Source organism: Brevundimonas aveniformis DSM 17977, from assembly GCF_000428765.1.
In the GTDB taxonomy this organism is placed as follows: Bacteria; Pseudomonadota; Alphaproteobacteria; order Caulobacterales; family Caulobacteraceae; genus Brevundimonas; species Brevundimonas aveniformis.
Map to the genome: position 1 here is coordinate 390,068 of NZ_AUAO01000003.1, position 55,065 is coordinate 445,132.

Here is a 55,065-nt window from a genome sequence, read left to right on the forward strand (position 1 = left end):
CAAGTGAGCACAGGCCTCCACGGCCGTCGCATCGGGCTCATCTCGACCAAACCAGGCGCGAAAGCGGAAGAACCGCAATATCCTGAGATAGTCCTCCCGAATCCGGCGCTCGGCGTCTCCGACAAAGACGATCCGACCGGCTAGGGCATCGGATATTCCCTCGCCGGTCGGATCGAACACCACACCCGTCCGGTCAGCATAGAGGGCATTCAGGCGAAAATCCCGGCGTGCGGCATCCGCGTTCCAGTCTTCGGAAAAGGCCACAGTCGCGCGTCGACCGTCCGTCGAGACGTCGCGACGAAGGGTCGTCACCTCGTAGGGTCGTCCAGACGAAACCACAGTGATCGTGCCATGCTCGATCCCGGTCGGAACCGCCTTGAGCCCAGCCGCTTCGACAGCGGACACAATGATCTCCGGTCGCAGTGGCGTGGCAATGTCGATGTCCGACACCGGGCGCCCGATCAGGGCGTCGCGGACGCAGCCGCCGACAAAGCGCCCTTCCCCATCCGCTCGCGTCAGCGCATCCAGGACCGCTACGGTGGGCAGGGCCGTCAGCCACGCCTGATGGATCAAGCGCGTCATCCGCCCCCCCCGGACAGTCGGGCCATCCTCTGTTGCAGACGCCGGATCATGCCCGCCGTGGCCCCCCAGATGTAGCGTTCCGTTCCGATGTCGTCCCAACGCATGGCCCAGAACCAACGCTCGGCACCGTTCCAGACCATCGATTCCTTCCGGTAGTTTCCGGTGTCCATCAGGAAATCCCAAGGGGTTTCAAAGGCGGCAGCGACTTCGTCGGGATTGAGGGTGAGCTCAAACGGGGTATCGACGACGGCGACCACGGGCGTCACACAGAATCCGGTACCGGTTTCATAAACATCAGACAGGCCGAGCGGGTGGATCTTGGCCGGGTCCAGGCCGACTTCTTCATGGGCCTCGCGCAGCGCAGCCTCGACGACCGTTTCACCCGGCTCGATGCGCCCCCCCGGGAAAGCTACCTGGCCCGTATGGCTGTTCAGGGTGTCGGCCCTGCGGGTCAACAGCACCGTGGCACCCGGCTCGCGCCAGATCACCGGGACAAGCACCGCCGCCGGCCTCAACGGCCGCGTCTGGTCGGGGCGGATCGACGGGTTCAGATCATAGTCCGAGGCTTGCGGTGTGGCCTTCAGCACCTCGTCGCTGAGCGGATCGAGAACAGCACGAAGTTCAGCCGCCAGCGTCTGGCGGCTCATTGGTCCCGGCCCAGTTCAAACCACACGCCGCCAGAGCGCAAACCGAGGGCCCCCGTCTCGTCGCGCTGGGCCGCCTCTACCAGTTCGTAGAAGACGGATCGTTCAATGCGGGCCTCCAGCCCGCCCCGTACATGGATGTAAGGCCGCGGCTCACCATCCGGTGACACCTCAACGCGGATCGGATGGTCCGGTCCGGCGACCGTCTCGTCGCCGACATCGGTGATGAAAACCAGATCGCCATCCCTGCGCGTTACGGCGACAGCGCGAAAGGGCACGTCCTCAACCCCGATCGTCAGCTTCTCGACGGGCGTGACCAGGCAATAGCCGTCGGGGTCCTTTCGGAGGACGGTTGAAAACAGCCGGATCAGCTCTTTGCGACCAATAGGCGAGCCCTCATGCAGCCAGACGCCGTCGGCCCTTATCAGGATATCGATGGCTCCACAGTTCGGTGGGTTCCACAGGTCGACGGGCGGCAAAGTACGCTGAGCGGCCTGCGCTATCCCGATCAGTCCTGCAGGGAAGGCGCCGATCATGCTCATGGTGACAGGTTGGAAGGCTTGTCGCCCCTCGGCAAGCCCTATCCGATGCGCGCCAGTCCGACGGGCTTTTCACCGTCGAGCGCCAACCACAGAAGCCTGGACGGATTGACGGGTCCAGGCAGGACCACGGCATCAGTCCGCTCAAACCCAAAACGCCCGAAAAAAGGCGAGTCGCCAACCAGCAGAATTCCCGGCAGTCCCTGTTCGCGGGCCCAGGCAATACAGGCCTCCACCAGAGCCGCCCCGAGGCCGGCCTCGCGCCAGGTCCGATCTACGGCAATGGGCCCCAGAAACGTCGCCCGCAGCGCCCCGATGCGGATAGGCCACAGGCGAACCGACCCGATCACCCCGGCCTCCCCCCGCATGACAAAGCCGGCCTCGGGGTTGGATCCCTCGCGCAGGCGCTCGGCTGTCTTGGCATAGCGCCCAGGCCCGAAAGCCGCTTCCACAACACGCGCCACCGCGCCCGCATCGAAGGCAGATTCGACGCTCAGGGTCGGACGGTTCATGGCGGGCTCGGTCATGGGAGGCGCCCCATAGGGCCGAAGTCCTCCCAGGCCAAGCGGAAATGCAGCCGCACCTACCCGAAATTCGGCGCTCTCTTTTCGAAGAAGGCGGTGAACGCCTCGCGCGCCTCGGGGCTCAGCATCTGCGCCCCGAAGACCTCGCCCTCGGCCTGCATCAACGCCCAAAGCCGCTCAGCATCACGCATCAGACGCTTGGTACCCGCCAGCGACCCCGGCGCGCGGCGCGCCAGAAGTCCGGCCAGTCGTCTGGCTTCTGCATCAACCTCGGCGCTGGCCACGCACCGATTAGCCAGGCCCCAGGCGTGCGCCGTGCGTCCATCAATGGGCTCGCCCAAGGCAAACAGTTCAAAAGCCCGCTGGTGACCGACCGCCATCGGCAACAACAAGGTCGAAGCCGCTTCCGGCGCCAGAGCCAGATTAACGAACGGCGTCGACAACAGGGCGTCCTCGGCCACCACCACCAGATCGCAATGCAGGAGCAGGGTCAGGCCAATGCCCACGGCACGGCCCCTCACCGCCGCCACCGCCGGCTTGTCGAGATAGGCGAGGCTCTTGAGGAAATCGAAGACCGCCATGTCTGTCGGTCGCGTGCCCGACATGGCGATGGAGGCAAAATCTCCAATGTCGTTTCCGGCTGAGAAACTGTCGCCCTCGGCACCGAACACAATGACCCGAACGCCCGGATCGTCTTGTCCGGCAACCACGGCCCGCGCCAGATCGCCGTACATGGCCTGGGTGATCGCATTCTTCTTGTCTGCACGCGCAAAACGGATGCTCAGAATGCCGTCGGACAGCTCTGTTTTGATATGGCTCATGGTTTCCTCAAACGGCGCGCCAGCGCCAGACGCCCTCTGCGTCCGTTTCCCGAATAGCCCGCCCCTGCCGGACCAGACACGTCAGATGGGCCACGCTTTCGCCGGTGGCCATGCTCAACAGGCCAGCACTGATCGGCCGGGCGAACAAGGTTCCAAAGACGTCAACAGCTCGGCGGGGCTCACTGAGGCGACGGACCAGCCGTGTCAGCGCAGTCTCATGGCCGCGACGCAGAGCTTGCAACCGCGCATGCAGTCCCCGGAACGGCTCGCCGTGGGAGGGCAGAACCAGAACCCTATCCGGTACTTCCCGTTCCAGCCGATCAAGCGACGTCAACCAGTCAGCGAGTGGGTCGGCTTCCGGCTCTGTCGGCCACACCGAGACATTCGAACTGATCCTGGGCAACACCTGGTCACCCGCAATGAAGACGTCATCGTCCTCGCGCAGCAGACAGATGTGCTCGGGGGAGTGCCCGTCTCCGCCGACCAATTTCCAGGCCCGACCATCGATCAACAAAATCTCGCCGGCCGTCAGGCGATGATAGGCCGCGGGAGGCTCGCTCACGGCCTTGGCGAACTGGCCGAACCGACCACGCCAATCCTCGACCTGATCCCCGGACCAGCCGCAGGCGCGATAGAACTGAGCGCCGGATTCGGGAGCCGGCCCGGTATCCGCCATCAGCATCCGCAGAGTGACGTACTCGAGACGGCTCATCTTCAACGGGACATCGAAACGCGCGCACAGCCAACCTGCCAGGCCGACGTGATCGGGGTGCATATGCGTGCAGATAACCTGGGTGATCGGCCGGCCCTCAAGCGGCCCTGACAGGGCAACCTCCCAGGCTTCGCGACTAGCCGGAAAATCCAGGCCGGTGTCGACGATGGCCCAGCCCTCACCATCTCGCAAAGCCCACAGATTGATGTGATCCAACGCCATAGGCAGCGGAAAGCGCAACCAGAGCACGCCGTCAGCGACCACGATCGCGTCTCCGGGTTTCGGCAGGGCCTCGAACGGATAGGTCAGCCCGGCCCGATCCGAACGCGCCTCGCCTTCCCTCATAACCGCCGCGCCTTCGGCCAAGAGCCCGTCTCCTTAAGAAACGCTCTGACTAGCGCCTTGTTCATCGGGGAGTCAAAGTGGATTTACGACACGAAGCACGGCGAACAAACATCGTGTTCGTCATGCGTTGTCACTTGACCGGCACTTCTGTGCCCCCTAGCCGTTTTTCAGCTTACCAGACGAGGATACCGGCCGATGAGACTTTCCCTTTTCGCAATTACAGCTGCGGTGGCGGCCGTCACCCTAGCTCTGGCACCGCCCACGACGGCGTCCGCTCAAACGCGCACCCGCCAGGTCGTCACCCCACCTCAAACAGAGGTGAATTCCGCTGTTCGGGACCTGGTTGCCCTCAACCGCCTGAACTGCAACGTCGATGCCGCCCGGTTCGTTGGCCGGAATAACGAAGGCCGAACGCTCTATGAGGTCGCTTGCGTTGGAGCCCCCGGGTTCCTGGTTCTCGATACCGAACCGGCACAGACCGTAAATTGCATCGCCAACAACGCCTCCGTGGCCGCGCGACGCGCAGAGAACCCGGACGCTGACGCCGGTGCCGAATGCTCTCTGGAGCGCAATCTCAACCTCCTCGATTCGGTTCAGCCGATGGTCCAGCGCGCTGGGATAGACTGTCAGGCGGATGGCGCGCGCTGGGTCGGAGCGACGACGAGTGGCGAAACGCGATATGAAGTCAGCTGTGCCACCGGCGATGGCTATTGGCTTGACGTGCGCAATGACGGTTCGGTCGCAACGACGCGCTCCTGCCTTGAGGTGGTTGCTGCTGGCGGTGCCTGTGAATTGACGCCGCCTGCCGAGATCGCGGCCAGCATCGCAGCTCTGGCCGCCCCGTCGGGTCGGACCTGCTCGGCAACCGGTGCCCGGTTCGTCGGGGCGAACGGCGAAACCGGTCAGCGGTATTATGAGGTCGGTTGTGCAGACGGAATCGGGTTCATGATCCGCACGTCCAGCACCAACGCCTTCGAATCCGTCATTGAATGCGCCCAGGCGGTGAATATCGCGGGTGGTTGCCGTCTTTCGGACGGCGCTGCCGTTTCAGCGGCCTCGGCCGAAGAACTTCAGGCCCGCCTCGCCTCGGCAAGCATCGCCTGCCAGTTTGTTCGTAACGGTCCGCCTCGCCAGGAAACCGAAGGCGACCGCCGCACGGTGGTCGAGTTCGACTGCGTTGATCGCCCCTGGGGACTCGTCGCCTTTCTCCCCAACCCCTCGGGATCTGCTGAAGAAATTGACTGCCTGACCGCCCAGGCAAGGCTCGGCGGTTGCTCGCTGACCAGCCGCAACATGCTCCTGGACAACCTCGGCATGCTGGCGGCGGCCCGCACCCAGCTCGCTTCTTGTGCCGTGTCGGATTTCCGCATGGTTGGCCGCCTCTCCTCGGCCGAGGCCGGCAGCGCGAATGGTGCCGGAGACGTTGTCGAACTGCGCTGCGATGGTGGTTCAGGTTACATCGCAGTAGTGCGCCCGGATCGGTCCGCGATCACGCAGTCACAGACCTGTGCGACGTCGGCCGAGCGCGGCGGCACGCGTTGCCAGCTGGGCAGCTAAACGAAGGTACTCGTTCTTCGGAAAGTCAGGAGGGCCTCGGGAGAAATCCCGGGGCCCTTTTCTTGTCAGGCGTTGAGCGTTTCCTGGAAACGAACAGCCCGACCGGTCGCCCGGCCCATCAGCTCGCCGTCCCGCATGACCACGCGCCCGCGCACAATAGTTCCGACCGGGTAGCCCTCGACCTCCATACCGTCGAAGGGCGTCCAGCCCGAGCGGGTGGCCATGTCCGCGTGACGCAAGACGCGGCGGGCCTTCAGGTCCACCAGCGTCAGATCTCCGTCCCAGCCTTCGGCCATACGGCCCTTGCCGGCGATCTGGAACACGCGCTGCGCGCCCGAAGAGGTCAGATCAACAAGGCGTTCCAGGCTCAGGCGTCCCTTGGCGACATGATCCAGCATGACCGGCAACAGGGTCTGTACGCCCGGCATGCCGGACGGTGACGCCGGATAGGGCCGCGCCTTCTCCTCCAGCGTATGCGGCGCGTGATCCGAGCCGATGACGTCCGCCACGCCTTGCGCAATCCCGTCCCACAGCCCGCGCACATGCCGCGCCTCCCGGATCGGCGGGTTCATCTGGGCTAGGCCCTTCAGCCGCTCGTAGGCTTCGGGGGCCTCCAGCGTCAGGTGCTGAGGCGTGAACTCGACTGTGGCGACGTCTTTGTGGTTGGCCAGAAACTCAACCTCTTCGGCCGTCGTCACATGAAGCACATGGATGCGCTTGCCGAGCTTCTCGGCCAAGCCAACCAGGCGGCGAGTCGACAGGAACGCCGCCTCGGCGTCGCGCACCTCCGGGTGGCTGGTCCAGTCCCCTGTTCGCGCCAGTCCCCGCCGTTCAGCCAGCCTGAACTCGTCTTCGGAATGGAAGGTCGCCCGGCGGTTGACGTTTCGAAGCACCGCCTCGACGCCCTCGTCGTCGGCAATCAGAAGAGAGCCGGTCGAGGCCCCCATGAAGACCTTGACCCCGCAGCAGCCCGGAAGCCGCTCCAGCTCGCCGAGATCGGCGACATTCTCCATCGTCCCGCCGATGTAGAAGGCATGGTCGCACCACATACGGTGATGCGCCCGGCGCAGCTTGTCGGCCAGCGCGTCCGGGTCCGTTGTCGTCGGCTCGGTGTTGGGCATTTCGAAGACCGCCACCACACCGCCCAGGGCCGCCGCCCGGCTGCCGGTTTCAAGGTCTTCCTTCCACTCAAGGCCTGGCTCACGGAAGTGAACCTGGGTGTCGATCACGCCCGGCATCACCAACAGGCCCGTCGCATCCACGACCTCACCCGCCGAGGCCTGACCTAGATCTCCCAGCCTGAGGATTTTGCCATCCTTGATGCCGACATCACCCAGGCCGCGACCGCCATGGTTGATGATCTCGCCGCCTCGGACGATCAGATCATAGGCTTCAGCCATGAGCAGGCTCCAGAACGGGGGGCTCGGTCGACCGGAACAGAGTCTCAGCCGCGGCGACGACTGGCTCCACCGGGACATCCATCATGTGCTGGATATGCTGGTTGAGGCCGGGATCGATCACACGAAACTCCTCCAGAGATCGCGATCCACGCACCGCTGCACCGTGCCAGGGTCGGGTCAGGGATTCGTCAGAAGGACCGTAGATTCCCAGCGCAGGAACCCCGGCAGCCGTCGCCAACTGGGTCCAGACCGAGTCTCCTCCGATGAACAGACGGGCGTGGCGTAGCGCCGCCGCCGTCTCCAGCAAGTCGAGCTTTCCCTGAAGCTCGATGACGCGATCCCGGGACACGGCAAACCGGATTGTGTGCGCCGCATCGCGATCTTCCGACCGGCCGACTAGCATCAGCCGTCCACCCGCCAACGGCCCGCCCGCGCCCAGGAGAGACGCTGCCACCTTGGTAAATCGCTCGGACGGCCAACGCTTGCCGATCCAATCCACCCCCGGGCCAACGGCCAGGATAGGTCCGGCTCGATCACCGACCAGGGCATCGGCGGTGGCGACGACCTCGTCGCCGAAGAATAATTGGGGGGGGGCCGGTTCATCCAGCATCAGGACCCGAGACGCAGATTCGACCGCATGTACCGGCTCTGCGTCATCGGTTCGGATGGCCCGTCGCTCGCGCTTGAGCCAGCTCGACAGCTTGGAGCCGCGCATATCGACCACGACGCTCCAGCGACGGCCCTTGAGGCGATCCCACAGCTTCAGCCAATCGGCCGTCGCCTCTCCAGGAAGGACGATCAACCGATCCAACCCGGGGGTGTCGCGGAACAAGGGCGCGCTTTCAGGCGATCCAACAATCGTGATCCGTGCCGTCGGAGCCTCCCGCACCATTTGGGCGAGCACACCCGACGACATGACCGCCGCCATGGAATCGGCCTCGGCAATGTACAAGATGGTCAAGGACGCGGGCATTGAACCGCAATAAACCCGAAATCGATTGAGTCGTCGCTAGGGAAGCGATCTAGCGCCACTCTCGTTCCAGGTATGATGAACCCTCGCCGTAGACGGCAACCTTGGCTCCCAGAACGACCGAGGGACTCTCGGTCCAGCCGCGCCTGGTCCAGAACGGTGCCGCACCAGGCACCGCAACCAACTCGGATCTCTGCACGTCGGGGTGAGCGTCAAGGCAGGTGGCCAAAAGTCGTGTACCCAGATCACGCCCCCGCGCAGATGGGGCAACCGACAGATCGTGAATGTACCAGACATCGCCCCCGGCCCCATCCAGCACTGTGTCTGGTGCAGGCGGGTCCATCGATATCCATGGGTGGCTCAGCAGATAGGCGTCCAGCCGACTGTCCGTCTCGACCGCCCAGCACCAGTCCGGTGCCACAGCGATCCGGCTGGCGAAGGCGACGTCGCTGTCTCGAATGGCGGGGGGGTAACAGTCGGCTTGAATGGCGAGGGCCGCGGGGAGATCGCCGAAGCGAAGAGGGCGGATCACCCCCCCATTAACTCCCGCCCGATGAGGAACCGCCGGATCTCATTCGTCCCCGCACCGATGTCATAAAGCTTGGCGTCGCGCACCAATCGCTCGACCGGCCATTCCTTGGTATAGCCGGCGCCGCCCAGGGCCTGGACGGCTTCCAGCGACACCTTCACCGCGTTCTCTGACGCCAGCAGGATCGCCCCGGCCGCGTCATAGCGCGTCGTCAGGCCTGCATCGCACGCCTTCGCCACCTGATAGACGTAGGCCCGCGCCGAGTTCAGAGCGACGTACATATCCGCCACCTTGCCCTGCATCAGCTGGAACGAGCCGATTGCCTTGCCGAACTGCTTGCGGTCGCGCACGTAGGGCAAGACGACATCCAGCGCCCCCTGCATGATGCCCAGAGGGCCACCCGACAGCACGGTGCGCTCATAGTCCAGACCAGACATGAGCACGCCCGCGCCGCCACCGACCGGGCCCATGACGTTCTCTTCGGGGACTTCGCAATCCTCAAATACCAGCTCGGCCGTGTCCGATCCGCGCATCCCCATCTTGTCCAGCTTCTTGGAGACGCTGAACCCCTTCATCCCCTTCTCGATCAGGAAGGTGGTGACCCCGCCATTGCCGTCGCCGGTGCGCGCATAGACGACCAGGGTGTCTGCGGTGGGCGAGTTGGTGATCCAGAACTTGGTGCCGTTCAGCACGTAGTGATCGCCCTTCTTCTCGGCGCGGGTCCGCATCGACATCACGTCAGAACCCGATCCGGCCTCCGACATGGCCAGCGATCCCAAGTGTTCGCCGGAAATCAGCTTGGGGAGGTACTTCGCCTTCTGCTCGGGCGTGCCCCAGCGGCGGATCTGATTGACGCAGAGGTTGGAGTGAGCCCCGTAGCTGAGCCCGATCGACGCGGACGCGCGGGACACCTCTTCCATGGCGATAACGTGCTCGAGATAACCAAGGCCCAGTCCACCGTATTCTTCTTCGACGGTGATCCCGTGCAGGCCCAGCTCGCCCATCTCGGGCCACAGGTCGCGGGCGAATTCGTTCTTCTCGTCGATCTCGGCTGCGCGCGGAGCCAAGCGGTCGGCTGCCCAGCGATAGGTCGTGTCTCGAATGGCATCGGCGGTTTCGCCGAGGCCGAATTCCATGGATTGGGGGGCGTTGGGAATGCTCATGACGCCGGGTTAGCATTCGCCCGCGTCACACGGAAGCGTCACGCCTCGTCACTGTTCCCAAGCCGCTTGAACAGATTGTAGGCCGCCACCCAGACACAGACGACGCCGATGGCAACCAGCACCCACGAAATCACCGTCTTCTCGTCGAACGTGCCGACGGGAATCTGTTCCTGTCCGGCCAGTTGGAACCCGGCAATGCCAAAGCCAAAAGCAGCCAGACCGACGATGCCGGTCGCCACATAGGCCCCGGTATCGCTCCAGCGGCTTGTTGAATCTTCCTCGTCTGCCTCCGGCTCGTAGTAGATGACCGGCTCGCCCATGCCGGTGATGACCGGCTGTTCGCCCTGTTCAAACAGGGGGGCATCCGCGACCACAGGCGTACCCGCGTCCTCAACCTCAGACCGGGCATCCGGTCGGGCCGGCGGTTCCGGCGGCACTTCGGGCGGAGGCGTGAGGATCAGGACCGTCGGCGGTTCGTCGATCTGGGCCCCTGCTCCCGGAGGCTCCATCAAGCCGGTTGTTCCGTCGTCTTCGACCTGCCCTACCGGCTCGACGACTTCAACGACGGCCTCGGATACCGTCTCCTCGGTGGCGGAAACCGAGGGATGGGCCGCGCCTATCGGCGAGAATGGGGTGGCCTGATAGGGCGCGAAGATGCGGGTGGACAGACTGGCGCTGGATAGCACGGTTGCGTCGGAGGTACCGGGTGCCGTCTCGTCCGGCATCACCGATGGACTATCGACCGGATCGGCCGGCGTCGGGGCCGGGGGGTCCAGCTCCGCCTCGGCTTCGACGCCAGCTTCTGATGATGGCTCTCGCGTTTCCGGCGTCGGCTCGCCCGCGCGGGACGTCTCAATCGTAAAGGCGACCGGCCGCTGCACCGGCAGCGAGGCGCGGGCAATCGGATCGATCTCGGGGCGGATCAGATCAGACGGCGATTCCCGTCCTTCTTTCCCCAACAGGAGAGCCTCTTCGGCGGACCGCCGCCGCACTAGCGCGTCCAGAACGACGCGGCGCCCGTCAAATGCACCAGCCCGCCAGATGGCCATGGCCAGGGCCGCCTCGGTCATTCGCTCCTGGTTGACGCGCTGGAGCACCTCGGACTGCTGGAAAGACTCGACGCCAACGTTGAAGGCAAAACAGACCAGAGCATCGAACTGGTTCTGCGAAATATCGGGCACAACGCTGTCGTTGACCGCCGCGACTACGGGGATGAGATCATAGACCAGAAAGGCCTCGGCATCCGCCTCGGTGATCGTCGCCCCTTCGCGCGCATACTGGGTATGTCCATGTCCCATCGTCCAGCGCCCATCTGGCAGCCGGGCGGCTGTGAGGCGCAGTCCTTCGAACTCCTTGAGGAGGTCGAGCCCTTCGCGAGACATTTTCAGGCGCGTTTGCATCTCGTTCCTGTGCGGCGTGGTCCATTCCGGGACAAGCTGGCTCGCCCCGCAAGCGAACCCGCAAGGAACGGGCCGACCGACAGGTCAGAGAATTTAGAGCAGGATCAGGGCCGCAAGGCCCAGGAAGGCCAGAAAACCGATCGTATCCGTCACCCAACTGACGAAGACGGGGGATGCGACCGCCGGGTCACGACCTAGCCGATCCAGGGCCAGCGGGGCCAAGGTTCCAGCCAGGGCGGCGGCAACCAGATTGATAATGACCGCCAGGCCAATCACCACGGACAGCATGGGCTCTCGGAACCAGAGCCAGGTCACACCGGACAGGAGAATGGCAATCGCCACGCCGTTAAACAGACCCACAGCAATCTCACGTCGCAAGATCCGCCAGCCGTTCGCCGCCGAAACCTCGCGCATGGCCAGCGCCCGCACCGAGACGGTCAGGGCCTGCGTGCCGGCATTACCGCCAATGGACGCCACCACCGGCATCAGCACCGCCAGGGCGACCAGCTGCTCAATCTGGCCCTGAAACAGACCGATGACCGTCGAGGCGATCAAGGCCGTGCCGAGGTTCACCACCAGCCAGGGAATACGCGAGCGCACCACTTCACCAACATCGGCGTCACGCCCAGCGTCGGTCACACCGGCGAGGGCCAGCATGTCTTCCTGGTTCTCTTCCTGAATGATGTTGACGATATCATCGACGGTGATCTGGCCGACCAGTCGCCCACCGGCGTCAATCACCGGGGCCGAGATCAAGTGATACTTCTCGAAGATGTAGGCGACTTCTTCCTGCTCCAGGTCCACCGCAATCTCGGTGATCGGCTCCATCAGATCGCTGAGCTTGACCTCGCGTTGCGCGCGCAACAGGCCCGAGACGGGAATGGCCCCGACCGGGCGCTGGCCCGGATCAACGACATAGATGTCGAAAAACAGCTCGGGAAGGTCATCTCCCTGGCCGCGCATGTGGTCGATGGCGTGACCAACCGTCCAGAACTGTGGCGCGGCCATCACTTCGCGCTGCATCAGACGGCCGGCTGAATCCTCCGCATAGCCAAGGGCCGTTTCCAGGCTGGCGCGCTCGGCATCGGGCATGGCCGCCAGCACCGCGCGACGCTGGTCATCCTCCAGGTCTTCGACAATGCCGGTTGCGTCGTCGGAATCGAGTTCCTGCAGCGCCTCGGCCAGGGTTCTAGGCGCAATGCTCTCCAGCACGTCCTCGCGAACCCCGTCGTCCAGCTCTGGCAACGTCTCGGCCAGAACGTCCGGCGGCAACCAGGGCACCACCTCATCGCGGTGTTCGGCCGACAGAAAGCCAAGCAGGTCCGCGACATCCGCCGGATGCAGGGCCGCGACAAGCTCGCGCAACCGCATGCCGTCGCCGCGGTCCGCCGCGTCGACGACCATTTCCACGTATTCAGACGTAAGGGCGTAGTCCTCGCCCAGGGCCAGATCTTCCAGCATCTGGGTGGCCTCGGCATCGGGCATCTGGGTGGCGGAGCTGTTCATGCGCGCCTCCCTCCTTGGGCCGATCAGGCGAACTGTCGCCTTTTCACCGATTCTCGATGGTGCGGTCGAGAAGACTCGAACTTCCACTCCGGTTAGGGAACAGCGACCTCAACGCTGCGCGTCTACCAATTCCGCCACGACCGCTCGCATCGGAGCGCGGTGGAATAGCGGAGGCGAACGCGATTGGGAAGGGGCACCGCGACAGATTGATCTGGCCATTAATTTCTATATTTCTACGAATATGGAAATCTTAGAACTCTCCCGCGCGCTCGGGGCCCTGTCCCATCCTGAACGATTGGCGGTGTTTCGGCTGCTGGCCCCAGAAGGACCGTGCGGGATGGCCGCAGGTGACATCAGTTCAGCCTTGAAAACGCCGCCCAATTCCCTGACCGCGCGTCTCAATCAACTGGTCGACGCCGGCCTCGTCCGACGCCGCCGTGAAGGTCGCAGCATGATCTACGCCGTCGATCCTACCGGGGTCCGTGCCATGATTCTGGCCCTCACCGACGACTGTTGCCAGGGCCGCGTCGAGCTTTGTGGCGTCGTCCCGGCCTGCGAGGGTGCGTATGCCAGCTGAGTTGCTCCCTCTCCCTCGCCGGCTCATCGCAGAGGGCGTCGGCACCACGCTGCTGCTGTCCACAGTGGTCGGCTCAGGAATTATGGCCGAGACGCTGTCAGGCGGGAACGTCGCCCTGGCATTGCTGGCCAACGCCGTGGCGACGGGTTGTATCCTTGTGGTGTTGATCACCGCCTTGGGCCCGGTGTCAGGCGCGCACTTCAATCCGGCGGTCAGCCTCGCCTTCCTGCTTCGACGCGAGATAAAGCCGGCGCATGCCATTACCTACATTGGGGTTCAGATTATCGCGTCCATCATCGGTGTCGTCCTCGCACACTTGATGTTCGACCTGCCTGCGCTGCAGATTTCCACCCACATTCGCACTGGGCCGGGCCAATGGCTCTCAGAGGGCGTTGCTGCGTTTGGTCTGGTCCTGATCATTCTCGGCGGCCTGGCGGTCGCGCCACGGGCGGTTCCCTGGTTGGTGGGCCTGTTCATCACCGCCGCCTACTGGTTCACCGCCTCGACCAGTTTCGCCAATCCGGCGGTCACCGTCGCCAGGTCCTTAACTGACACCTTCGCCGGCATCGCCCCAGCCTCGGCACCGGCCTTCATTATCGCCCAGATCGTTGGAGCGATTTCCGCCGCCTTCGTCGCTGGCATCATCTTCAAGGGTGCAGAATGAGTCCCGATCACTTCCCGGTCACGATCTACCACAACCCATCTTGCGGCACCTCGCGCAACACCCTCGCCATGATAGAGGCGGCCGGCTATTCGCCCGAAGTCATCCTCTATCTCGAGACCGGCTGGACGCACGACGGGCTGAAAGACTTGCTTGCCCGGATGGGCACCGTGCCCTCCGACGTTCTGCGGACGAAAGGCGCGCCGGCCAAAGCTCTGGGTCTGCTCGGGCCTGACGTCAGTGAAAGCGATGTCCTAGAGGCCATGCTGGCTCACCCGATCCTGGTCAACCGCCCGATCGTCGCTACGCCGATGGGGGTCGTGCTGGCGCGTCCCTCAGAAAGCGTCCAGGGGGTGCTCGACCGACCAATCGGCACCTTCACCAAGGAGAATAGCGAGATCGTGCATCTCGCTTAGTCGCCCGTCAGGCCGCGCCGGCCATATAGTCATAAACGTCCGCCGGCCCCGTCACGATGATTGCGATGCGATCATCGGAGATCGAGATCTCACCCCGTGCGATCGGGTGATTGTTGGCCAGGATCCAGACCTCGTCCTTCTCCCCGGCATCCAGCGGGATAACCGCGCCGCGCCCCATGCGAAGCAGTTGCTGCATGGGAATATTGGATCGGCCGAGCACCACCGAGATCTCGACCTTGACGGACGCGACCTGCGGACTGACCTCCCTGGACATTGGGAGTGATTGCGACACCCGGACCCCTCGAAACGCGACTGAACCCCCAAGATGACCGCTCATGCTTGACGGCGAGTTAAGCCCGGCCTTGCGAGCGACCCGTTGTCGGGCCAATTCCATCAGATGACCTCCCAGCCGGATTCCCTCAAGCGCCCTGATACCCTGCCCGTCGGCTGGGCCGTGTCGCCAGGCCAGGTCCCCTACCCAGAGGCTGTGGCCGCTATGGAGGCGCGCGCCGCCGCCATCGCCCAGGGTGCCGCCGGTGAACTTGTCTGGCTGCTTGAGCACCCGCCGCTCTACTCAGCAGGGGTTTCTGCCCGACCCGAAGATTTGCTCAGCGCCGGCGACATTCCGGTGTTTGAAACCGGGCGAGGTGGCCAGTTCACCTATCACGGCCCCGGCCAAAGGGTCGCCTATGTCATGCTTGACCTGAACCAGCGCGGGCGTGACGTGCGCCGGTTCGTCCGCGGGCTCGAGAGCTGGATCGTCGGTGCCTTAACCACGTTCAATGTTGATTCTGGCCCGCGGGACGGCCGTGTCGGCGTCTGGGTCGAGCGCCGCCATGGCCCCCTGGCCCGCGAAGACAAGATTGCAGCTATTGGTGTCAAGATACGGAAATGGGTAAGTTTTCACGGCATCAGCCTGAACGTAGAGCCTGACCTGTCCCATTTCTCCGGGATCGTTCCATGCGGCATTCGCGAACATGGCGTCACCAGCCTCGTGGATCTCGGTCGCCCGGTGACGATGGCTGAGGCCGACGCAGCCCTGCGCGCCTCATTTGTTTCGGTGTTCGGGCCGGTCGAACCCAGCGAGCCGCCGCTCTAGATCGACGCCCGCATGGGATTGGGGCCGAACCGATTGGCTCCCTGCTCCGAGGACATCAGCCCGAGCTCGACGATCGCCCAGGCAATTACGGCCAGCCCGAGGAAATCGAGCAAACCTTCAGGGTGCGGCCAGATCATGATGAAGGCGAACAGGATCACCGCCGTCCACCAGCCGGACCGGCCACGGTCATGCAGCCGCTTGGACAGCACACAGGCCCCTGAGAAGAACAGCAGCGGATAGGCGAACACGCCGGTGAAAACATTGTCCCCGAGCGCCGACTGATACAGGGCCAGCATGACAATCAGGCTGACCGCCGCCAGTAGGAACGGCAGCCGACCAACGCGCCCCGAGGACGAGAAGAACAGCTCGGGCCAGTCAATACGCGTGTTCATGCCGCTCCCATAGCCCAGAATCCCAGCGCAGGGCCAGCCACCCTAGCCCCGCTCGGCAGCCTGGACGAACCAGTGCCTGACCTGGTGATCGACGTCGGCGGGCGAGGCTAGTTCGACCACAGCTGTCAGTCGCTCCGACCAGGATTCCCGGCGGGCCGGGGCGGCCAGCCGCCCCGAAGGGTCAGACTCCAGCTTCAGGCCCAGCAAGGCTTTGCCGCCCTTGATGGGACGGGCCGCCGCAAACTGGACCGACCTGGAGAAGCTCGTAAAGCTCTTGCGCTGGCCGACGACGACACCCTCGATGTCGATCGCTATGGCCTCAAGTGCCGCCAGGATGGCTTCGCTGGCCGGGTCCTTCCAAAGCGCAGCCCTCAGGCCGTCGGGATCGTCCCAACCCGGCGCATCGCCCGGTGCCGCACACGACAGAATATAGGCGGCATGGTTCACCCCGATTCCGTGGGTCGCCTTCAACCAGGCGGCCTGTTTGCCCGGCGTTGTCTCGGGGCAGGTCTTCAGAATCTCAAGCCACTCCGCCATGAGCTTGCCCGTCTGGGTTGCGAAATTCGCCTGGACGCTCGCGAACCACTTCTTCTGGCGCTCCGTCATGCCCGCTTGGGCCTTGTCAGCCGCACCGGCCATGGGTGTAACCTCCGCGTCTGATCACTGGATGGACCTGAGATGAGCCTGACCGGCCCCTACGACCCCGACAACATCTTCGCCAAGATCATTCGCGGAGAAATGCCCGCCGTAAAGGTCTATGAGGATGACCGGGTACTGGCCTTCATGGATGTCTTTCCCCAGGCCGAAGGGCACCTGCTCGTGATCTCCAAGGCATCCCAGGCTCGAAACCTGCTGGAAGCTGAGCCTGAGGTCCTGGAAGACCTGGCTCTGGCCACCCAGCGCCTGGCGCGCGCCGCGACAAGGGCCCTCCAGTGCGACGGCATCACAATCTCTCAGTTCAACGGAACGGCTGCCGGCCAGACCGTCTTTCATCTGCATTTCCATGTCATTCCGCGCTGGGCAGATCGCCCTCTGGCCGGCCACGCCAGTGGCAAAATGGAGGATCCGGTCGTCCTGACGGGCCTGGCTGACAGGATCGCAGCGGCGCTCTGAGCGCCGCGCACGGCCTAGGGCAAGAGAATCCACGTCGTCTGGCTGCCGCCACCCGGAAGGATCCAAGCGACACGAATAGCCCCATCCACCGAAGCGGATTCCAACGCGGCTGAAGGTGTCTGCTGCACCAGAACGACGTCACGACTGTCGCGACGCTCTCCCACACTTGCCGTTATCTGGTGCGGGCCCTGTGCCAAGGTAGACGTCAGGACCAGCGACCATCGGCCATCGGGGCCGGCCGTCACGCTGCCGCGACGCTCACCATCCACCCCGACGGCGACGGTCACGCCAGGGTCAGCCAGGCCAGAGACGGCCACCCCGCCGCCGCCGTCCATATCCACCACCGCCAACAGTGGGGCCGGGCCCACCGGCAACGAGGCCCCGCCGAGCCTCAACATCACCGCGCGCTCAGGCGCGGCCCCTGACGAGAAAAGCCAGCCATCGCTCGACACGGACTGGCCGGACCGATCAACGCTCAGGTTGAACAGACGGTCCGCCCGCGTTCCTCCCGGCACCGAAATCGCAAAGCCCCCTTCCGCATCGGCGGTCACGCCGTGCGCCGTCCCGTCCAACTGGATGACCCGGACACGTTCGTCTGGCCCGGCCCTGCCCTCAATGACAAGATCGCCTGAACCCCCCGCCTGCACAGCCAAAGCCACCGGCGGGGCCGTATAGGCCGGCGTTTCCGCAGTCGATACCGTCGGAGCGGCGTCCGGCGAGCAGGCCGTTAACAATAGTCCAAACAGTACAACGCATTTTCGCATCATTGTTCGCCCCCGCTAGGTGAAGCCAGCGACCTTTGCTAGAGCCTTTCGCCCCGGGATGGAAACATCCCTACTCGATGAGGACCTCCCTTGCCCGAACGCCCGACCCATCTCGCCTCCGTCTGCGTGTTTTGCGGCTCCTCGATGGGCGGCAAGCCGGTCTTCCAGCAGGTTGCGCACGAACTCGGGCAGGCGCTCGCCGCCGAGAACCTGCGGCTGGTCTATGGCGGCGGCGGCGTGGGCCTGATGGGCACAACCGCGCGGGCGGCGCATGAGGCCGGCGGTCAGGTTCTGGGTATCATGCCGGACTTCCTGCGGGCCAAGGAACGCTTGCTCGACGAGGTCGAAACGGTCGTGGTCGAGACGATGCATGAGCGCAAGGCCATGATGTACGACGCTTCCGAGGCCTTCGTGGTCCTGCCCGGCGGCATCGGCACCCTGGAAGAAGCCATCGAGCTGATGTCTTGGCGCCGATTAAATTTGCACCTGAAGCCAATCTGGTTCGTGAACACCGAGGGCTTCTGGGACGCCCTGATCGAGCTGTTCCACAACAACGTCTCGACCGGGATGACGCCGGATTGGTTCCTCGAAACCTATGAAGTCGTCGATGATGTGCCGGCTCTGATGGCGTCGATGAAGGCCTGGTTTGATCGCTAGACTTGTACGCGCCTCGACTTGAGGCATAACGCCCTGATGCCCTCCCCGGCCCGTCTCATTGTCGATCTGAATGCCCTGTCGGCCAACTTTCACACGTTGGCACGTATCGGGGGCGTCCCCGTTCATCCCGTGGTCAAGGCAGACGCCTATGGCCTGGGGGCAGCTGCGGTCGCGCGCAAGCTGATGACCGAAGGGGCCGACACCTTCTTCGTGGCACGCCTCAGCGAGGGAGAGGCCCTGCGCCAGACGCTCGGCTCGCGGCCAAACATCTATGTGCTCGACGGGTGTGGGCCCAACGATGTGCTTCGCCTTCAAGCCGCTCGACTTCGTCCGGTTCTGAACGCGCCTGAGCAAATTCGGCGCTGGCTGGGCTCTGACGGTGGGCCCAGCGCCCTTCAGATCGACACCGGCATGAACCGTCTGGGCATTCGGCCCGAAGACGCGCCTGAGCCGTTCCCCGGGCTCGAAATAGTGCTGAGCCATCTCGCCTGTGCGGATGATCCGTTCGACGCCCTCAATACCTCCCAGCGGTCTGCGTTTGAGCTGGTCAGCCGTCGCTACCCGGGCGTCGTGCGCTCATTCGCCAATGCCGGTGGGACATTTCTGGGAGCTGACTTTGCCTTCGACGCGCTTCGCCCCGGCATCAGTCTTTACGGCGGCGGACCGGAGGGACGTCCGGACGACCGACTGCGGCCCGTGGCGGCCTTTCGGGCGGATGTCATCCAGATCCGTGACGTGCCTGAAGGCGAGACGGTCGGCTATGCGCGCGGGTTCACGGCGGAACACCCCACAGCGCTGGCCATCGTCAGTGTGGGCTATGCGGATGGCGTGCTGAGATCCAACTATCCGAACGGCAAGGTCTGGGTCGGCGACGCGCTACGCCCCATCATCGGCCGAATTTCGATGGATCTGATCGCCGTCGACATCACCGGCCTCAAGGTTTCACCGGGCGACACCGTTGAACTCTTCGGCCCTTATCGAATGATCGACGATGCCGCCGCAGATGCCGGCACCATTGCCTATGAGCTGATCACGTCTGTCAGCACTCGCGTGCCGAGGGTCTACGTCGGCTGACCTCCGGTTGGTTGACACCGGCGCCGTACCTTCCCAAGGTCTGTCCTGGGGCTTCGCCAAGGGCGAGGATTGGGAGATCACCATGAAGAAATTTGCTTTGGCCGCAGTTGTTGGCCTGTTCGCCGTGTCGGGGGCCTATGCCCATACCGCCCAGGATTCGCTGGTTGGCCGCTCGATCCGGGCCGTAGCTGCCGATGGCACAGTCTCAGTTGTCCATTTTCAGGCGGATGGCGTCGCGCACCTGATGGCCGGCGAGAACCACCTCGACGGCTCCTGGTCCCTCCAGGACAATCAGCTTTGTTTTAACTGGCCCGGCCAGGAGCGAGAGTGCTGGCCCTGGGACGGCTCGCTTCAACCCGGCGTGACGGTCACAGCGACCAGCGACCATGGTGACACCGTTCAGGTTACGCTGGAAGACTAGCCGGTCTCCGTCCGGGCCTGACGTACCGCGGTTCCAATCGGGACGCGGCGGAATCGATCCGTCTCTGCTAGAGAGCTGATCATGGCCCGCGACGGTGCAATCTATGTCTGTCAGTCCTGCGGCGCGGTCCACGCCAAATGGGCGGGCCAGTGCACGGCGTGTCAGGGCTGGAACACCCTCGTCGAGGAAACCCAGAGCCGTCCACCAGGTACGCTCAAGCCCAGCCGCGCGCGTGGTCTGGCCTTTGAGGACTTGCGCTCGGACAATCCCGAACCGCCACGCCTGACGACCGGCGTGGCTGAGTTCGACCGCGTCTGCGGCGGCGGCGTGGTGCCGGGATCCGCCATCCTGTTGTCCGGCGACCCCGGGGTCGGAAAGTCGACCCTCCTGCTCCAGGTAACGGCTCAAGCTGCCGCACGCGGGGCTCGGGTCGCCTATATCTCCGGCGAGGAGGCGATCGAACAGATCCGTTCGAGAGCGGCCCGAATGGGCCTGGCCGAGGCCCCGGTTAATCTAGCCGCCGAGACATCGCTCCGCGAAATTCTCGACGGTCTGAAACGCGATAGCTTCGATCTGGTCATTGTCGATTCCGTTCAGACGCTGTGGTCTGATTCCCATGAAGCAGGACCGGGATCGGTCACCCAGGTTCGTGCCTGCGCTGGCGAACTGGTCCGTTTCGCCAAGAAACGCGGCGTCGCCATCGTCCTTGTGGGTCACGTTACCAAGGACGGCCAGGTCGCCGGCCCCCGCGTGGTCGAGCATATGGTCGATGCTGTCCTCTCGTTTGAGGGCGAGCGCGGCTATCCTTTCCGCATTCTGCGCGCCGGCAAGAACCGGTTTGGCGCGACCGATGAGATCGGCGTCTTCGAGATGGGCGACCGCGGACTGAATGAGGTGCCCAATCCGTCTGCTCTGTTCCTGGGCGAGGGCGGAGAACGTGCTGCCGGCTCGGTCGTCTTTGCCGGAATCGAGGGATCGCGCCCAGTGCTGGTCGAGGTTCAGGCTCTGGTCGCTCCCTCGGCCTATGGGACCCCGCGTCGTGCGGTCGTCGGGTGGGACAATGGACGCCTCGCCATGGTGCTGGCGGTGCTGGAAGCGCGCTGCGGCCTCGGGTTTGGCGACAAGGACGTCTATCTGAACGTAGCGGGAGGCCTGCGAATCTCCGAACCTGCTGCCGACCTTGCCGCCGCTGCGGCCCTGGTGTCCTCGGCGTTGGATCGCCCTCTACCGGAAGGCATGGTCGTGTTCGGCGAGATCAGCCTCTCGGGAGAGGTGCGGCCTGTCAACCGCATGGAATCCCGAATGAAAGAGGCCAAGAAGCTCGGTTTTGACGCGGCTCTTGCGCCAGGTCAGGCTGCGGAGGGCGACATCCTGCGCGTCAATTCTGTCTCGCGCCTTGCCGAAGCGGTCCAGCGCATTGATGATGGAGCCCTTCGTCCGCAGGCCAGACACGCATGACCGGATACGACCTGTTCGCTTTCGTCGTTATCGTCTTTTCGGCCATGGCCGGATGGGTCCGGGGCGGCGCGCGTGAGGTCATCACCTTTCTGTCCTTCATTCTGGCGGCCTTCATCGCCCTGATCGCGCTGCCGATTACCGGGCCAGTTGCGCGCGGGATTTTCGACCCGGACTGGGTCGGAACCGTCCTGGCCGCCATTGTCAGCTTCCTGGTCGTCTATTTCGGGGTTCGTCTCATCGGCGCGATGCTCGGCCGGTCGCTGCGTGAGAGCGCGCTATCGGGTCTGGACAGGGCCGTCGGCGTTGCCTTCGGCTCCTTCCGCGCCCTGGTTTTGCTGGGCGTAATCCACCTGATCGTGTTCGCTTCCAGCACGCCCAATCCGCCGCCAGGCTGGCTGACCAATGCCGCCGTCTTTCCGCTCAGCGCCGGAGCAGCCCGTGCAATTCAGGCTATCCTTCCCAATATTGGGCGCGCCGCCGATCAGGTAACCCCGGTCGTGGTCGATTCCGCTCGTCGCGGTGCCACGGACGAGCCGCAATCCCCCACTAATGAGCCACCGCCGCTAACTGGACCCCAGACATGACCGCCCTCCCCCGCGGCGATGAACCCATTCATCGCGATCCCGACGACGACACCCTGAGGCTGGAATGTGGGGTCTGCGGTGTTTGGGGGGCCCCCGAAGACGAAGCCTCCTCCATTGTCGCGCTCGGCCTGCATGCCCTGCAGCACCGCGGCCAGGAAGCCTGCGGCATCGCCAGCGTCAAGTCCGAGATGTTCCACACGGAACGCCAGCGGGGGCTTGTCGGTGACGTCTTCGGAGGGGCCGACTTGTCCACCCGCATGCCGGGTGAGGCCGCAGTCGGCCATACACGCTATTCGACCGCCGGCGGCTCATCGGACCGCAACATCCAGCCCATGTACGCCGATCTGGATTCGGGCGGCATCGCCATCGCCCACAACGGCAACCTGACCAATTTTCTTTTCTTGCGGAACCGCCTGGTCAGCGAAGGGTCGATCTTTCAGTCGACCTCGGATTCCGAGGTCATCCTCCATCTCATTGCCCGTAGCCGAAAGGCCCGCATTGTCGACCGTTTCATCGACGCTCTGGGCGCGATCGAGGGCGGCTACGCCCTGGTTGCTCAGACCCGCCACAAGATGATCGGAGCCCGCGACCCTCTTGGGATTCGCCCGCTGGTTCTCGGTCGTCTGGGAGACGCTTGGGTTCTGGCATCTGAAACCTGCGCGCTCGACATGATGGGCGCAACTTTCGAGCGCGACATCGAACACGGTGAGGTCGTGGTCATTGACCGTGACGGCCTGCGCTCGCTCAAGCCTCTCCAGGCCCAGGCCGCGCGTCCGTGTCTGTTCGAGTACGTCTATTTCTCGCGCCCGGACTCGATCGTGAATGGGCGTTCTGTCTATGAGGTCCGCAAGGCTATGGGCCGCGGCCTGGCGGTCGAGCACGCAGTCGACGCCGACATCGTGGTGCCGGTTCCGGATTCCGGTGTGCCGGCGGCTCTGGGCTATGCCCAGCAGAGCGGCATCCCGTTCGAGATGGGCATCATCCGCAGCCACTACCTGGGTCGGACTTTCATCCAGCCCAGTCAGGGTGCCCGCCAGAAGGGCGTGCGTATGAAACATAGCCCCAACCGCGCCGCTCTGGCTGGCAAGCGTGTGGTGCTGATCGACGACTCTATCGTGCGCGGCACCACATCACTCAAGCTTGTGCGGACTGTGCGCGAAGCCGGTGCCGCCGAGGTTCACCTCCGTTCAGCCAGCCCGGAAATCAAGTTTCCTGACTTCTACGGCATCGACATGCCCGAGCGCGAACAGCTGATGGCCGCGACCATGTCCCTTGAGGAAATGCGCAAAGCGCTTGAGGTCGACAGCCTGGGCTTCCTGTCCATCGACGGACTCTACCGCGCCGTGGGCGAGCCGGGCCGAAACGACGACACCCCGCAGTTTACGGACCACTATTTCACCGGCGAATATCCGACCCGCTTGCTGGATCGCGAGATCGAGGCCGGAGGGCGCGATATGACCGCTCGCCAGCTTTCCCTGTTGGTCAGCGCCTAGCCCTAGGCTATCAGCCGCCCCATGATCGACATCCTGCCTCTCGCCGGCCGCATCGCGGTGGTCACCGGTGCCTCGCGCGGCATCGGCTACGCGTCTGCCCTCGACCTGGCCAAGGCCGGTGCCCATGTCGTTGCCTGTGCGCGCACCCAGGGCGGGCTGGAAGAGCTCGACGACGCGATCCTCGCCGCCACCGGCCAGCGGGCGACCCTGGTTCCCTTCGACCTGGTCGACGGCGGGGCCATCGACCGGCTGGGAGGTGCCATCTTTGATCGGTTCGGGCGCATCGATGCCTGGGTCCATACAGCCGCCATGTTGGGCACCAGTGGGCTCACCCCAGTCAGCCACGCCGAGCCGCGCGAGTTCGCCAAGATCGAACGAACCAACTTCACCGGCGTCTATCGCCTGATCCGCTCGTTCGAGCCGCTGCTGCGCGCGTCGGACGCCGGGAGGATGGTCTATGTGACCACCTCGGTCGCCCACGCTCCCAAGGCCTTCTGGGGAGCCTATGCCGCGACCAAGGCCGGGGCAGAGGTCATGGTGAAATGCTGGGCCGACGAGATCGAGAACACCCCGATCCGCGTCGCGGTGCTCGATCCGGGCCGGATGCGAACGCGCCTACGGGCCCAGGCCTATCCCGGGGAAGATCCGGCCCAGCATCCCGACCCGACCGCAATCGGTCCGCTGGTCGTTGACCTGTGCCGCCCTGATCAGACCCCGCCGCTGGACATCAGCTTCGTCGACTGGAAAGCCGACAGGGCTTAGGTGCCGCGCGGTTTGGCCCGTGTCGTCGGTGATGCCTTCGCCGGGTCTTCGGGCCAGACGTGCTTGGGATAGCGTCCCTTCATTTCGGTTCGGACGTCTTTCCACGATCCGCGCCAGAATCCCGGCAAGTCGCGGGTCGTCTGTATCGGCCGGTGCGCCGGGCTCAGCAGTTCGAACAGAACCGGTGTCCTTGCACGTCCCACCACCGGATGCTCGCTCACCCCGAACAACTCCTGCACCCTGACCGACACCGTCGGGCCGGCCTCGGCCCCGTAGTCAATCCTGAGACGTGACCCCGTCGGGGCCTCGAACCGATCAGGCGCTTCGAGGTCGAGCTGGCGCACCTGATCCCAAGGCAACAATGACCGGATGGCCGCGGCGATCTCCGCGTCCTTCAGCTCCGTCAGTCGCCGTTTGCCGGCCAGCAACGGCCTCAGCCATTCGTCTGCCCGATCCAGCAGGGCGGCCTCGGACAGATCCGGCCAGTCTGGATCTGTCGCCCTCAGAAACGCGACTCGCGCCCTCAGCCCCTCTGTTGCCTCCCCAAAGCTAAGGGCGACGAGGCCCCGACGCTTCACCTCGCTGACCAGGGCTTCGACGATCATCGCCGGGTCGGGGCGGTCGATCCGTCGCTCGATAACCGTCAGGGCCCCCAGCCGCGTGAGCTCAACAGCCGTGGCCCCGCCGGGCGCATTCAGGTCCAGTCGAATCTCGGTGGCAAAGCGATCGGCAAAAGCCGCGATCAGATCGTCTTCTTCCAGCGCAGCTGCCAACAGGATGCGGTCACGATCAGCACCGCCTCCCAATTCGCCGACGGCCAGCCAACGGGCTCGGGCCAGGGCATCGCTCGGCTCGACATAGGCCCCTCGCCCCGAGGCCAGCCGGAACTCGCCGGGCTTGCCGCGCGCCCTGGCGATGCGTTCGGGAAAGGCTTCGGCGAGCAACAGCCCGACATCAGGCGCATCATCGCGGTCACCCGGGCCGGCCAGCCTGGCCCAGCGATCCGCAATCGCCCGCCCCTCGCGTGCCCGTCCCGATCCATCGCGGTCCAATCGTTCAAGGCGATGCACCAGATCGGTATCTGTCCCTCCCAATCCGCGCTCGGTCAGAAGCACCGCCACTCGCGTCGCCGTCCCGGCCTCACCACGTCCCGCCGCCTGGACCACCATATGGCCCAGCCGCGCCGGCATCGGCATCTCACTGATCCGTTGCCCGTGCTCGGTCAGTCCACCGCCGTCATCCAGAGCCCCCATCCGCTTGAGCTCTGACACGGCCTGCTGCCATGCGCCCGTTGGCGGAGGATCGAGGAACAGCAGACCGTCGGGTGACCTCGCGCCCCAGCGCCCAAGATCCAGCACCAGTCCCGACAGATCCGCCTCCAACATCTCGGGACGATCAAAGGCAACCAGGCCGCGCGTCTCGGCCTCGTCCCACAGTCGATAGCAGACACCCGGCGCAGTTCGGCCGGCCCGTCCCTGTCGCTGATCCGCCGACGCCCGGCTGACGCGTTCGGTTCGCAGCCGGGTCAGCCCTGAGCCGGGATCAAAGCGAGGCACCCGGGACAGCCCGCTGTCGATCACCACGCGCACGCCCTCAATGGTCAGGCTGGTCTGGGCGATGGCCGTCGCCAGCACGACCTTGCGAAGGCCCTCCCGCGCCGGACTGATGGCCAGATCCTGAGCCTTGAAATCGAGCGCACCATATAGCGGCGCGACAACAACCGCCGGGTCGCGAACACGCTGCGCCAGCAAGGCCTCGACGCGCCGAATCTCTCCTTGGCCGGGAAGAAAAACCAGAATCGATCCGATGTCTTCGACCAGAGCCTGCTGAACGGCCCGGACCACGCCGTCCTCGATCCTGTCCGGCCGCCCCAGGTAACGCGTCTCGACCGGGTAGGTTTTTCCCCGGCTCTCGATCACAGGCGCGCCCAGTCGCGCCGATATCGCCGCCCCATCCAGGGTTGCCGACATCACCACCAGCCTCAGGTCGGGCCGCAGAGCCTCCTGCGCGTCCGCGGCGAGCGCCAGTCCCAGATCCGCATCCAGGCTACGCTCGTGGAACTCGTCAAAGAGAACAGCACCGACTCCCTCCAGGCCCGGATCGTCAAGAATCATTCGGGTAAAGACGCCCTCGGTCACCACCTCGATGCGCGTTTTCGGGCCGATCCGGCTTTCCAGTCGCACCCGATAGCCGACCGTCTCTCCGGTCTGCTCGCCCAGAAGGCTGGCCATGCGCCGCGCTGCAGCCCGCGCCGCCAACCGGCGAGGCTCCAGCACGATAATCTTCTGTCCCTGCAACCAGGCTTCGTTCTCGAGGGCCAACGGAACCACGGTGGTTTTGCCCGCCCCCGGAGGTGCGACGAGCACCGCACGAGGCCCCTGCACCAAGGTTGCCCTGAGTGCGGGGATTGCTTCCTGGATGGGCAGATCGGCAACCATGGGCTCGGTCTAGACGACCCCGCGGGCAAGACGAAGCCATCTTCGTGGGCCAGGCGATATGCGAAAGGGTTTGCCTGTGGCCACCCGGCTCACTAACGTCCCGCTCATTGTAAATGGCTGGCTCGGGGGAGCCTGGCCCACGGAGGGGGACTTTATGTCCGAAACGACGAGCGGAAGGCCGCCAGGACCGCGGCTATTCATCAAGAAATCCATTTCCCAGATTCAGCGAGAAGCCGCCACCAGCGGTCTGAAGCGATCCCTGGGGCCCATCAATCTGATGAGCCTGGGGATCGGGGCCATCATCGGGGCGGGGATTTTCGTTCTAACCGGTCAGGTGGCTTCGGCTCACGCCGGTCCGGCGATCATGTTCTCATTCGTGCTGGCCGGCATCGCCTGTGCGCTCGCCGGTCTGTGCTACGCCGAACTGGCGTCGACCATGCCGGTTTCCGGCTCGGCGTATACCTATGCCTACGGCACCATGGGCGAGATTTTCGCCTGGATCATGGGTTGGCTTCTCGTTCTCGAATATGGCGTCGCGGCTTCGACCGTCGCCGTGGGCTGGTCGGGCTATGTCATCTCGATCCTGAGTGATTTCGGGATAAGTCAGACCCTGTTCCCCACAATCCAGTACGCCGGCGGCGAGGGGCCTCAGTGGGCCACGCCGCTTATCCAGTACGTCTCGGAGGGCGGGGCCAGCTTCCCGCTGACCGGAACCTTCAACCTGGTGGCGGCTATCGGCATCGCGGCGGTCTGCTCGCTGCTGGTTCTGGGCGTGTCCGAAAGCGCCAACATCAACAACGCCATCGTGGTCATCAAGATCATTGTCCTGCTGACGTTCATCGCGGTGGGCATCTCCTACATCAACCCGGCGAACTGGGACCCCTTCATCCCGCCGCAGGGCGATACTTGGGACAAGTTCGGCGTCGGCGGCATCTTCCGCGGAGCCTCGATCATCTTTTTCGCCTACGTCGGCTTCGAAGCCGTCTCAACGGCGGCCGCTGAGGCCAAGAACCCGTCCAAGGACGTGCCGGTCGGCATTCTCGGAGCGCTCGTTGTCTGTACCCTGATCTACATGGCGGTTGCTGCCGTGATGACCGGCGTTGTCCCCTATCTGGAGCTGGCCTCGCCTGCCCCCATCGCCGTCGCCATCGACCGCATGGGTCTGGAATGGGCCAACCTGCCGATCGCCCTGGCCAATGGTGAGCCGATGAATGCCATCAGCTTCCTGATCAAGATCGGCGCGATCACCGGCCTGTCGTCAGTGATGCTGGTACTTTGCTACGGCCAGACCCGCATCTTCTACACCATGGCCCGTGACGGCCTGCTGCCGAAGGTGTTCTCGGTCATCCATCCGAAGTTCCGCACGCCCTGGATCGGCACCATTCTGCTCGGCATCGTCATCGCCATTGCAGCGTCGTTCCTGCCGATCTCGATCCTGGGCGACCTGGTGTCGCTGGGCACGGCCTGTGCCTTCGCCATCGTCTGTCTGTCGGTGATCATGCTGCGGATCCGCCATCCCGAGATGGAACGTCCGTTCCGTGTGCCGGGCGGCATCGCGACGGCCGTTCTGGGCATCATCGCGTGCCTGGGTCTGGCGGCCTTCAACTTCATTCCGATGGTTCAGCACGCCATGAACGACAATCCGCTGCCCCTGACGATCCTCGGGGCCTATGCGGCGGTCGGCGCGGTGATCTACATCATCTACGGCTTCTGGAACTCCAAGCTGGCCAGAGGCATCGACACCATCGAGGACCCGACGCTGGCGTCTCCGGCCGAAGCCCTCGGCACCGGTGTCGATAACGTCAAGGAAGACTGACAACCTCAGTCTCCTGAGGATGGAAGCCCGGAGGAAACTCCGGGCTTCTTTCTTTTTGGAGGCGGGACGCTATCTGTGAGCGATGAATTCATCTGCTCCCATCGGCGTCTTCATCGCGCCGGTCACACCCCTGCAACAGAACTGCACCGTGGTCTGGTGTCCCGCTACCAAGAAGGCCGCTGTGATCGACCCTGGCGGCTCGGTCGATTCGATCCTGGCCGAGATCGACAGGCGCGGTCTGACGCTGGATCAGATCTGGATTACCCACGGCCATCTCGATCACGCCGGGGGCGCTGCCGAGATGAAGGAGAAAACGGGTGTGCGGATCGAAGGCCCCCACCCGGACGACCAATTCTGGATCGACGGCATCGAGCAGCAGGGCAAGGCCTATGGCATGCCCGAGGCGCGTTCATTCAAGACAGATCGTTGGCTCGACGAAGGCGACACGGTCACCCTGGGCGAAACCACCTGGCACGTCCTGCACTGCCCGGGGCATACGCCGGGACACGTCGTCTTCTTCAATCGGGATGCCCGGTTTGCCCAGGTCGGGGACGTCCTGTTCCAGGGTTCGATCGGGCGCACGGATTTTCCGAGGGGGAATCTCGACGATCTACTGACCGCGATTACCACCAAGCTGTGGCCCTTGGGTGATGACGTCACCTTCGTTCCGGGCCACGGGCCGATGTCGACCTTCGGCCAGGAACGCCGTTCCAACCCCTTTGTATCGGATCAGGCGATGGCGGGGCGCAATCCGTCTCCGGCGTAGAAACGGCGCAAACGTGGAACTGGACGGGCCGCCACGGGTTGTTCCCTCACCTGAACAGCCGAATGGGAACGCCAGCGATGGCCGATAGCCAGACCGGAACACGCACCGGCACATCCAAGCGTGGATTCGCTTCCATGGACCCTGCACGTCAGCGCGAAATCGCCCGTAAGGGAGGGGCCAGCGTCCCGAGCGAGAAGCGGAGCTTCTCCCAGGATCGCAGCCTTGCAGCGACGGCCGGTCGAAAGGGCGGTGAGGCCTCACACGGCACCCGGAAGCGGGCCGGCCCGAGGTCAGGAACCTAAAGCGAGCTCGAACTCAGACCTGTGCGCCCCGCATCGTATTGCGCAGCGTGGCGTGATGTGTCGGTGCCCCGGCAACGACAACCAGCCGGTCAGAGGCCAGTTGTTTCAATCCACCCAAAGACATCGGCCCGAGCCCAACGCCTGCATCTTCGTTTCGCGAAACCAGGCTCCCTGGCTGAGGCAAGGAATTGAGATCCGGCAAGGAGGTTGCAGCCGCCTGGCGCGATTTCTCGGCATCCATCGCGCGCACCCTGGACACCAGACGCGCCTCTGGCGAAGCACAGTCCGGCCTCAACAGGTCATGCGGTGTGCGCGCCGTCGTCGCCATCTCAACAGCCTCCCTACGTCCCAGCCAATCCTTGACCCAGGATGGGTCGTTCGCCAAGGCGACGAAATCTGATCGTTCAGATGGTGTGGGCCTTCGGCAACGCCTAGGCGTGTTCTCCGAAGCGCGCATACTCCATGCGGGCAATCGTCCGATTGTGGACCTCATCAGGACCATCGGCGATCCTGAGGGTGCGGACCACACCATAGAGCTCGGCCAGGGGCGTATCGCCTGAAACACCTGCCCCGCCGAAAGCCTGGATGGCGTCGTCAATGACCTTCAAGGCCATGCGTGGAGCTGCCACCTTGATCTGGGCGATTTCCGAGCGGGCGTTCTTGGCTCCCGCGACGTCCATCATCCACGCAGCCTTGAGCACCAAAAGGCGGCACATTTCGATATTGGTGCGCGCCTCGGCGACCCGCTGCTCCCACACCGAATGGTCGGCGATGCGCTTCTTGAAGGCCACCCGGCTCAGCAATCGTTCGACCATCAGGTCCAGAGCCCGCTCAGCGCAGCCGATGACGCGCATACAATGGTGGATACGGCCCGGCCCGAGACGCCCCTGGGCGATTTCGAAGCCCCTCCCTTCGCCAGCGATCAGATTCTCGACCGGCACCCGCACATTCTCCAGCACCACTTCGGCGTGGCCGTAGGGCTTTTCGTCATAGCCGAAAACGCTGAGCATGCGCTCGACGCGGAAGCCGGGCGTGTCGACCGGAACGAGGATCTGACTTTGCTGCTGATGCGTTGCAGCGGACGGGTCCGTCTTGCCCATGACGATGGTGATGGCGACGTTCGGATGGCCCATGTTGGTCGACCACCATTTGCGACCGTTGATCACATAGTGGTCGCCATCACGCTCGATGCGCGTCTGGATGTTGGTAGCGTCCGAAGATGCCACCTCCGGCTCGGTCATCAGGAAGGCTGAGCGGATTTCGCCGGCCAGCAACGGCTTGAGCCAGCGGTCTTTTTGGGCCTGATCTCCATAGAGGTGCAGGACCTCCATGTTGCCGGTATCGGGCGCGTTACAGTTGAAAACCTCGGGCACCCAAAGACCGGAATAGGCCATGCGCTCGGCCAAGGGCGCATAGTCCAGATTGCTCAGGCCCGCGCCGCCATAGCCACCATGCACCTCTCCGGGGAGAAACAGATTCCACAGCCCGGCCTCGCGCGCCTCGGCCTTCATGGCCTCCATCACGCCTGGTTGGCGGCGATCGTCTTCATGAATCGCAGCCCAGTACTCTGGGATGCGCGGCTCAACCCGGTCACGAATGAACCGGTCGAGCCGCTCGCCCCAGGCCCGCGCCTGGTCGCTGGGCCGGAAATCCATCTTAGCCCTTCAGGACCGGCTGAAGCGCCAGCGCGTCCATCGGATTGCCGTCGATCTTCATCTTGCCGGACATGAAGGCCCCCATCGGGTCCAGCTCGCCCTTGGCCAGCGACAGGAAATCGTTGAAATCGATATGGATCGTGCAATCCGCCGGGCCGTCATCATTGCTGACCGCGCCGTCGGCGATCCGAATCTTGCCCATATCGCCGAAGTCCAGCTTGTAGGACTTGGCAAGCGCGCCGGCGGCGCTGACGCGAGCGCGAATCTGTTCAGTGACTTCAGCGAGATCGGCCATAGGATCCTCCATGGAATGATAAGGATCGATAGACCTCCGGGGGGCCGGTGCCAAGCGTCACCCAAGGTCAACCTTGGCGATCTTTCGTCGGACGCGGCCATCGGCAATAGTGTCTCATCCCTTGAAGCACGTTCCGGGAGATCGTGATGACACCTCTAAAACTTGCCGTCGCCGGCGTCCTTTGTCTGAGCCTTGCGAGCCCGGTCATGGCCCAGGACACGGGCGGCTATCCGCCCGGCACAACGGTCGATGAGATCGAAGCCTTTGAACAGGCCGAGACTGTCCGCCTCAACAATGCGGTGCTGGAGCGCGATGCCCGGATCGTTGCCGCCAACGAGGCCGAGGCCCAACGCTTCGCCCAGGACCAGGCGGCTTTCGAAGCCGCCCAGGCCGAACACGCCCGTGCCCAGGCCCAGTATGAGGCCGAGCTGGCCGCCGCCCAGGCTTCCCAGGCTCGCTACGAGGCCGAAGTGGCCCGGTGGCGCACCCGGAGTTCGCCCGGTAACTGATCCGGCTACTGCGGGCCGGTGCCCTGCGGCCCGCCGCCGAAGTCGAACTGGGGTTGTTGGGGCCGGCCTTGGGTGTTGCCAAAGGTCCAGGTCAATCCGACGAAGGCCGAACGGCCCCCGAACGTATTCTCTGTCCGGTCCCTCAGCGTCGGGGTTTCGTAGTAGGACGCCCCCTGCATCGTCTCGAACAGGTCGCGGACCGTAAAACTCAGCGACAGCCGCTCGTTCAGCTTGCGGCGATAGCCGAAGTTGACCATGCCCCGGCCCTCGCGGTGGCCTTGGGCATAAACGCTCTCGCCCATCCAGAAGCCACCGAGCTGGAAGAAGTCGTCGGGCGTCGGTTGCCAGTTCAAGCTGGCACGGCCGCTGACCGTGGTTCCGTCGACCTGATTGCCAAAGCCCAGATTGGTCGCGTCAATCTGCTGGTGGAAGGCGTTCAGGCTGACGTTATAGCGCAAAGTGGGGTGCAGACGGCCGTTGGCCACCAGCTCCACACCGGTTGACCGGCTCGACCCCAGGTTCTCGGGCCGGGTCAGCAAGATCCCGCCGCCGATGTCGGTCGCCACGCTCGTGAACGCATCCGACGTTTCGCGGTAGTACAGGGTGGCCTGAAAGAACTGCTGGTTCGCCCGGCTCAGCCAGCTGACCTCGAAGGAATCCGTGATCTGCGGCAACAGGCCGGCGTTGCCCGATACGCGATTGTCGGGATCGACATAGACCACAAACGGGTTGAGTTGCTCCGGCTGCGGTCGCTGGACTCGCCGGCTATAGCTGCCCCGAAGCGTTTGCGTTTCCGACAGGCCATACTCGACGTGCATCGTCGGATAGGCCCGGAAATAGTCGTTGGATTCCGTGATGCCCTGAGTGATCTGGTTCAGGTCACGGGTCACATATTCCAGACGCAAGCCAAATTGGGCTGTCAGAGGCCCGATGGGGCGTTCGTAGGTGCTGTACCAGGCATGGACGGCCTGATCCGCCTGGAAATCGTTCGTCGAGGTGGGGTCGACAATTGCCGTCGCCGCCGTGGCACCGCGCAGCACCAGGTTGGCCAGATCCAGGCTGGTGATCTCGGCTTCATAACCCAGCCTCAGCTTGTGCCCTTCGCCCATTGGCCGACGATAGGCTGTCGAGAAATTCCAGGTGTCTGTCCCCTGGTCATTGTCGATCACCTCATAGAAGCCAGGTAAGGCTGGCAGGCTGTAGGCGGTCGCCCCCTCCTGCCGATTCTGGAAATCGCTACGGTCGAAGCGCAGTTCGGTGGTCCAGTCATGGTCCTCGCCGAATTGACGCAACACACGACCCGTCGCACCGGTGAACTCGCCTGAAAAGCCGCCGAAACCGTCACGACGATAGGCAATGGCCGGCATTCCCAGAGAGTCGTTCTCTTCGAAGGTGATCGTGCCGCTTCCTTCGCTGTCGAAGGCACTGCGACGCAGCTCACCGTTCACCTGGACCTGCTCGTTGACCCGATACTCGGCGGCCAGGCGCAGATACTGGCTGTCAGACGGGGCGTCGACCTCCTGCAAATAAAGGCTATCGAGCCAACTACCGCTGCCGACGTCATAGCGTTCGCGCTCGCGCCGGACATCGAAGTTCTGTCGGTCGTGACGCAGACCGAAGTCGCCCGTCAGCGTCAGATCCCCGAGAACCACCGCTCCGCTGGCGCCCAGATTGTACCGGCCTTCGGTCCCGACATTGGCGCGCAAAGATCCGCTGTGGGTTTCGTTGGGGCGCACCGCATTGGGACTGGACACCAGATTGATGATGCCTCCCGAACCATCGGGCCGATAGGCCGCCGACGGATTAGTCATCACCTCAATGCGAGAAAACTGCGACGCCGGGGTTTGCAGAATGACCGAGGCCCGTCCCGGCCCGCTCATCAGGGCCGAGGGGCGACCGTCGATCAGGATCGTCACATTGCCATCGCCACGCAGCGAGACGTTGCCGTTGGGATCCACATCCACCGACGGGATATTGCGCAGTGCATCCGCCAGGCTGCCGGTGGTCGCCTGAAGATCGTTGGCGAGGCTGTAGCTAACGGAATCGATCGAGGTGCGTGTGGCAGCACGATCCGCTGTGACCGTGACGGTTTCGACCTCGGACTCCGTGTCCTCGTCATCCTCGGCTTCCGTAGCATCAGCGTCTGCCGGCGTTTCGGCGGGCGGCTGCGCGGTCGGCTGGGTCTGAGGCGGAGTCTGATCCGGGGGCGTTGTCTGGGCAACGGCGGTCATCGGCAGGGCGAGCGCGGCGGTCGCCAGGAGGAGCGTGCGGTAGATTGTCATGGAGGAACCACTATGGGGCGTGCAATGGGACGGGAGCTATCGCGCAGCGAAACCTAACGATAGTTACAACTTCGTCATCCGAACGCCGATATCCGAAACCAGGTCCCTGCGGCGTCAACAACGCAATCGAAAATACGCCCGACTGCGTCCAGCCTCCGCTGTCGCCATGCACCCGCCGCCCACACAGGCTTGCAGCGAGGCCGAGGCAATTACTGCATGATAATTATCAGAAAATCTGGCGGTGGAGCTAGTGCGGCGACAACAGTTCTCTGCGCAAACCCCAGGGAAAATCCCTGATAACGTGCCCTTACAGGGAATTCTACGCTGGTCGAACCATTCGGCGGCCAAGCAGGCATAGGGCCGGTCGAGCCACTCTGGTCAGAGAACAGGGAAAAACGGCGTTCGTATCAGGCGCTCAGCAGGGATTCTCGGGCACTGGAAAGCTGCCCTTCTGGGTTGGGTCGAGGGCGTCGGCCTCGCCCAGCGCCCAAAGCCGCCACTGTTCGAACCCCGGATTTTTCGCTGCGTCTGGATCCCCTGCCAGCACGTCGCGCACGAAACCGCGGATGTCCTGGGCCAGCCGCCAGTCGTGGGCCTGTTGGAAGAGTAATTCGCGACGCGCATTCTGTTCAGCCAGTCGTCTTTCCTCAGCGAGCCTTTCGGCTTCGCGGCGTCGACGATCGAGCTCGGCCTTCAAATATTCTCGATGTTCGAGGGCGCGTTGGTAGCTCTCCTCCGCTCGCTTTCGGTATGCGATCTCGCCGGCCACTACGATCTCGATCGCCGCCGTCGCCAACTTCCCTTCGAGCTTGCCCGTTTCATCGTCAGCAACTTCGAACAAGACATCCTTGGCCCCATCAGCCTGAACTTGGATGCGCATTTTGTCGGCTGCGCTGCCTTCCCACGTTGGCCACTCGCCGTGGCGGTTGGGTTTGGCGGCCAGGTGGTCCATCGCGAGCCGAAGGCGTGTCGCCCCCACTGTTACATTGATCTCCCTTGCGCTCTCGCCGCGTACCTCCATTCCGGCGCCATGCTGCGCGAGAGCCAGACCTAAATTGTTCAGGATCAACAATCGACGGCGCTCGAACCCGTGAGCGAATTTCGGCTGATCCCATGTCCAGCCATGCACAGCGAACTTGGCGGCCCGCTTGGCGTCTCGTTCCAAAATCCGGCGGAGACCCTTGTGAGGAACAGTCAGGTCGCGGCTGAAAGGCAGTCTGCGAACTCGCCGACCGACGACGCGCTGCATTACCTCATCGATCGGCTCGGCAAAGTGCGGCCTAGACGGAACCGGCTCCGCAAGCTGAGCTTCCAGGTCAGAATTCCACGCGTATCCCCCAATGTGAACCATCTCACTTGCACCAGGCTCGCGTAGAGGCAGCGGAGCCTGTCTAACCGGCTTGCCCGCGGCGAGCTTCGCCCAGTGACCGCGCTCCGGCACGGGAATGTTGGCAGCAACGCAGTATTTGCGAAGCGCCACGTCCGACATGGCGAATCCGGACGCCACCGTTCTCATCGGCTCAGCCCAGACCATGGTGTACAGCTCGTCTCGGCTCAACGAAGGCATTGTCTGTCCGTGAGTTTGGTCAAAATCGCCTGCAGGCCGCATGCTCATAGCATCTGTGGGCGTTCGTTAGCGCCGATCCCTGGCCGATCAGAGACTCCGATCGCCACACAACCTGAAGAAGGTATGATCGCTGGGATCGCCGCTTCGCCAAAGAGAGCTACATGCTGCAAGTCATCAAGAAGTCAGACCTCCCAGCTTTCCGTCGCAATCTCATTGATGCTCTCTCGCAAGGCTTCACAGAGACCCACGTCCGCACTTTGACGACTCCTGGCGGACCTATCCATGACGCCGAACTCACTTGGCATCCTACGATTGGCCTCTGGTCTTACCTCTCGCCAGAGTCATACGAGGGGCGCCGATGGCTCTGTTGGTACGGCATCGACATTGGTCAGCCCAATCGTCCGCTGCAGCCGGCAGTCGAGATCAACCTGTCCACATCTCCGACTGATAAGCAGCCAAACGGTCGAGCTCTCGTAGACCTTGAGGCTGGCGAGCACTTCTTGGGTCATAAGGGCAGTCTCGGTGGTGGCCGCGGCGGCCAACTCACGTTGGAAGAATTTCAGCGTCACATTCAGGGATTTGGGAAGGACATAATCCAGCTCGACGCCAAGCGCGAAGAGAGCGTTTTTGTGATCGGAGGGCTGAAAGACCCTCGGTTCCTTACCCACGTCAGGGACTATGTTGCCGAGTGCGCAAGACTGCGCGCTGAGGCCAAGTCAGGGCGCCTAAGCTCTGTCGGCTCGGCACCCGACAAGTCGGGGGGCTTCCGCCCCGAATGTGATCAAGATGGCTTTATGACACGTCCGGCCGCAGAAGTGCGAAGGATAAGGAGAGTGCATGGGCGCGTGGTCAACGCGCTGAAGGACCGCTTGGGACCCTCCGCCCGGAATAGTGCGCATTTTAGCATGCGGCCTGATCTCTATCTGCCAGGAAAGGCAGGCCGTATGGCCACCTTGTTTGAGGTGAAGGCAACCTCCGACACGCAAAGCTGGTTCACAGCGATCGGTCAGCTAATCGTGTATGCAGCCGACCAAAATCCAGCTCCTCGGCGCGTACTAGTATGTCCCGGAAAACTCGAACATTCATCGTTCAAGCAAGCACTGAAGGCCCTTAAAATCTCCGTCGTCACATTTGAGGAGACCAAAGGCCGGGGGGTGGAGTTTAAGGGCCTGGACGAACTCGGCTTCTAACGCTGTGAGCTACCCCTGCGTCGCAGCCTAGTTCTCACCCAGGTCACTCCAAGCGAATTACGCGTCACAGCGGAGGCTGGCTGGAGAACCTAGTAGTTGGCCGCTAGGCTGATAACCTCGCAACATGGTTTCGTTCTCGCACAGAGCGCGGTTAGCGGCAGATCGCCTGGATCTGAGGAATGGCTTGGTGGCCGGGGAGGCTCGAGCGCTGCGATGGCGGAAGGCCGCGAGAAGCCTAGGAAGTTGGCGGTTTTGGAGCCGTGTCGCTTGGATATTGCGCCTCAGGCAATCGGAGTTGCCGGCGAGGCATGACACCGCAACGCGATACTGGCTGGATTGGGAAGAGTACCAAAGGCGGCGTTGATGGTCGCCCCCGGCCCGACGACCGGGGGCTGTAAGCGAACTATTTCAGCGAGAAGCGGTCTAGGACGCTGGATCGTCGATATCAGCCGCGTAGACACCCAAGGCGCCTCTGAGGCCCAAGACGACATCGTCTAGCCTACGACTTTCGGCCAACTCGACCAGTTCTTGGAGCATATCGTGGATATAACCACGGACGGCAATCTGGTCGGTCGTGGGCTTGGCATCGCGATGCATGTTCTTCTCCATAACCGCCGGAGTGGCGGCGACGGCGAAGGGCCGCGCACAGCGCGGGCGTGCGCGGGGCCGGGGTCGATCAACGCAAGGACTTGATTCACCCTATGAGAGAATTTGTCTAGCCCGCGCCCGCAATGCGCGAGCTCCAGCATCTCTGATGTGCACGGTGGCTACACGCAGGCAGCGCATTGTCCGGTGCACGTTGTTGCCGACCCCAGTCTCTGCGCTCGACCACTAGAGCTACGCTTCCAGGCAGGCGAGCGGTTGCGTGCCATTTGGTTATGCGCTTCTATCCTTTGGTCGTCTCGGGCGTGAGCGGCGCCCAAGCTCAATAAGTCGATGGGGAGAGACGTGCCTTACACCGCCGAGATCAGCCGAGATCACCCTACGTGCATCATGTTCGTGATCGACCAGTCGGGCTCAATGAATGAGGCCATGTCGATTGGAAAATCGAAGGCGGAGTTCGTCGCTGACGTGCTCAACAAGACGATCTACACCCTCGTCACCAACTGCACGAAGGCTGATGGCGTACGAAATTACTTCGACATCGGCCTGATCACCTACGGTGGTTCTGGCGTCAATTCGGGGCTTAGGGGAGAAGGAATCAGCTCGATTGTCGATCTGGCTAACAACCCGCTGCGTGTTGAGGACAGGTCCAGAGTTGAGGACGATGGGGCCGGCGGCGTCTTCGAGAGGCGTGTGAAATTTCCAGTGTGGTTCGATCCAACCGCTTCCGGCGGCACGCCGATGTGCGCCGGCTTGACCAGGGCTGCTGAAGCCGTCGCGGCTTGGGCGGACGCTCACCCCTATTCCTATCCTCCGACCATCATTCACGTGACAGATGGTGAAGCAACCGACGGTGATCCAGAGCACATCGGTGGCGCTCTCGGTCAGCTGACCACGCAGGATGGATCATGCCTCCTATTCAACATCCACGTGTCGTCTGAGCAGGCGGATAGCATCTCCTTCCCTGCTTCCGAGGCTGGCTTGCCGGACTCCTACGCTAGGATGCTCTTCAGAATGTCGAGCGCCATGCCCGACCACATTGCTCGGCTGGCGTCGGAGAAGAACTATAAGCTTTCTGATGGCTCACGCGGCTTCATGTTCAACGCAGATCCGCGAGGCATCGCGAACTTCTTCGATATTGGAACTCGGCCGCGCCTGACCGCTGACCGCTAACGTGGCTCAGAAGCGGCTGAGGGCATTCACAGCGCCCAAACATCCCAGCACTCCCAATGAGGACCGCTGGGCTGCTAACTCAAGTTTGGAGGCTATCGCAGTCAGCGATGGCGCTAGCGTATCTTTCGATCCCGCCCCGTGGGCAGACATGCTCGCAGCCGGCTTTGTCGCGGACGAGACGATAGATGGCCACTGGCTCAGCCAGCTCGTTGATCGCTATGCCGCCAGTTACGACCGCGACGCCATGGACTGGATGCAGCAAGGCGCTTTCGATCGTGGCAGCTTTGCATCTCTCCTGGGCGTCAGGTGGTCCAGCGGGGCTAGCCGAGTCGAGGTTGTCTGCATCGGGGACACGCTTCTCGCGCTGCTTGATGGGACAGACGTGAGGATCACCGCACCCTACACCGATCCAGCTGAGTTCAACGCGAGGCCAAGGCTGCTGGCGACACAGTCAGGAGAAAACGAAGATCTGATCCAGGAGGGCGCGCTTGCCCTCACGACCTACGATCTCGCAGACTTCGACAACCCGGTTTTGGCGTTGATGACGGACGCACTGGGCCACTGGCTGCTCACATTCCCGGAGCGAGCGCCCGAGCTCTTAGCCATCGAGCACCAGGACACTTTCGAGAATTTCGTGGAGCAAGAGCGCTCGGCAAGCCACATGCGTCGTGACGATACGACGCTGGTAATCTTGGACTAGCCGAATGTCGCTGCCATCTGTCACCGACTACCACGATGCCGTTCAGTCGCCATCAAAGGCGTTCAGCGACCCCACGCTTCGAGCCGGAACGCTTGCTACTAATGCCCTAGGCTTGCCGATGATGCTCGGCGGCGGATTGGCGATTACTTACCGGGTGCGCTCAGGGGAAAAAGAGTATGCGGTGAGGTGTTTCCACCAGGATGCGCCCGGGCTCGCATCTCGGTACGCGCAGATTTCGAGAGCTCTTCAAGGTCTCAAAAGCCCAAGCTTCGTCGCCTTCGAGTACCAAGCCGCCGGCATACTGGTCCGTGGGCAGCAGCATCCGATCGTCCGCATGGATTGGGTCGACGGGCAGACCTTAGATGCATATCTGCGCGATAACCTCTCGCAACCGACAAAGATCGCGCAGCTTCGGACCCGGTTCGCCGCCCTGGAGAAGCATTTGCGGTCCCAGGGGATCGCTCACGGTGACCTCCAGAATTTGAACGTCATCGTTCAAAACGACGACATTCGCCTTATCGACTATGACGGCATGTACGTGCCCGGAATGACAGCGGGGACAGGCTCTGAGGTTGGGCACAAAGCCTTTCAACACCCTGGCAGGACCACGCGCCATTTCGGCCCGGAAATAGATCGCTTTTCGTTCATCGCGATCGATCTCGGTTTGGAGGCGCTACAGCACCGCCCAACTCTGTTCCACGATCTCAAGCATGGTGGCGAGGCGATCGTCTTTTCCGCCACCGATTATGCGAACCCAAACAACTCCGCAGCCTTCGATGCTGTACGGGCGATCCCGGGTCTTAAAGACAAGGCAGATCGCTTAGCGGCGATTGCTACTGCCGATATGTCGCTTGTTCCTACGCTCGACGATTATCTCAGCGGCCAGAACATACCGCGCCTGGTGGCAACCGCGGCTTCTGTCACGTCCGCCAGGCCTGCCAATCAGTATATCGGCGCGCATCCCGTTCTGGACGGGGCGGACTATGATTTGGTCCTCCGCCAGGTCGGCGAGCGCGTTGAACTCGTTGGCAAGATCGTCTCTGTGAAGGAAGGAGTCGGTCGCCGTGGTCGCGGCAGGGGCCAACCGTATGTGTTCGTGAACTTTGGCCCCTGGAACAGGCAAAGCGTGAAGATCACGCTCTGGTCTGACGGCCTGCAGCAGGTCCAGGCTCGGCCGAACCAGTCATGGGTGGGGAAATGGGTGAGCGTGACCGGTCTTATCGAACCGCCCTATCATGGCTCCTTTAGAGGCAATGCCTACTCAAGCGTGGGCATTACGATCTCGTCAGAGGGTCAAATCGTCCATCTGGACGAGAAGGCAGCACGTTTGAGGTTGGCTACCGTCGGCCAAAGCGCCTCCAAGCCAGCCGGCGCCGCCTCGAACCAAGCTGTGCTCCAACGAGTCCGAGCCGGAGCGCCACTAACGTCAAAGACAGCGTCCAGCCCTTCCCGCCCAACCGCTCCAGTGTCATCCAATGCCGCGGTGATAGCTGCTTTGAAGGCTTCATCTCCCTCATCGAGTCCCGCTCCCTCCTTCAGGACTCCTCCGCGCTATCCGAGTACTGCACCTCGCACCTCATCTGGATCTAGTTCCTGGTTCTGGACGATCTTGATCATCGGCGGCCTCCTGTTCCTCGCCAGTCAGTGTGGCGCCTAGGATCAATACCCAGGTTGCTAGGCATCACCGGCTGCCGCAGCGTCCGACACAGCTTATTGGGTGACGCAGCCGCCTGGCTGCTGAGACTTTCTGAACTAGTCATCCGCGGGTCCGGACGAACCGGACCCTACGCTGCCCCGCTATCAAGAACGCGTCATACCCTGCGCTTCGCCATGCCTCACGTTGGACGTTGGTGTGCGCAGACCGCGTATTAGCCCACCATTGAGGGCGCTCGGCGCTATGTGGTAAATCAATCCCAGTAACGCGCTCGAGTTCATCGAAACTCACGGTGAACTCGTTGCCCTGCTGACGCGAGAGCCATCTTGCAAGAGCGCCGTATTTGTTGGCTCGCGCCGAACCCTCAAACTGGTCGCGCAGCAGATCGGCCTCTTCATCTGAGAGTTCCGCGACTTTGTTCAGGCTGTGCCGGTAGAGCTTCGCGGCCAAGCCGTAGATGGGACCATCACCGACATCTCGAGAAGAGGCCAATTCCGCCTTTCCAAAAGATCGGGCCGCGAGCCTTTGCTCCACCCTCACTCCCAGGGTGATGGGAACTCCGTCCGTCGCCGCGACGATGGAGCCCAGGGCAGCTAGTCCTGTCCCGCCCGCGGTTTCGCTGAACCACACGAACACCTCATCACCCGCCGACGGCGCCGCTCCCTTAAAGCGCGGAGCCGTGATCAAGACCTGCTGATCGCTGAGGTCGATCGGATCAGCTTTGATGATGTAGGCTGCCATTGGATCACTTCGTCAGCATGGCGTTGAGCAGTCGCTCCGCCTGATCGAGGCTCGTCACCGTCAGGCGGACGACCGCTTGATCGCGGAGGTCTGGCATCTGGTTGACGTTTGAATGCCGCCCCTTGCCGCCTTCAGTCGCCGGATAATCAGCCCGGGCGATCCCGCTCGGCAGTGATGCCGGCAGCGACGCTGCGGCCAACCACAAATGCTGGGGGCGGGTCTCAATCTGATGGCCAAGGCTCCAACCATTTGCGAGCCGATATCGGATCATCTTGGCCGTGGCCGGCGGGCATCCTTCATGGGGTTTCACGGCCGGATGGTTGACGAACAAGTCAGTCAGCTCAGCACGCAGCGGGGAAGGTGTTTTGTCTTCGGCATCAACGACGCGTCGCTGGATATCTTGGTAAGCGGTCAAGGTCGGTAATCTCACTGTTGGCAAGCTATTGACGATTGTGGTGGCGGGACGATCAATGTCGCCAATGACAAAATCGGCTCACGATCTGCTTTCTGCGCTGGGGCTTACGGTCGTCGCCGGCGGTCCAAATGGCCGATATCCGAGAGCCATTCCTGGTCCCGCGAACGGATACCGCTATTGGGCGACGACGAATGGTGGTGAGTTTCGCCTCGGTTTTCAGGCCCAACCGAAGGCGACGCTGTCCCCTAGCTTGCAGCGCCGCCTGGAGGATGCCGGCTTTGCTCTCACGCCAGCCCGCACCGAAGGCTTCATCACTGTTGGATCCAACTTCGACACCGCCATTGATCAAGGACGTGTCGTGATGGCGCGGCTTGAGGAACTGCTGCAAGGGCACTGACCTCAGCCTGCAAGCGCGATCAGCGCCGTCGAGCCGCGATCCGTCTTCAAGAGCGCTTCCCAAAAGTCCTTTGTGGCGCCTTCCTCAGGCCTGAGTGCGTGGGTGGGGCGGCCGTCTGACCCGTCTCTCGCCTTGCGCCAGATCCCCACCACGCCATTGATCTCGAGCGCAACGAGTGAGCCGGCGCGAAGGTCGCCTAAGTGGGCGGCCAGATCAGCTTGGGGCTCGATATGACCTATCCAGAGGAGATGGTCGCGGATGGGGACGGATGCAGGCTCACTCATGCTGCCCCCCGCCTTCCGTCGCCCTGGTCATTTGACGCAGCGAAGCTGAACGGGATGGCCAGCAGTTCATCATGGATTTCACGCCACGGACGGGTGAAGTCCACGGACTGAACGAGCACCTCGTGGCCTCTGATTTGATAGCGGAGCGAAAGGCCATCTCCGTTCGCCGGATAGATGAGCGCCCCATCGCACGGAAGGTGGGGCGCCCTTAGCTGGGCGTGCTCCAGATAGGCGTAGAGCTGATAGAGGTGACCCGACCTGACCTTGCCTGGGCCAGCGCGCGAGGCGAGCATCTCTTTGTAGAACTTCGCGTCCATCACGATCGTCTGATGCCGCGACCTGAGCGTAATGTCCGTCTCCATCATCGGCAGATAACCGTCGGCCGCTGCCTCAAGAGGCGTTGCGTCCCAGCTCATCATTTCTCGCCCGACCCTGAAGTCGCGCTGCTCGTGAGCATAGAAATTGCGCAGGAAGTCCTCGAACACTGCCGACATGACGACCTCGTCCTTGAGGATATCGGCAAAGCGCGCACTGTGTCCGTCTGGGTCGGCGACCTGTGCGCGGAAAACCAGATGGCAAAGACGGATCAGCGGTCGATAGTGCGCCGAATTCCGGCTCAGCTGCATTCCGCTAAACGCGCGTTCTGAGAGCCTGATGTCGGACACCTGAGCGAGCTTTTGGACAAGCACGCCCAGCTCGTGGGCAAGTTCGCCGTCGATGCCGCGCGTTCGAGCCAAGGTCCGCGCCGTTGCCTTCAGGACCTGATTTTGGGGGACGTCCACCGTCAGCTCGTCGAACGCGCAGATCACGGCTCCGCGTCGCATCGACTGCGACTTGATAATGCTGTCGATCAGCATTCGGCCGCGTGGCGCTCGGGTCTCTTCAACGAAGCTTTGATAGCCACGATCGAGGCCGCGACGCACGAGCTTGTTGGCCCCATTCACAAGCAAGCGCGCAAACAGGTTCGGCAGGTCCGGCGCCTCGTCGACACCGGTTTCGATTGCCTCTCCTTCCGGAAACTTCTGCCAGGCGTAGCAGAACAGCAGGTACAGATTACGGATTGGGATTGTCATGCGCGGCTGCGCAGGCGAGCGCACCAGTCTGCCGCCTTCTCAGGCGCGTCGAACCAGTACTCCTCCAGCAGTGGCTGGATCTCCGTGTCGACGACCTGAGCGAACCAGGCGACGCCGTCGGCGACCGGGTCCGATGGCGTGAAGAAGCTGTGGCCGATTTGGAAGCCCGGCCCGAGATTGACCACGTCCTCAGAGATCGCAGCATTCAGCTCGTTCATGCCGCCAACAATGGCCTGAACGACCCCGCTCGACACCTGCCTGTCTGCAAGATGGCGAGCGAAGTTGGGATCATTGAATCCCGGCCTCAGGGTCACAAAGCTGAACCGGCGACGAAGCGCATAGTCGACCATTGAGAGCGACCGATCCGCCGTGTTCATCATTCCCAAGATCCAGACGTTCTCGGGCACATAGAAGCCGGGGTCACTCTCATCAGCATAGGCCAGCTTGGCAGCCCACTCGTGCGATCGCTTGTCGTGCTCGATCAGCAGCATGAGCTCGCCGAAGATCTTGGACAGGTTTCCGCGGTTGATCTCGTCGATGATGAAAACGTAGCGGCGCTCAGGGTTCTCGCGAGCCGCCTCGCAGAACCGGTGGAACACACCGTCGCGAAGTGCAAAGCCCCCGTCGGCCGTGGGCCGATACCCCTGGATAAAGTCCTCGTAGCCATACGACTGGTGGAACTGCACGACCTCAACACGGTCGGGGGCCCGCTCCTCCATCAGGGCATAGGCCAGGCGCCTTGCGATAAACGATTTGCCGACGCCGGGCGCCCCCTGAAGGATCGCATTCTTCTTCCCGCGCCAGACGTCGAGAATGCGCTTGAACTCAGCACGCTCCATGAACAGACCGCGCATAGCGTCGTCGATCGTGACGGGGGCGGCGACCACGTCTTCTTCCTCTAGCGCCTCGGGTCCGTCTTCGTTGTGAGCAATCGCTGCATAGGCGGCTAGCAACGGCTCCAGCATGTCGTTGAGCTCGGCATCAGACGGCAAGGCGTCTGCCTGCAGTTCGCGATGAGCAATGACGCTCGCCTCATAGCTTTTGGCTCGCCACCCTTCCGCGCCGAGTGCGACGTCGCCATCCAGCGCGTAACCGTAGTCGGCAAGGCTGGGCACCTGGGCTCGGAAAGCCTCCGCTCGTGCTCGCAGCGCCGCAAAGCCTTCCGAACGGCCCAGCTCGTTCACGAGGTTCGTCGTGCCTTGAGCGAGATTGAGGTAGATCGTGGACAGGTCTCGACTGACGAGGAAGACGACGTAAACACCGTCCTGGGTGGAGGTGGTGATCCGCTGATCCATGATCGCGATCCACGGGACTGACGCCCAGACCCCCTTACCTAGGCTCCAATCAACGATCAGATCCGACCGAGCCTTGACGCTGGGCAGCGCCTCGATACGTGCCTTCAGATCCCCCATGGTCGCCCACAGGTCTGGGACGGTCGTCAGCGGCCCCTTGCTCACTTCGGCGAAGCGCTTGAGGAAAGCGCTCATCAAGTCCGCAATCGACCGCTCGTCGTTTGCAGCGTCATACATCAGAGCGACCCAGAGAAAGCTCTGCACGTCGATCAGGTCACGCGGCGCCCATCCCGCGCTGTGGAGCGCCTGCCGGAGGTCGTCGCTCAGGGCAAGAGCCGCTGACACACGCCCAGGCTCATCATTGTGGGTAGGGAATTTGGCGCCGCGGAGAAGCGCATAGGCGCGCTCAAAGACGTCCGTTCGAACAACGACAAAACCGTCTGGGTTTTGAAGCATCAGAAGGCATGATCCGACGAGCCGCGCGATACCCAACGGTCCTGTCGCACCGATGCTGCGAAACACCTCGCCGGCCGCATCAATGAATCGTTCCAGGCGCTCCCCGCCTGGCTCAGCGCCATTCAGAAGTTGGGCCAGTGCGCGGCCAATCGACCGAGCCCGTTCGTTATCGTTCGGCTTGAACCGATCGACCGCCTGCCAGCCAATCAGGTTCTGCGGGCCCGCCATAGTGGCAAGCCTTTGGGTCAGCAACCGATGCACCGCAGAGGTTAGAGCAATGGCTTCGTCGTCAGACAGGGTGTGCTGATCGGCAAGAGGTTGGACCTCGCTGCGGAATAGCTCGACCAGCTCGTCTTTGTAGGCGCGCTCATGTTCGATGTAGGTGGCGCCAGGCTCGTCAAAGGTCTCAAACCCGGGCATGGCTTGCTTGAAGTTGGCCATAAGCCGGTGAAGCTCAGCCTGATTCAAGGCTTGCGCGCCGAGACCTCCGTACCAATCCAGAATTTGGGAGAGCTGCGCCTCTGATTGGACGACAATCAGCCAAGCAGGTTTGGGCTGAGCCAAACGTGGAGCGTTGGCCTTGAGATAAGTGTGTCGGTCCTCAGTGGATGCGTAGTGTTCGCCGCGACCTAAGTCGGCCGGCGGCTCCGATTCCAGCCACAGGCGCGCCGACTTTTGCTCCAGCTGCAACGCGAGTTCGCGTCCCGCCTCGGTCTGCCAGACGGCGATGTATTTGCCGCCTGATCTCTCGTCTCCCCAAGCCGCTCTGATCAGTTCAAGAGCACGCTCGGAATCCAAGCCGCTCGCCTGATCACCAAACATCGCGAATCCAAGCTCTCGCAACTTCTTTGCGACAGTCGCTTCTCCGCCAGAGAACTCGGCTGCCTTGAGGGGCCCTTGGTCTGGGTACTGATAGCCGTACGCAACCCCCGCGATGGCCTTGGAGTCGTAGAGACGCCCTCCACGAGCCAGGAAGTGATCGCGAGCGCGCGCAAACCCGTATTTCGCCAGGAAGGCGTCGCCGCCCATGCCATCATACTCATCGAGCGCACGGTTGACCGCGGACGGATCCGTAAGAAGTTCAAGAGACATCGGCGGCTTATCAATCCTTCATTCGCGGGGATTGTGGGTCGACGCATTCGCGGACCCAGCCTCCCTCCCCGCAATCATTCAGCGTATTCTGTCCGCTCGCGTCAATGCAGTCGACGATAGCGGCGGCCACTTGCGCCGCCGTGGTCATGGAGCACAGTGACGACGGACCCGTCGTCCTCTGCGCAAATGACCGTCACGCCGCCGAGGCGCTCAAGTCGAGCGCCCAGCTCGCGCCTGAGCCTTGTGTCGCGGATGCGCCCGCGGCTTAGTCGGAAAGCTACGCAGCCGCTGCCGACGGGCGTTTCCATATCTGCGTGTTCCAAGATGCTGTCGATGACCCATCCTACGATGCCCCGCTGGTTCGCCCGGACCTCAGCGTGCTGCGACAGTTGCGCTTGAACCATTTCATAGACCTCCACCACCTGAAGATCATCGATATGCAGGACGTACGTCAGAAATGGTCGCAGCGTGAGACGCGGGACCTGGATTGCGCGCCCTGATTGCGCTTTGATCGATCTGCCAGGTGACCAAGACTGTCGCAAATATTGGGGGAATGGATGAGGCGACTATCCGCATCGCGCCTAAATGACTTCTTGGACTGCCAGCACAAGGCGGCGCTATGGCTCTCGAATATCGAGCCGGATGCAGAGGCCGATCCAACCCTCGAACTCATTAGGGCTCGCGGGTTCGAGCACGAGGCCCAGGTGCTGAAAACCCTGGAAGCCGAACACGGACCCGCCGTCAGCATCGACGATCGCGCTTCGCTCGAGGCCCGGATCGTAGCGACAAACGAGGCGATCGCTTCTGGCGCGCGCCTGATCTACCAGGCGGCCTTCGCGAACGATCGGTGGGTCGGTTTCCCCGACTTCCTTGTCCGCACCCAGACCGAAGTCGGCGAGGCCTACCGGCCGGAAGACGCCAAACTGGCGCGCCGCGCTAAAGCCGAGCACGTCATCCAGCTGAACGTCTACGCTCGCCTCGTGGAAGAGACGACGGGAGCCCCCCCCTCGGCCGGCCTCATCCATGTGGGTGGCGGCGAACCTGAGGCCTTCGACCTTAGGCAAACAAGTCACATTACGGACCGCTTCATGGGCCGATTCGAACGCTTTGCAGATGAAGGCCAGCGAGACACCCGGCCTGTACGAAACTCGGCTTGTAGCCGTTGTGGATTTCAATCTCGGTGCGAGCAAGAATGGCGCGATGACGACAGCGCCGTCTTTGTGGCTGGCATCCGCGGCGACCAGCTCGTCAAGCTTGAGCAGGCCGGTCTGGGCGCCCTTTCAGCCCTCGCCGCTGCAAATCCTCATAGCCCTCCGCCATCGCTGTCCGTCGAGACGTTCGGTAAGCTCGTCCAACAAGCGCGCTTGCAGAAGGCCGGCGCCGACGGCGGGCATCATGTCGAGACGCTGACACCCGAGCCCGGCCGCGGCTTCGCCCTTTTGCCGGATCCGCAAGATGGCGACGTCTTCTTCGATATCGAAGGTGACCCACTTTATCCGGAAGGCTTGGAGTACCTGTTCGGCCTCCTGGGCCCACTCGAGACAGAGACGAGCGAGTTCACGGCGATTTGGGCTCACGACCACGCCGAGGAGAAGGTCGCGTTCGAAGACCTAATAGATCGCCTTGAGCGGCACTTCGACCGCTATCCGACGGCGAAAATCTACCACTACGCACCTTACGAAGTGACGGCCCTCAAGCGGCTCGCCATGCGCTACGCGACGCGAGAAGCGGCGCTAGATCAGATGCTGCGCGATCAGCGGTTCGTTGATCTTTACAAGATCGTTCGTCAGGGACTGCGAGCGTCGACCGAAGGTTACTCGCTCAAGGACCTCGAGAAGATCTATTGGAATGGCCGCCAGGGCGAGGTCACCAACGCCGGCGACAGCATCGTCGAATACGAGCGATGGCGCGAGGTGTCGGACCCCACCATCCTCGAATCCATCAGAAGCTACAATGAGGACGACGTCCGCTCCACGCTGAGGATGCGAGACTGGCTTGTCGGACTTCGCCCAACTGGAGCCAACTTCGGTCTCCCGTCATCGGAGGAGCCTGAGCAAGATCCGGAGCGGGCCGAAAAGCGCGAAGCGTTCGAGGCCAAGCGCGAAGCGTTCGAGGCCAAGCGCCAAGCGCTCGCCGCCCAGATCCGAGAAGGCGCTGTTGGCGACGCGCGCGTGCGCGATCTGTTAGCGGAAATGCTCTGGTTCCATCAGCGGGCGCACAAGCCTGTTTGGTGGGCGATTTTTGACCGTCAAACTTGGACCGATGAGGAGCTCATCGAAGACTTGGAAAGCTTGGGTGCTCTCACGCTCAAGTCTCAGGTTCAGGATAAGCGATCGTACGAAGCCACTTACGGCTTCCCGATCCAAGAGACCCGCCTGAAGGTGGGGGCTACTCCGAACATCGCAGCGACGCTCAAAAGCGCTGGAACGATCAAGTCGCTCGATGTCGATGAAGGGTTGGTCGTCTTACGACGCGGGACGGCGCAGGGCGATTTTCCAGAAGCTTGTTCTCTTTCCCCAGGCGCTCCGATCGATCAGTCGATCCTGGTGTCCGGCATAATTGCTGCGCTCGGGTCCCTCGTCGGGGATCCCTCAGCCCTTCCTGCTCTCGTCAATCTACTCATGCGAGAAGCTCCACAAATGAGTGGTCGGCAGGCCGGCGCTCCTATCGTTGATCCAAGCGGCGATTTGCTGGATGGCACGATCGAAGCCGTTCGCCGCCTCGACCGCAGCAGTCTCATCATCCAGGGGCCGCCTGGGACAGGAAAGACGTACACCACGGCACGAGCCATCGTGGCCTTGCTGCGAGACGGCAAGCGCGTCGGCGTGTCCTCCAACTCCCACAAAGCCATCATCAATGTGCTGGAGGCCATCCAAGCCCATGCGGATGAAACGGGCTTCGACTTCAGAGGTGTGAAGAAGGGGACCCGTGGTGATGACGAAACGGCTTATGTCAGCCGGTGCGTCCAAACCGTCTTCTCTTCGAAAGATGTGACTGACGACTTCCAGCTTGTTGGCGGAACGGCCTACCACTTCGCGGGCGATGAGCCGCTCGCGTTCGACTATCTGTTTGTCGACGAAGCGGGGCAGGTTGCTCTGGGCAATCTCATCGCCATGGCGCCGTCGGCCTCAAATCTCGTGCTCGTCGGGGATCAAATGCAGCTTCCCCAACCCGTCCAGGGCGTTCACCCGGGAGAGTCAGGGCTGTCTTGTCTCGACTATGCGATGCAAGACCACGCCACGGTACCGACAGACCGAGGTGTCCTGTTGAACGTATCGCGGCGCATGCACCCTGAGGTGTGTGGCTTCATCTCTGACGCCTTCTATGAGGGCCGACTGCTGGCCCATGCCTCGACCGCCCAGCGGTCGTTGCACATCGGTTCGGACTGTTCGGCTGGGCTGCGGCCCAACGGGGTCAGCGTGGTTGAAGTCGTACATTCGGGTTGTACGCAAAGCAGCACAGAAGAAGCGAGGACCGTCCGCGAACTCTACGACGATCTTTTACGATCGAAGTTCGCCGAAGGCGCGAAAGAGCGACAGCTCGAAATCGACGACATCCTAGTCGTGAGCCCCTACAACATGCAGGTCAGCCTGTTGAAGCGGACCCTGCCGCCCGGAGCCCGCGTCGGAACGGTAGATAAGTTCCAAGGGCAAGAGGCGCCTGTGGTCATCGTATCAATGGCGACGTCTTTCGGCGGAGACGCGCCGCGAGGCACTGAGTTCCTCTTCAACCGCAACCGGCTGAACGTAGCAATCAGTCGAGCCCAGTGCCTGGCCATTCTGGTTCGAAGCGACCGACTGCTCGAAACCCCATCCCTAGCGAAGGACGATCTTCCCCGCCTCGACGTACTGGCCCGCGCCGATGCGGCAAGCAGCACAAGAGCCAGCTGACGAGATACGAATATAATAGATTGTATTAGCGGATCGGATCATTCTGACGTATTCATAGGCGCGAAGCCCGATCGTATACTTAGCTAAAATCAAATATTACTTCGTTATCTGCACAATTTTAGGCTTCTTACCCTTGTTTGGCGGAACTGAATCGGCAAGCGTCCCTCCTCGAAAGGGGCGCCTACGATGTCGCACGCTGAAAATCTGGAACTGCTTCCCCTCGATCGCCTGAGGCCAGCCAAGCGGAACGCGCGGACACACTCCCCTCGGCAGGTGGAGCTGCTGGCCAAGTCGATCCAGGCGCACGGGTTCGTGTCGCCCATCATCATCGACGAGGCTGACAATGTGTTGGCTGGGCACGGACGCCTCCTAGCCGCGCGTTCGCTCAAGCTTGAAACGGCGCCCTGTCGCCGACTTGTTGGCCGATCGCCGGAGGAGCTTCGGGCCTTCGCACTTGCAGACAATGCGATCGCGGCCAAAGCCGGCTGGGACAAGGAACTGCTCGCCCTTGAGCTCGAGGAACTCTCACTCATAGAGCTGGATCTCGAGCTGACCGGGTTCGAACAGTTTGAGGTCGACACCATCCTGTTCGATGGTCGAGCCGCCTCCCCATCCACGTCAGACGTCGCCGACGAACAGCCGCGACCATCAGCGCAGGCGGACGCCGTCACCAAACCAGGTGACGGGTGGCAGCTTGGGCGTCACCGCCTCGTCTGTGGCGACGCCAAAGACCCCGACCTGGTTCGACACCTGATGGGAGACGATCAGGCCGACGCCATCTTCACAGACCCGCCCTACAATGTCCCGATCACCGGCCACGTCTGCGGCCTTGGGAAGGTCCAGCATCGCGAGTTCGCCGAGGCTGTCGGCGAGATGAGCTCCGATGAGTTCACAGCCTTTCTCAAGGCTGCACTCGCCCCCGCGGCCGCCGTTGCTCGAGATGGTGCGATTGCCTTTGTCTGCATGGATTGGCGTCACATCGCCGAACTCACAGCCGCCGGCGCCGAGGTGTTCGATGAGCTAAAGAACGTCTGCGTCTGGGCGAAGACCAATGCTGGCATGGGGACCTTCTACCGGTCGCAGCATGAACTGGTGTTCGCCTTCAAGATCGGTCAGGCGCCGCACATCAACAACTTTGGCTTGGGCGATAAGGGTCGATACCGCACGAACGTCTGGTCGTACGCCGGCGTGAACAGCTTCCGGAAGGAGCGTGACGCTGAGCTCGCGATGCATCCGACGGTCAAGCCCGTCGCGCTCGTCGCCGACGCGATCCGGGACGTGACTCATCGTAAGGGCATCGTCCTGGATCCCTTCGGTGGCTCTGGGACGACCTTGATTGCCGCCGAGATGACCGGCCGGAGAGCCCACCTAATTGAGATCGACCCGACCTATTGCGACGTTATCGTCCGCCGTTGGCAGGCTTACACCGGGAAGTCAGCGACGATCGGAGGCGGTAGCGCCACCTTCGACGAGACTGCCTTGGAGCGTCGCGCGGTCGCCGAGAAGGAGGCGGCATGAGCGACAGCGAATGGCATGATCCCGGTGATGAGCCGGAGGACGTTGGGTACTGCCGACCGCCTAAGCGCAGTCAGTTCCGCAAGGGGCAGTCGGGGAATCCGAAGGGCCGGCCGAAGAAGCGGCCGCAACATTTTAGCCAGCGGCAGCTGACCCACGCGATCATCGAGAACTTGGATGGTCCCATCACCTTCACGAACTCTGACGGGGTGACGATCACTTTGTCAGGCTCGTCGGCGATGTTGACGATGGCCAAGAAGCACATCCTCCAAAACCCGAGCATCGCCGGCTTCAAATTCTACTACGACCTCCTCCGACAAGCGGCCTCTGAGAGCGAGCGGAGACAGCCGGAGGCCCACAAGCTGATGGATCAGATCACTGACATGCTGGCCGCCAACCCGCGGACCAAGCTAGACGACTATGCTCGTAGCGAGATGAAGCGCGCTACTGAGCGAACCCGTCGCCCCTAAGCGATCAGCGCCTTGAGGTCCTCGCCCAGCGCGTCGGCGATCCGAACCATAACCATCAGACTGGGATTGCGCCGGCCGCGCTCGATACCCCCGAGGTAGGTTAGGTCGATCTTGGAATCGAAGGCCAAACGCTCTTGCGACAGGCCGCGCGCGAGCCTCAGCCGACGCACGTTCTCCCCCACCCGCTTTCGCCAATCTTCCATTTGCAGGATTGGCCACGGCAAGGCTTATAGTCGCTAGGGATTATAGTCCCTGTTGCGCTGATGGGCTGTAAGCCCGAGGGGGAAAGTTTGAAGAAGACCGCTGTCGCTATGACCACCGCCAGCCTGCTGCTAGCCGGCTGCGCCACCAGCCTGCCGACCTACGATTCCTGGTCTGCTCGGCGAGACGTAGATGCGTTCACCGACGTGGCGAGCTGTCGGGTCACGTTGGGGGATCTCGTGGCGCTCGATTTCTATCGAATGCGGGGCGCTCATTATTATCCTGTGATCGAGCGTCGAGGTGACGAAGTCCGGGTCGGGCTGATGTCTCATCCCGCTCTGCCGCTGCCAGTCGGTCGGATCCAGATCCGCGTAGACAGCCACGAGGCCTGGACGATCGATCCATCCGAGACTCCGGTCGATCGACCGGCCGTGACGCCGGATCAGATCATGGCCCAGCTGCCGGCAGACGCGACGCACGAACAGCGGGCTGCCGTCGAACGCTCCGTCCAGATGATGTCGGGGACGATCACGCAGTCGACCTCGCCTTACACAGTGGCGACGGGGGCGAGAGCGCTCGAGATCATCGACCAAATGCGAACGGGACAGCAAGTGATCTTCAGAACGGTGGGCGCCAATAGCGCCTCCTATGCCGGCAACGCGCCCCTGGGCGCCAGCTTCAACGCAGCTTTAGCAAGCTGCGGAATCTAGTCCGGGTCCGCTGACGCACCGAGAGCGCTGAGTACGGCCTCGGCGCTCTCAACCACATCTGTCTGGAGCCCATAGCCGAGGAAGAGCCGCACTGCGCCGTCCTCCTGCTCCGCAAACGCACGCACGCTCGAAGAGCGAACCCACACCCCTTTGCCTTCGGGATTGGTGAAGCGCGTGAACATCAGAAATTCTCCCAGGATTGCCATAGTTGGCGCACGAGCCGGACGTGGTCGCAGGCGCTGATGGCGCCATCCTTGTCTCGGTACCCGAACAGAGCGTGTTGTGGTCATGGACCATTCTCCGACCAAACACGCTCTCTCGGCTGCGATCGAGCAAATGCAAGACGCAGCCGAAATGGTGGTCGAACTCAGCGGCCAGCCAGTCTCCCTGAAAAGCATGCGCGACCTTCGAAGGGAGGCGCTACATGCGGCAGGTCTTGCGCGTCAGATCGAGCGCCTGTTGAGCCGTCGGCAATGATGAACGCCAGACCGCACTAGGTGCTCGACTTCCTCTGCAACGGAAGCGTTGGTCGTCTCCAGACGAAACGGAGATGACCATGAAGCAGACCACGGTGCAGCCCTGCAAACCACAAGCGATGCCGTCCAAGAAGCGCCGTCGCCAAGATCTAGACGACAGCCTCTCCGCGGACCTTGCAGAGCTCGAGACGGCCCGCCTGCCGCGGATGCGCCAAATCTGGCAGGACCGGCTTGGAGACACGGTCCCACCCACTCTTCGAAGCCCGGAAATCTTCCGGCGGATGCTCGCCTATCGGCTTCAGGAGACTGTGCGCGGAGGCCTCTCATCCAGGGCCCGCCGCAAGATTGCGGAGATCAATGCGAAGGCGCTGAACGGCGCGGCGCCGGCCGCACCAATCGTTCGGCTCTCTAGCGGCACGACACTCGAGCGCGAGTGGAAAGGCGCCACCTATCGGGTGGAGGTGGACGGTGACAGGTTCCTATTCGAGGGCGACACCTACGGCTCGCTTTCGGAGGTCGCCCGCAAGATCACCGGAACACGCTGGAACGGGCTCTTGTTCTTTGGCCTGCGCAGCCGTCCCGAGAAGGCGGCCGCCTGATGACCGTTCGTCGCTGCGCCATATACACTCGCAAATCCTCTGATGAGGGCTTGGAGCAAGGGTTCAACTCCCTGCATGCTCAACGCGACGCCTGTGAAGCCTATGTCCGATCTCAGGCCGGCGAAGGCTGGAAGGTGATCCCCACACTCTACGACGATGGAGGGTTTTCTGGCGGCACGATGGAGCGTCCCGCTCTGCGCCAACTTCTCGCCGACATAGAACGCGGCCTGATCGACATCGTGGTTGTCTACAAGGTCGATCGCCTCACTCGCGCCTTGTCGGACTTCGCTCGCATCGTGGAGACTTTCGATGGCTCAGGCGTCTCCTTCGTCTCGGTGACC

The 55,065-nt window shown here is 63.0% G+C and carries 58 protein-coding genes and 1 tRNA gene (2 of these 59 only partly in view); 29 read left to right on the forward strand and 30 right to left on the reverse strand.

What is annotated here, in order from left to right; genetic code table 11:
* The 6 genes in view from G391_RS0110435 to G391_RS0110460 are tightly spaced (at most 56 nt apart) and all read right to left on the reverse strand, a layout consistent with a single transcriptional unit that may run on beyond the window.
* A protein-coding gene (locus G391_RS0110435) for a CCA tRNA nucleotidyltransferase (protein WP_029087472.1) crosses the window boundary here: on the reverse strand, nt 1-582 show its start. 633 nt of this gene lie to the left of the window's left edge; 582 of the gene's 1,215 nt are visible here — the first part of the coding sequence; it begins with the start codon at nt 580-582; the stop codon falls past the left edge of the window.
* Entirely contained in the window at nt 579-1,229 is a 651-nt protein-coding gene (locus tag G391_RS0110440; RefSeq protein ID WP_029087473.1) for a CoA pyrophosphatase, read from the reverse strand. Before G391_RS0110440 ends, G391_RS0110435 begins: the two co-directional genes overlap by 4 nt.
* Entirely contained in the window at nt 1,226-1,762 is a 537-nt protein-coding gene (locus G391_RS0110445) for a DUF1285 domain-containing protein (RefSeq protein WP_029087474.1), read from the reverse strand. Before G391_RS0110445 ends, G391_RS0110440 begins: the two co-directional genes overlap by 4 nt.
* Before the next feature lie 44 nt (nt 1,763-1,806).
* Nucleotides 1,807-2,292, reverse strand: a complete 486-nt coding sequence (locus G391_RS0110450) for a GNAT family N-acetyltransferase (protein ID WP_029087475.1) — start codon at nt 2,290-2,292, stop codon at nt 1,807-1,809.
* Between the two features lie 56 nt (nt 2,293-2,348).
* Nucleotides 2,349-3,110: an enoyl-CoA hydratase gene (locus G391_RS0110455; protein WP_029087476.1), complete on the reverse strand. Its 762-nt coding sequence runs from the start codon at nt 3,108-3,110 to the stop codon at nt 2,349-2,351.
* 7 nt (nt 3,111-3,117) lie between these two features.
* Nucleotides 3,118-4,188, reverse strand: coding sequence for an MBL fold metallo-hydrolase (locus G391_RS0110460; RefSeq protein ID WP_029087477.1), 1,071 nt, complete (start codon nt 4,186-4,188; stop codon nt 3,118-3,120).
* A gap of 174 nt (nt 4,189-4,362) precedes the next feature.
* Between G391_RS0110460 and G391_RS0110465 the strand changes: the two genes are divergently transcribed.
* Nucleotides 4,363-5,724: a hypothetical protein gene (locus tag G391_RS0110465; RefSeq protein ID WP_156893924.1), complete on the forward strand. Its 1,362-nt coding sequence runs from the start codon at nt 4,363-4,365 to the stop codon at nt 5,722-5,724.
* Between the two features lie 65 nt (nt 5,725-5,789).
* Here G391_RS0110465 and G391_RS0110470 read toward each other — a convergent pair whose 3' ends face one another.
* The 7 genes from G391_RS0110470 to G391_RS0110505 form a co-directional block, all read right to left on the reverse strand.
* The gene (locus G391_RS0110470; protein WP_029087479.1) at nt 5,790-7,124 is read right to left on the reverse strand and encodes a dihydroorotase; all 1,335 of its coding nucleotides are present in this window, start codon (nt 7,122-7,124) and stop codon (nt 5,790-5,792) included.
* Nucleotides 7,117-8,085: a glycosyltransferase family 9 protein gene (locus tag G391_RS0110475; protein WP_245572081.1), complete on the reverse strand. Its 969-nt coding sequence runs from the start codon at nt 8,083-8,085 to the stop codon at nt 7,117-7,119. Before G391_RS0110475 ends, G391_RS0110470 begins: the two co-directional genes overlap by 8 nt.
* A 61-nt stretch (nt 8,086-8,146) precedes the next feature.
* Complete coding sequence (locus G391_RS0110480) at nt 8,147-8,626, reverse strand: GNAT family N-acetyltransferase (RefSeq protein ID WP_029087481.1); 480 nt, start codon at nt 8,624-8,626, stop codon at nt 8,147-8,149.
* Nucleotides 8,623-9,786, reverse strand: a complete 1,164-nt coding sequence (locus tag G391_RS0110485; RefSeq protein WP_029087482.1) for an isovaleryl-CoA dehydrogenase — start codon at nt 9,784-9,786, stop codon at nt 8,623-8,625. Before G391_RS0110485 ends, G391_RS0110480 begins: the two co-directional genes overlap by 4 nt.
* A 38-nt stretch (nt 9,787-9,824) precedes the next feature.
* The gene (locus G391_RS15235; RefSeq protein ID WP_169719106.1) at nt 9,825-11,168 is read right to left on the reverse strand and encodes a lysozyme; all 1,344 of its coding nucleotides are present in this window, start codon (nt 11,166-11,168) and stop codon (nt 9,825-9,827) included.
* 111 nt (nt 11,169-11,279) lie between these two features.
* Nucleotides 11,280-12,692 carry a magnesium transporter gene (gene mgtE / locus G391_RS0110500; protein WP_029087483.1) on the reverse strand — a complete coding sequence of 471 codons (1,413 nt, stop codon included), beginning with the start codon at nt 12,690-12,692 and terminating at the stop codon, nt 11,280-11,282.
* Nucleotides 12,693-12,749: 57 nt separating this feature from the next.
* Nucleotides 12,750-12,836 (reverse strand) — tRNA-Leu (locus G391_RS0110505).
* Between the two features lie 97 nt (nt 12,837-12,933).
* On the opposite strand from G391_RS0110505, the gene G391_RS0110510 reads away from it, so the two are divergent.
* Genes G391_RS0110510 through arsC form a run of 3 tightly spaced genes read left to right on the forward strand, consistent with a single transcriptional unit; the run spans nt 12,934 to nt 14,346 of the window.
* Nucleotides 12,934-13,269, forward strand: coding sequence for an ArsR/SmtB family transcription factor (locus G391_RS0110510; protein WP_029087484.1), 336 nt, complete (start codon nt 12,934-12,936; stop codon nt 13,267-13,269).
* 1 nt (nt 13,270) lies between these two features.
* Nucleotides 13,271-13,933: an aquaporin gene (locus tag G391_RS0110515; RefSeq protein ID WP_245572082.1), complete on the forward strand. Its 663-nt coding sequence runs from the start codon at nt 13,271-13,273 to the stop codon at nt 13,931-13,933.
* Nucleotides 13,930-14,346, forward strand: coding sequence for an arsenate reductase (glutaredoxin) (arsC, locus tag G391_RS0110520; protein WP_029087486.1), 417 nt, complete (start codon nt 13,930-13,932; stop codon nt 14,344-14,346). Before G391_RS0110515 ends, arsC begins: the two co-directional genes overlap by 4 nt.
* Nucleotides 14,347-14,353: 7 nt before the next feature.
* Here the strand turns inward: arsC and G391_RS0110525 are convergent, their stop codons facing one another.
* The gene (locus G391_RS0110525; protein WP_029087487.1) at nt 14,354-14,620 is read right to left on the reverse strand and encodes a FliM/FliN family flagellar motor switch protein; all 267 of its coding nucleotides are present in this window, start codon (nt 14,618-14,620) and stop codon (nt 14,354-14,356) included.
* Nucleotides 14,621-14,743: 123 nt separating this feature from the next.
* On the opposite strand from G391_RS0110525, the gene lipB reads away from it, so the two are divergent.
* Nucleotides 14,744-15,445 (forward strand): lipoyl(octanoyl) transferase LipB, encoded by a 702-nt coding sequence (gene lipB, locus G391_RS0110530; RefSeq protein WP_029087488.1) that lies wholly within the window; start codon nt 14,744-14,746, stop codon nt 15,443-15,445.
* On the opposite strand, the gene G391_RS0110535 is transcribed toward lipB, so the two are convergent.
* Together G391_RS0110535 and G391_RS0110540 are read right to left on the reverse strand one after the other, a co-directional pair.
* Nucleotides 15,442-15,837, reverse strand: a complete 396-nt coding sequence (locus G391_RS0110535; protein ID WP_029087489.1) for a DUF805 domain-containing protein — start codon at nt 15,835-15,837, stop codon at nt 15,442-15,444. The genes lipB and G391_RS0110535 overlap by 4 nt on opposite strands.
* Before the next feature lie 42 nt (nt 15,838-15,879).
* The gene (locus tag G391_RS0110540) at nt 15,880-16,476 is read right to left on the reverse strand and encodes a DUF4287 domain-containing protein (RefSeq protein WP_029087490.1); all 597 of its coding nucleotides are present in this window, start codon (nt 16,474-16,476) and stop codon (nt 15,880-15,882) included.
* A 39-nt stretch (nt 16,477-16,515) separates the two neighbouring features.
* Between G391_RS0110540 and G391_RS0110545 the strand changes: the two genes are divergently transcribed.
* Nucleotides 16,516-16,950, forward strand: a complete 435-nt coding sequence (locus G391_RS0110545) for an HIT family protein (protein ID WP_029087491.1) — start codon at nt 16,516-16,518, stop codon at nt 16,948-16,950.
* A 14-nt stretch (nt 16,951-16,964) separates the two neighbouring features.
* On the opposite strand, the gene G391_RS0110550 is transcribed toward G391_RS0110545, so the two are convergent.
* Nucleotides 16,965-17,717: a hypothetical protein gene (locus G391_RS0110550; protein ID WP_156893925.1), complete on the reverse strand. Its 753-nt coding sequence runs from the start codon at nt 17,715-17,717 to the stop codon at nt 16,965-16,967.
* A gap of 87 nt (nt 17,718-17,804) precedes the next feature.
* On the opposite strand from G391_RS0110550, the gene G391_RS0110555 reads away from it, so the two are divergent.
* The 7 genes from G391_RS0110555 (at nt 17,805) to G391_RS0110585 (ending at nt 24,163) form a co-directional block, all read left to right on the forward strand.
* Nucleotides 17,805-18,371, forward strand: a complete 567-nt coding sequence (locus G391_RS0110555) for an LOG family protein (protein WP_029087493.1) — start codon at nt 17,805-17,807, stop codon at nt 18,369-18,371.
* A 36-nt stretch (nt 18,372-18,407) separates the two neighbouring features.
* Complete coding sequence (gene alr / locus G391_RS0110560; RefSeq protein ID WP_029087494.1) at nt 18,408-19,445, forward strand: alanine racemase; 1,038 nt, start codon at nt 18,408-18,410, stop codon at nt 19,443-19,445.
* Nucleotides 19,446-19,527: 82 nt separating this feature from the next.
* A complete protein-coding gene (locus tag G391_RS0110565; protein ID WP_156893926.1) occupies nt 19,528-19,866 on the forward strand; it encodes a hypothetical protein in 339 nt (112 codons plus the stop codon).
* Between the two features lie 81 nt (nt 19,867-19,947).
* On the forward strand, nt 19,948-21,324 hold the full coding sequence (gene radA / locus G391_RS0110570; protein ID WP_029087496.1) for a DNA repair protein RadA: 1,377 nt from the start codon (nt 19,948-19,950) through the stop codon (nt 21,322-21,324).
* Nucleotides 21,321-21,908, forward strand: coding sequence for a CvpA family protein (locus G391_RS14565; protein WP_035304268.1), 588 nt, complete (start codon nt 21,321-21,323; stop codon nt 21,906-21,908). The genes radA and G391_RS14565 overlap by 4 nt, the downstream gene beginning before the upstream one ends.
* The gene (purF, locus tag G391_RS0110580) at nt 21,905-23,401 is read left to right on the forward strand and encodes an amidophosphoribosyltransferase (protein ID WP_029087497.1); all 1,497 of its coding nucleotides are present in this window, start codon (nt 21,905-21,907) and stop codon (nt 23,399-23,401) included. Before G391_RS14565 ends, purF begins: the two co-directional genes overlap by 4 nt.
* Before the next feature lie 21 nt (nt 23,402-23,422).
* Nucleotides 23,423-24,163: an SDR family NAD(P)-dependent oxidoreductase gene (locus tag G391_RS0110585; protein WP_029087498.1), complete on the forward strand. Its 741-nt coding sequence runs from the start codon at nt 23,423-23,425 to the stop codon at nt 24,161-24,163.
* Here G391_RS0110585 and hrpB read toward each other — a convergent pair.
* On the reverse strand, nt 24,160-26,601 hold the full coding sequence (gene hrpB, locus G391_RS0110590) for an ATP-dependent helicase HrpB (RefSeq protein ID WP_029087499.1): 2,442 nt from the start codon (nt 26,599-26,601) through the stop codon (nt 24,160-24,162). The genes G391_RS0110585 and hrpB overlap by 4 nt on opposite strands.
* A gap of 154 nt (nt 26,602-26,755) precedes the next feature.
* Between hrpB and G391_RS0110595 the strand changes: the two genes are divergently transcribed.
* From G391_RS0110595 to G391_RS15455, 3 genes are all read left to right on the forward strand, one after another.
* The gene (locus tag G391_RS0110595; RefSeq protein ID WP_029087500.1) at nt 26,756-28,417 is read left to right on the forward strand and encodes an amino acid permease; all 1,662 of its coding nucleotides are present in this window, start codon (nt 26,756-26,758) and stop codon (nt 28,415-28,417) included.
* 82 nt (nt 28,418-28,499) lie between these two features.
* The gene (locus G391_RS0110600; RefSeq protein WP_029087501.1) at nt 28,500-29,183 is read left to right on the forward strand and encodes an MBL fold metallo-hydrolase; all 684 of its coding nucleotides are present in this window, start codon (nt 28,500-28,502) and stop codon (nt 29,181-29,183) included.
* 62 nt (nt 29,184-29,245) lie between these two features.
* Complete coding sequence (locus G391_RS15455) at nt 29,246-29,485, forward strand: con-10 family general stress protein (protein WP_156893927.1); 240 nt, start codon at nt 29,246-29,248, stop codon at nt 29,483-29,485.
* 13 nt (nt 29,486-29,498) lie between these two features.
* Here the strand turns inward: G391_RS15455 and G391_RS0110605 are convergent, their stop codons facing one another.
* The 3 genes from G391_RS0110605 to G391_RS0110615 all read right to left on the reverse strand — a co-directional run bounded on the left by G391_RS0110605 (nt 29,499) and on the right by G391_RS0110615 (nt 31,435).
* Entirely contained in the window at nt 29,499-29,813 is a 315-nt protein-coding gene (locus G391_RS0110605) for a hypothetical protein (protein ID WP_029087502.1), read from the reverse strand.
* Nucleotides 29,814-29,916: 103 nt separating this feature from the next.
* Complete coding sequence (locus tag G391_RS0110610; RefSeq protein WP_029087503.1) at nt 29,917-31,140, reverse strand: acyl-CoA dehydrogenase family protein; 1,224 nt, start codon at nt 31,138-31,140, stop codon at nt 29,917-29,919.
* A gap of 1 nt (nt 31,141) precedes the next feature.
* Nucleotides 31,142-31,435, reverse strand: coding sequence for an SCP2 sterol-binding domain-containing protein (locus tag G391_RS0110615; protein WP_029087504.1), 294 nt, complete (start codon nt 31,433-31,435; stop codon nt 31,142-31,144).
* Nucleotides 31,436-31,581: 146 nt separating this feature from the next.
* Between G391_RS0110615 and G391_RS14570 the strand changes: the two genes are divergently transcribed.
* Nucleotides 31,582-31,944 carry a hypothetical protein gene (locus tag G391_RS14570; RefSeq protein ID WP_156893928.1) on the forward strand — a complete coding sequence of 121 codons (363 nt, stop codon included), beginning with the start codon at nt 31,582-31,584 and terminating at the stop codon, nt 31,942-31,944.
* A gap of 5 nt (nt 31,945-31,949) precedes the next feature.
* Here G391_RS14570 and G391_RS0110625 read toward each other — a convergent pair whose 3' ends face one another.
* Entirely contained in the window at nt 31,950-34,226 is a 2,277-nt protein-coding gene (locus G391_RS0110625) for an outer membrane beta-barrel family protein (RefSeq protein WP_029087505.1), read from the reverse strand.
* 415 nt (nt 34,227-34,641) lie between these two features.
* On the reverse strand, nt 34,642-35,715 hold the full coding sequence (locus tag G391_RS0110630) for a hypothetical protein (RefSeq protein WP_211226491.1): 1,074 nt from the start codon (nt 35,713-35,715) through the stop codon (nt 34,642-34,644).
* Between the two features lie 239 nt (nt 35,716-35,954).
* Here G391_RS0110630 and G391_RS0110635 point away from each other — a divergent pair, with 239 nt between their 5' ends.
* Nucleotides 35,955-36,983 (forward strand): hypothetical protein, encoded by a 1,029-nt coding sequence (locus tag G391_RS0110635; protein WP_029087507.1) that lies wholly within the window; start codon nt 35,955-35,957, stop codon nt 36,981-36,983.
* A 423-nt stretch (nt 36,984-37,406) separates the two neighbouring features.
* Here G391_RS0110635 and G391_RS15635 read toward each other — a convergent pair whose 3' ends face one another.
* Complete coding sequence (locus G391_RS15635) at nt 37,407-37,580, reverse strand: hypothetical protein (protein WP_156893930.1); 174 nt, start codon at nt 37,578-37,580, stop codon at nt 37,407-37,409.
* 396 nt (nt 37,581-37,976) lie between these two features.
* Here G391_RS15635 and G391_RS0110645 point away from each other — a divergent pair, with 396 nt between their 5' ends.
* The 3 genes from G391_RS0110645 to G391_RS14575 all read left to right on the forward strand — a co-directional run bounded on the left by G391_RS0110645 (nt 37,977) and on the right by G391_RS14575 (nt 41,116).
* The gene (locus tag G391_RS0110645) at nt 37,977-38,759 is read left to right on the forward strand and encodes a vWA domain-containing protein (protein ID WP_211226492.1); all 783 of its coding nucleotides are present in this window, start codon (nt 37,977-37,979) and stop codon (nt 38,757-38,759) included.
* Between the two features lie 148 nt (nt 38,760-38,907).
* Nucleotides 38,908-39,459, forward strand: a complete 552-nt coding sequence (locus tag G391_RS0110650; protein WP_156893931.1) for a hypothetical protein — start codon at nt 38,908-38,910, stop codon at nt 39,457-39,459.
* Between the two features lie 4 nt (nt 39,460-39,463).
* The gene (locus tag G391_RS14575) at nt 39,464-41,116 is read left to right on the forward strand and encodes a protein kinase family protein (RefSeq protein WP_051257295.1); all 1,653 of its coding nucleotides are present in this window, start codon (nt 39,464-39,466) and stop codon (nt 41,114-41,116) included.
* 99 nt (nt 41,117-41,215) lie between these two features.
* On the opposite strand, the gene G391_RS15860 is transcribed toward G391_RS14575, so the two are convergent.
* Complete coding sequence (locus G391_RS15860) at nt 41,216-41,854, reverse strand: DUF7662 domain-containing protein (RefSeq protein ID WP_051257296.1); 639 nt, start codon at nt 41,852-41,854, stop codon at nt 41,216-41,218.
* A gap of 4 nt (nt 41,855-41,858) precedes the next feature.
* On the reverse strand, nt 41,859-42,269 hold the full coding sequence (locus G391_RS0110665) for a hypothetical protein (RefSeq protein WP_029087511.1): 411 nt from the start codon (nt 42,267-42,269) through the stop codon (nt 41,859-41,861).
* A 64-nt stretch (nt 42,270-42,333) separates the two neighbouring features.
* Here G391_RS0110665 and G391_RS0110670 point away from each other — a divergent pair, with 64 nt between their 5' ends.
* Nucleotides 42,334-42,666 (forward strand): hypothetical protein, encoded by a 333-nt coding sequence (locus G391_RS0110670; protein ID WP_029087512.1) that lies wholly within the window; start codon nt 42,334-42,336, stop codon nt 42,664-42,666.
* Nucleotides 42,667-42,946: 280 nt separating this feature from the next.
* Here the strand turns inward: G391_RS0110670 and G391_RS0110680 are convergent, their stop codons facing one another.
* Nucleotides 42,947-44,047, reverse strand: coding sequence for a 5-methylcytosine restriction system specificity protein McrC (locus G391_RS0110680; RefSeq protein ID WP_029087514.1), 1,101 nt, complete (start codon nt 44,045-44,047; stop codon nt 42,947-42,949).
* Nucleotides 44,020-46,863: an MrcB family domain-containing protein gene (locus G391_RS15245; protein WP_051257297.1), complete on the reverse strand. Its 2,844-nt coding sequence runs from the start codon at nt 46,861-46,863 to the stop codon at nt 44,020-44,022. The genes G391_RS0110680 and G391_RS15245 overlap by 28 nt, the downstream gene beginning before the upstream one ends.
* A 314-nt stretch (nt 46,864-47,177) precedes the next feature.
* On the opposite strand from G391_RS15245, the gene G391_RS15640 reads away from it, so the two are divergent.
* The 4 genes from G391_RS15640 (at nt 47,178) to G391_RS0110705 (ending at nt 52,738) form a co-directional block, all read left to right on the forward strand.
* Nucleotides 47,178-47,363: a hypothetical protein gene (locus G391_RS15640; protein ID WP_156893932.1), complete on the forward strand. Its 186-nt coding sequence runs from the start codon at nt 47,178-47,180 to the stop codon at nt 47,361-47,363.
* Between the two features lie 57 nt (nt 47,364-47,420).
* Entirely contained in the window at nt 47,421-50,753 is a 3,333-nt protein-coding gene (locus G391_RS14585) for a TM0106 family RecB-like putative nuclease (protein WP_035304272.1), read from the forward strand.
* 186 nt (nt 50,754-50,939) lie between these two features.
* Entirely contained in the window at nt 50,940-52,271 is a 1,332-nt protein-coding gene (locus tag G391_RS14590) for a site-specific DNA-methyltransferase (protein ID WP_035304273.1), read from the forward strand.
* On the forward strand, nt 52,268-52,738 hold the full coding sequence (locus tag G391_RS0110705; protein WP_029087516.1) for a DUF5681 domain-containing protein: 471 nt from the start codon (nt 52,268-52,270) through the stop codon (nt 52,736-52,738). The genes G391_RS14590 and G391_RS0110705 overlap by 4 nt, the downstream gene beginning before the upstream one ends.
* Here G391_RS0110705 and G391_RS0110710 read toward each other — a convergent pair.
* Nucleotides 52,735-52,941 (reverse strand): helix-turn-helix domain-containing protein, encoded by a 207-nt coding sequence (locus G391_RS0110710; protein WP_029087517.1) that lies wholly within the window; start codon nt 52,939-52,941, stop codon nt 52,735-52,737. The genes G391_RS0110705 and G391_RS0110710 overlap by 4 nt on opposite strands.
* A 108-nt stretch (nt 52,942-53,049) precedes the next feature.
* Between G391_RS0110710 and G391_RS14595 the strand changes: the two genes are divergently transcribed.
* Nucleotides 53,050-53,649, forward strand: coding sequence for a hypothetical protein (locus tag G391_RS14595; protein ID WP_051257299.1), 600 nt, complete (start codon nt 53,050-53,052; stop codon nt 53,647-53,649).
* Here the strand turns inward: G391_RS14595 and G391_RS0110720 are convergent.
* Nucleotides 53,646-53,831 carry a hypothetical protein gene (locus tag G391_RS0110720; protein ID WP_029087518.1) on the reverse strand — a complete coding sequence of 62 codons (186 nt, stop codon included), beginning with the start codon at nt 53,829-53,831 and terminating at the stop codon, nt 53,646-53,648. The two genes, G391_RS14595 and G391_RS0110720, sit on opposite strands and share 4 nt — an antisense overlap.
* Nucleotides 53,832-54,205: 374 nt before the next feature.
* Between G391_RS0110720 and G391_RS0110730 the strand changes: the two genes are divergently transcribed.
* Nucleotides 54,206-54,724, forward strand: a complete 519-nt coding sequence (locus tag G391_RS0110730) for a DUF2924 domain-containing protein (RefSeq protein ID WP_245572084.1) — start codon at nt 54,206-54,208, stop codon at nt 54,722-54,724.
* Nucleotides 54,724-55,065, forward strand: the beginning of a protein-coding gene (locus tag G391_RS14600; protein WP_035304277.1) for a recombinase family protein. 1,200 nt of this gene lie beyond the right edge of the window; 342 of the gene's 1,542 nt are visible here — the first part of the coding sequence; the start codon lies at nt 54,724-54,726; its stop codon lies beyond the right edge, outside the window. Before G391_RS0110730 ends, G391_RS14600 begins: the two co-directional genes overlap by 1 nt.

What these genes read in the sequence shown, in the direction of transcription:
- lipB (WP_029087488.1), top strand. Translation starts at nt 14,744, where the DNA reads ATGACCTCCCAGCCGGATTCCCTCAAGCGCCCTGATACCCTGCCCGTC.
- G391_RS0110670 (WP_029087512.1), top strand. Translation starts at nt 42,334, where the DNA reads ATGACAAAATCGGCTCACGATCTGCTTTCTGCGCTGGGGCTTACGGTC.
- G391_RS0110525 (WP_029087487.1), bottom strand. Translation starts at nt 14,620, where the DNA reads ATGTCCAGGGAGGTCAGTCCGCAGGTCGCGTCCGTCAAGGTCGAGATC.
- G391_RS0110540 (WP_029087490.1), bottom strand. Translation starts at nt 16,476, where the DNA reads ATGGCCGGTGCGGCTGACAAGGCCCAAGCGGGCATGACGGAGCGCCAG.
- G391_RS0110720 (WP_029087518.1), bottom strand. Translation starts at nt 53,831, where the DNA reads ATGTTCACGCGCTTCACCAATCCCGAAGGCAAAGGGGTGTGGGTTCGC.
- G391_RS0110445 (WP_029087474.1), bottom strand. Translation starts at nt 1,762, where the DNA reads ATGATCGGCGCCTTCCCTGCAGGACTGATCGGGATAGCGCAGGCCGCT.
- G391_RS0110595 (WP_029087500.1), top strand. Translation starts at nt 26,756, where the DNA reads ATGTCCGAAACGACGAGCGGAAGGCCGCCAGGACCGCGGCTATTCATC.
- G391_RS0110600 (WP_029087501.1), top strand. Translation starts at nt 28,500, where the DNA reads ATGAATTCATCTGCTCCCATCGGCGTCTTCATCGCGCCGGTCACACCC.
- G391_RS0110650 (WP_156893931.1), top strand. Translation starts at nt 38,908, where the DNA reads ATGCTCGCAGCCGGCTTTGTCGCGGACGAGACGATAGATGGCCACTGG.
- G391_RS0110440 (WP_029087473.1), bottom strand. Translation starts at nt 1,229, where the DNA reads ATGAGCCGCCAGACGCTGGCGGCTGAACTTCGTGCTGTTCTCGATCCG.
- G391_RS14595 (WP_051257299.1), top strand. Translation starts at nt 53,050, where the DNA reads ATGACCACCGCCAGCCTGCTGCTAGCCGGCTGCGCCACCAGCCTGCCG.
- mgtE (WP_029087483.1), bottom strand. Translation starts at nt 12,692, where the DNA reads ATGAACAGCTCCGCCACCCAGATGCCCGATGCCGAGGCCACCCAGATG.
- G391_RS0110565 (WP_156893926.1), top strand. Translation starts at nt 19,528, where the DNA reads ATGAAGAAATTTGCTTTGGCCGCAGTTGTTGGCCTGTTCGCCGTGTCG.
- G391_RS0110630 (WP_211226491.1), bottom strand. Translation starts at nt 35,715, where the DNA reads ATGTCGGACGTGGCGCTTCGCAAATACTGCGTTGCTGCCAACATTCCC.
- G391_RS0110610 (WP_029087503.1), bottom strand. Translation starts at nt 31,140, where the DNA reads ATGGATTTCCGGCCCAGCGACCAGGCGCGGGCCTGGGGCGAGCGGCTC.
- G391_RS14575 (WP_051257295.1), top strand. Translation starts at nt 39,464, where the DNA reads ATGTCGCTGCCATCTGTCACCGACTACCACGATGCCGTTCAGTCGCCA.
- G391_RS0110605 (WP_029087502.1), bottom strand. Translation starts at nt 29,813, where the DNA reads ATGGCGACGACGGCGCGCACACCGCATGACCTGTTGAGGCCGGACTGT.
- G391_RS0110455 (WP_029087476.1), bottom strand. Translation starts at nt 3,110, where the DNA reads ATGAGCCATATCAAAACAGAGCTGTCCGACGGCATTCTGAGCATCCGT.
- G391_RS0110470 (WP_029087479.1), bottom strand. Translation starts at nt 7,124, where the DNA reads ATGGCTGAAGCCTATGATCTGATCGTCCGAGGCGGCGAGATCATCAAC.
- G391_RS0110450 (WP_029087475.1), bottom strand. Translation starts at nt 2,292, where the DNA reads ATGACCGAGCCCGCCATGAACCGTCCGACCCTGAGCGTCGAATCTGCC.
- G391_RS0110645 (WP_211226492.1), top strand. Translation starts at nt 37,977, where the DNA reads ATGTTCGTGATCGACCAGTCGGGCTCAATGAATGAGGCCATGTCGATT.
- G391_RS14585 (WP_035304272.1), top strand. Translation starts at nt 47,421, where the DNA reads ATGAGGCGACTATCCGCATCGCGCCTAAATGACTTCTTGGACTGCCAG.
- G391_RS0110550 (WP_156893925.1), bottom strand. Translation starts at nt 17,717, where the DNA reads ATGATGCGAAAATGCGTTGTACTGTTTGGACTATTGTTAACGGCCTGC.
- G391_RS0110485 (WP_029087482.1), bottom strand. Translation starts at nt 9,786, where the DNA reads ATGAGCATTCCCAACGCCCCCCAATCCATGGAATTCGGCCTCGGCGAA.
- G391_RS0110705 (WP_029087516.1), top strand. Translation starts at nt 52,268, where the DNA reads ATGAGCGACAGCGAATGGCATGATCCCGGTGATGAGCCGGAGGACGTT.
- G391_RS14570 (WP_156893928.1), top strand. Translation starts at nt 31,582, where the DNA reads ATGACACCTCTAAAACTTGCCGTCGCCGGCGTCCTTTGTCTGAGCCTT.
- alr (WP_029087494.1), top strand. Translation starts at nt 18,408, where the DNA reads ATGCCCTCCCCGGCCCGTCTCATTGTCGATCTGAATGCCCTGTCGGCC.
- G391_RS0110625 (WP_029087505.1), bottom strand. Translation starts at nt 34,226, where the DNA reads ATGACAATCTACCGCACGCTCCTCCTGGCGACCGCCGCGCTCGCCCTG.
- G391_RS0110635 (WP_029087507.1), top strand. Translation starts at nt 35,955, where the DNA reads ATGCTGCAAGTCATCAAGAAGTCAGACCTCCCAGCTTTCCGTCGCAAT.
- G391_RS0110730 (WP_245572084.1), top strand. Translation starts at nt 54,206, where the DNA reads ATGAAGCAGACCACGGTGCAGCCCTGCAAACCACAAGCGATGCCGTCC.
- G391_RS0110545 (WP_029087491.1), top strand. Translation starts at nt 16,516, where the DNA reads ATGAGCCTGACCGGCCCCTACGACCCCGACAACATCTTCGCCAAGATC.
- G391_RS15860 (WP_051257296.1), bottom strand. Translation starts at nt 41,854, where the DNA reads ATGGCAGCCTACATCATCAAAGCTGATCCGATCGACCTCAGCGATCAG.
- hrpB (WP_029087499.1), bottom strand. Translation starts at nt 26,601, where the DNA reads ATGGTTGCCGATCTGCCCATCCAGGAAGCAATCCCCGCACTCAGGGCA.
- G391_RS0110465 (WP_156893924.1), top strand. Translation starts at nt 4,363, where the DNA reads ATGAGACTTTCCCTTTTCGCAATTACAGCTGCGGTGGCGGCCGTCACC.
- G391_RS14565 (WP_035304268.1), top strand. Translation starts at nt 21,321, where the DNA reads ATGACCGGATACGACCTGTTCGCTTTCGTCGTTATCGTCTTTTCGGCC.
- G391_RS0110615 (WP_029087504.1), bottom strand. Translation starts at nt 31,435, where the DNA reads ATGGCCGATCTCGCTGAAGTCACTGAACAGATTCGCGCTCGCGTCAGC.
- G391_RS0110535 (WP_029087489.1), bottom strand. Translation starts at nt 15,837, where the DNA reads ATGAACACGCGTATTGACTGGCCCGAGCTGTTCTTCTCGTCCTCGGGG.
- G391_RS0110710 (WP_029087517.1), bottom strand. Translation starts at nt 52,941, where the DNA reads ATGGAAGATTGGCGAAAGCGGGTGGGGGAGAACGTGCGTCGGCTGAGG.
- G391_RS14590 (WP_035304273.1), top strand. Translation starts at nt 50,940, where the DNA reads ATGTCGCACGCTGAAAATCTGGAACTGCTTCCCCTCGATCGCCTGAGG.
- G391_RS15245 (WP_051257297.1), bottom strand. Translation starts at nt 46,863, where the DNA reads ATGTCTCTTGAACTTCTTACGGATCCGTCCGCGGTCAACCGTGCGCTC.
- radA (WP_029087496.1), top strand. Translation starts at nt 19,948, where the DNA reads ATGGCCCGCGACGGTGCAATCTATGTCTGTCAGTCCTGCGGCGCGGTC.
- G391_RS0110585 (WP_029087498.1), top strand. Translation starts at nt 23,423, where the DNA reads ATGATCGACATCCTGCCTCTCGCCGGCCGCATCGCGGTGGTCACCGGT.
- purF (WP_029087497.1), top strand. Translation starts at nt 21,905, where the DNA reads ATGACCGCCCTCCCCCGCGGCGATGAACCCATTCATCGCGATCCCGAC.
- G391_RS0110510 (WP_029087484.1), top strand. Translation starts at nt 12,934, where the DNA reads ATGGAAATCTTAGAACTCTCCCGCGCGCTCGGGGCCCTGTCCCATCCT.
- G391_RS15235 (WP_169719106.1), bottom strand. Translation starts at nt 11,168, where the DNA reads ATGTCTCGCGAAGGGCTCGACCTCCTCAAGGAGTTCGAAGGACTGCGC.
- G391_RS15455 (WP_156893927.1), top strand. Translation starts at nt 29,246, where the DNA reads ATGGGAACGCCAGCGATGGCCGATAGCCAGACCGGAACACGCACCGGC.
- G391_RS15635 (WP_156893930.1), bottom strand. Translation starts at nt 37,580, where the DNA reads ATGCATCGCGATGCCAAGCCCACGACCGACCAGATTGCCGTCCGTGGT.
- arsC (WP_029087486.1), top strand. Translation starts at nt 13,930, where the DNA reads ATGAGTCCCGATCACTTCCCGGTCACGATCTACCACAACCCATCTTGC.